This window comes from Candidatus Halocynthiibacter alkanivorans (genome assembly GCF_003333265.1).
GTDB classification, from domain to species: domain Bacteria; phylum Pseudomonadota; class Alphaproteobacteria; order Rhodobacterales; family Rhodobacteraceae; genus Halocyntiibacter_A; species Halocyntiibacter_A alkanivorans.
In genome coordinates, this window is sequence record NZ_QOLB01000159.1 from 1 (window position 1) to 57,671 (window position 57,671).

Consider the following 57,671-nt stretch of genomic DNA (forward strand, 5'->3'; position numbering starts at 1 on the left):
GCGGCGCGCAGCATTTGTGAGCCTTTCAGCGCGTCGCGGGCATCACGCAGGTTTTGCGGAATAAAGCCCGTGTCGCCCTCATAGGCATCGCCAACGGTGGGCGCGGCGAGTTTCTCAGCATCTTCAATGCCCTTGATCCCCGCGGCGAGCTGCGCCGCCATGGCCAGGTAGGGGTTCATATCAGAGCCGGGAATGCGGCATTCAACGCGCACGGCCTTGCTGCCGGCGGCACAAAGACGGAAACCTGCGGTGCGGTTGTCAACGGACCAGATGGTGCGGGTTGGCGCAAACGAGCCCTTTTGGAAACGCTTGTAACTGTTGATATAGGGGGCAAGGAAGTACATGTAATCAGGCGCATATTTCAGCAGCCCGCCCATATAGTTCCGCATCAGCTCTGACATGCCGAGATCATCGGTGGGATCAAAAAACGCGTTTTTTCCGTCGCGCCACATCGACTGATGCACATGAGACGAGGAGCCAACGCGGTTTTCATCCCATTTCGGCAGAAAGCTCACCGCATGGCCCTGCTGCCAGGCGATTTCTTTGATCGCGTTTTTGGAAATCGTGTGATGATCAGCCGTACTCATCGCATCGGCGTATTTGATGTTAAGCTCTTCCTGCCCGGCCTCGGCTTCACCTTTGCTGCCTTCAACGGGGATCCCGGCGGCGTAAAGGTGATTGCGGATCGGCCGCATGATGTGCTCTTCTTTGGTGGTCTGGAAGATGTGGTAATCTTCATTATAACCAGAGATTGGCGCCAGATCACGGAAGCCGGATTTGCGGATCTCATCAAAGCTCTTCTCAAAGAGAAAGAATTCAAGCTCGGTGGCCATCACCGGCGACAGCCCCATCGCCTCAAGGCGCTGGATTTGCTTTTTCAGCATCGCGCGCGGCGAATGAGGCACCTCAGCGTGAGTTTTGTGGTCAAGCACATCGCAGAGCACCATGGCGGTGCCTTCCAGCCAGGGCACCGGGCGCAAAGTCTCAAGATCCGGCTTCATGATATAGTCGCCGTAGCCGCTTTCCCAGCTTGTGGAGGCGTACCCGTCGGGGGTGGCCATTTCAAAATCGGTGGCCAGAAGATAGTTGCAACAATGGCTCTCTTCAAAACCACCATTTACGAAATGCTGCGCGACAAAGCGCTTGCCCATCAGGCGGCCCTGCATATCGATGAGGCACACCAGCACGGTGTCTACATCGCCGGAAGCGACCTGTGTCTTCAGATCATCAAAACTCAGAATGCCGGTCATTTGGGCGCGTCCTGTTCTTCATAAAGGGAGGGATGCCCCGGCGCGGATATCACGCCGGGACAGGTTCGTTTAGCCGTAACGGTATGGGCGGCCCGCTTTCACCATGTCGTTGTTGTAGCGTTTGATAATTTCTACAACTTTGGCTTTGGTGGGGGATTCCGCGGCGATTTCATCCCAGAATTCGACAGCTGCATTTTCGACAGTTGCCCATTCTTCGTCCGGGATGGTGGTCAGTTTCATCTTGTCGCCATTGACACGCAGGTTGGCTTCGCCACCCCAGTACCACCACTGACGATAATAATGCGACTGGTCCATGCAAACTTTCAGCAGTTCCTGAAGGTTCGCCGGCAGTTCATTGTAACGGTCCATATTGGCAAAGAACGACCCCGCCCAGGCACCGGAAATATTGTTGGTCAGGAAGTAGTTGGTCACATCGGCCCAACCCACTGTGTAGTCCTCAGTGATGCCCGACCATGCAATGCCGTCAAGCTCGCCGGTCTGCATCGCAACTTCGATGTCTTCCCATGGCAGGGTTACCGGAACGACGCCAAACTGGGTCAGGAAACGGCCCGCGGTCGGGAAGGTAAAGATGCGCTTGCCCTTCAGGTCTGCCAGGCTGTTGATTGGATCTTTGGTGGCAAAATGGCACGGATCCCAGGCGCCGGCAGAGATGTGTTTTACGCCGACTTTGGCATATTCTTCGCCCCAGATCTCGTTCAGACCATATTGGTTGAACAGCACCGGCACATCCAGCGAGTAACGGGAGGCGAACGGGAAATAGCCGCCAAACACAGTGACTTCGGTCGGAGACGCCATCGAGTCATCATCCGACTGAACCGCATCAATCGTGCCGCGCTGCATCGCCCGGAACAATTCACCGGTCGGGACCAGCTGATCGGCGAAAAAGAGTTCAATTTCCATCTGGTCGCCAGCAATCTTATTAAAGCTGTCGATCGCAGGTTTGATCACATGTTCGGCCAGTGCTGCGCCAGCATAGGTCTGCATCCGCCATTTGATTTTGGACTGAGCGATGGCAGGTGCGGCCAGGCCGGCAGCTGCGGCACCCACACTTGCGGTGGTCAGAAACTTACGTCTTGTTGTCATTGTTACTCTCCTTGCTTAAATGTCCGGCCCCTTTTTGAGGCTCTCTGTGTGATTAATTTCCGTAAACGTAATTGGGCAGCCACATCGCGATCTGGGGGAAGACCATGACAAGGGTCAGGGCCAGGACCATGATAAAGGCAAAGGGGATGATTGAGCGGTAAATGTCGCGCAGTCCGATTTCCGGCGGCGCCATCGCCCGCATCAAAAACAGGTTATAGCCAAAAGGCGGCGTCATATATGCAATCTGGGTGGTGATGGTGTAGAGCACGCCATACCAGATCAGATCAAAGCCAAGTTCCCCGACCAGCGGCACATAAAGCGGCGCGACAATCACCAGCATGGCGGTGTCATCGAGGAAAGTTCCCATCAAAAGGAAGGAAAGCTGCATCAGGATCAGGATCATCCAGGGGTCGAGCCCCAGCTGCTCGGTGAACAGGCTTTCGATCGCCTTGACCGCACCAAGACCGTCAAAGATTGCACCAAATCCCAGCGCCGCAAGAATAATCCACATGAACATGCAGGAAATCGCCAAGGTGGAGCGGACCGAGACTTCGAACACTTCCCGCGTCATCCGCCCCTTCAGAATTGCGGCGAGAAAGGCCGCCATCGCGCCAATGGCGGAACTTTCCACCAGCGAGGTCCAGCCATTGAGGAACGGCACCATCATCGAGGCAAATATACCAAGCGGCAGCAGGCCAGCATTCAGAAGGCGCAGCTTTTCTTTCAGCGGCACATTGCGTTCTTCCTCAGACAGCACCGGGCCAAGCTCGGGCTGTATCCGGCAGCGGATATAGATGTAGATAATGAACATCGCCGCCATCATCAGACCTGGGATAATACCGGCCAGCCACAGCTGACCCACCGGCTGGCGCGCGATCATCGCATAGAGCACCAGCACCACCGAGGGCGGCACAAGAATGCCAAGCGAAGACCCGGCCTGGATCACGCCCGTCACCATGATCTTGTCATAGCCACGGCGCAAAAGCTCCGGCAGTGCAATGGTAGCGCCGATCGCCATCCCGGCAACAGACAGGCCGTTCATCGCTGAAATCAACACCATAAGACCAATGGTCCCGATGGCCAGGCCACCCCGTACCGGGCCCATCCAGACATGGAACATTTTGTAGAGATCGTCGGCGATTTTGGACTCTGACAGCACATAACCCATGAAAATGAACATCGGCAGTGTCAGCAGCGGATACCATTTCATCAGTTTCATCGCAGCGGAAAACGGCATGTCAACACCGCCGGTTCCCCACAAAAGCACGCCGGCAAACGCGCCGACAAATCCGATGGCGCCAAAGACCCGCTGCCCGGTCAGCAGCATGATCATCATCAGCGAAAACATCAGAATAGCGATCATTTCATAGGGCATCAGAACTCTTCTCCACGAAGGCGGCCGATATCCTTAAAGAACTCAGCAAGGGCTTGCAAAAGCATCAGAAAGACGCCGACGCTCATGATTGATTTGACCGGCCACATCTGCGGACGCCAGGCGGTAGAGCTGCGCTCAATATATCCGGTCACCTCTGCAGCAGCAGTGGTGCCACCGGTGACAAAGGCCAGAAACAGATCCCAGAAGAATGAAACTGGTTCATTGCCAAAATAACCGAGCGAATAGGCGGTGGACCCGATCGCGCCATAAAACAGCACCCCGAGATAAAACATCAGGAACAGAACCGTTACCGCATCAATCCAGGCCTTGGTCCGGGGCGACCAACCGCCGTAAAACAAGTCCATCCGCACGTTGGACCCAAGCTGAATCGAATAAGGACCGCCCAGAACATAATAGGCAACCATAACAAACTGGGCCGTTTCCAGCGTCCAGATGGTGGGCAGGAAAAAGGTCTTAGATATCGATGACCACAACAGGACACCGACCAGAACAAAAATCAGATACATGGCGAAACGCCCGATCCAGTAGTTGATCCGGTCAGTGAAGCGGATGAAGGTCAGTATCGCTCCAGGCATTTCAAGTATCCTTATTATCCGGTTCCAGCGCCTTCAAAGCAGGCTTTATCAACGCCAGCAGCTCTTTTGCCATCAAGGCTTCATCATCGCTGGAACGCAGCAGATCGTTGCGTACTTCCAGCATAACATTGGCGATCCCGTGGCGAAGCCCATGCAGTTGCAACGAGTGAGTGACACCGTCTTCCGGCCCGTAGGGCGCATTGCGTTCGACTACACGATGGGGCAGGTGCTGCGCCTGCGCCAGCATTGCGTCTGCCATCCGCGTGTCCGTGTCATGCAGCACGCCAATTTCCACCGCGCGCAGTTTGCCGTAATAAACCGGGGTGAAACTGTGGATCGTGATGAGCACTGTATTGTTATCGCGCACGGTCAGAATGTCGGACACGGCCTGAACAAGAGGGTTATAGACCTCTTCAACGCGCTCTTTTTGGGCGGCAGAACTCAGGTTTTTGTTGCCCGGCACTTCAACCAGCTCAGATTTTTCTGGCATGGCACCTGCCGCTTCTGGCGGCCGGTTGCAGTCATAAACCAGGCGCGAGACTTTGCTGGCCACAAGAGGGGCGTCCAGGGCTGCAGACAGATGCCGCGCAATTTCCAGCGCGCCCGGATCCCACACCGCGTGGCTCAGACGATGCTCAAGCGCAATGCCAAGATCATCATATTTCGCCGGGATATGTGAGGATGCATGTTCGCACAGCAAAACCACGCGCCCCTTTCCGTCGGGGTTAATGATCTCAGTCACATTTTCAGATAGGGTGTTCATCGAGTCAGCCGGTTCGTTTTATATCATTGCTGGATAATTCCTTTCAAAGTACGATAGCTCTGTCAATATATTTTCACACACTGGCAAATATTCTGTTTTCCTGTATGACTAAAAAAAATTGGTGAGGTCTAAACGTGCCACAATCGGCTAAATCTGTTCGGGATGTGATCCGCGATCACTATGATTCGTTAACCCAGTCAGAGCGCAAACTGGCCAATTCTATCCTGGAGAATTACCCGGCAGCAGGCCTGGCCTCCATTACCATTGTCGCGGCAAACGCCGAGGTTTCTTCGCCGACCGTGGCCAGGATGGTGCAAAAACTGGGGTATAAAGGCTACCCGCAGTTTCATCAGGCACTGCTGAGCGAGCTGAAAGCAAAGTTTTCAGGCCCGATTGAAAAACGCGAAGTCTGGGCCCGGGAAGCGCCGGAAGGCCATATTCTCAACCGGTTCAGTGAGTCGTTGGTTCAGAACCTGTCAAACACCATGGCCCATGTGGACACTGACCGCTTTGACGCCGCAGTTAAGGCGATGGCGAACCCGGATGCCGCGCTTTACCTGGTCGGTGGCCGCATCACCCGGGCGCTGGCGGATTACACATTTACCCATATGCAGGCGATCCGGCCCAAAGTGACGCATATGACCGCCTCTTCGGCGACCTGGCCGCATTATGTGCTGGATATGGTCGAAGGCGACACCCTGGTTCTGTTTGACATCCGGCGCTATGAAACCAACCTGCTGCGCCTGGCCGAACTGGCGTCCAAACGCGGAATTCGCACCATTCTGATCACCGATCAATGGGGCTCACCGATCTGCAAGGTCGCCGATTATGTATTTAATTGCTGGGTTGAAATCCCCTCGGCCTGGGATTCAAATGTCGCAACAATGATGCTGCTGGAGGCGCTGATCGCGTCGGTCCAAGAAGCGCGCTGGCCGGAAACACGCGAAAGATTTGCCCAGTTGGACGAACTTTTTGACACCACCCGTTTGTTCCGGAAATTCAGCTGAGCCAGCCCGCGCGACGCCGGAGGTCCTGAACCAGAGGCAAACCCGATGAGCGACGTCCATGACCGCGAGACCCGGAGCCGTAATATGGCGGCGATCCGCAGCAGTGGCACCCGGCCGGAAATGATGGTGCGCCAGGGGCTGCACCGTGCTGGCTACCGGTTCCGGCTGCAGGACCGCCGACTGCCGGGCAGACCGGATCTGGTGCTGCGCAAATACAATGCGGTGATTTTTGTGCACGGCTGTTTCTGGCATCGCCACGCCTGTCCGATGTTCCACTGGCCGCGCACCCGGCAAGCCTTCTGGCAAGACAAACTGACCAAAAACGCTGAACGCGACCAGAAAGCCGTGACCCGGTTGACCGAAGCTGGCTGGCGCTGTGCCGTGGTTTGGGAATGCGCATTAAAAGGGCGCAACAAAAAAGCGCCCGGACTGGTGATTGAAATACTGTCCGACTGGCTGACATCGGATCTGCCGCGGCTGGAAATTCAGGGCGAGTCTGGCGCTGCAGATTGACCCTGTCGGCTGTATTGCTGCGAAATTGTCGCAAAGGCGCAGGGATATCCCAAAGGTTTGGAAATCAATTTAACCTATCTTTGCCGGTGACATTCATTGCACAGGCAGAACACTTATGGGACGCGTGCAGCCAGGACCTGCGGTAAAGGACGAGATCTGCGTATTGCTGGCGCTGTACAATGGCGCCGGTTATCTGCGCGATCAGCTGAACAGCTTTGACAGCCAGAGCCACAAAAACTGGACGCTGCTGGTGTCTGATGACGGCTCCGCTGATGCAGGCCCCGGGATCATAAACAGCTTCGCCCTTAGCCACCGGCCCGGACAGGTCCGGCTTGTTTCCGGACCGCGCCGGGGATTTGTACAAAATTTCTTTCACCTGTTGCGCAGCACGCCCGGGGATGCGTCGATGGTGGCGCTTTCTGATCAGGACGATGTCTGGTTTCCACAAAAACTGACCCGTGCCAAAGCCGCCCTGGACCGTGTGGGCAAGGACCTGCCAGCGCTGTATTGCGCCCGTACAACGGTTTGTGACGCAACCCTTACACCTACAGGAGAGTCCAGCCGGTTTCAGGCGCCGCCGTCCTTTCAGAACGCCCTGGTCCAGAATCTGGGCGGCGGCAATACCATGGTGCTGAACCGGGCAGCACTTGAAATTGTGCAGCATGCTCTGGCCGGTGCCGGTGATGCCGTGTCTCATGACTGGTGGTTGTATCAGCTGATGACCGGCTGTGGTGCAACAGTGATTTATGACCCGGAGCCGGTGCTTTTCTACCGGCAGCACCGTCACAATGTGAGCGGCGCCAACTGTAGCATCAAAGCCAAAGTAAAACGCCTGAACGACCTGATGAACGGGCGGTTTCGCCGCTGGAACAATCTGAACCAGCAAGCGCTGATGCGCTCCGCTAACCAGTTTAACAGTGAGGCCAGACGCAGCCTGATGAATTATTCCCAAGCCCGCAACGGAGGGCTGATTTCCCGCCTGCATCACCTCTACACATCCGGTGTCCGCCGCCAGGACCGGCTTGGAACGGCGGCACTTTATGCAGCCTGTCTGATTGGAAAACTGTAATTGCCTACGGAAACAAGGATTGTGATCTATGCAGCCGACAGATCCCCGCTATAGCAGCCAGTGGCAGTTCACCCTTCTGGGCGATATTGAAACGCTCTGGGATGAATACAGCGGTGAGGGCGTCGCCGTGGCCGTCTATGACACCGGAATCGACTACAGCCATCCGGATCTCGACGACAATTACGATGCCAGCCAGCAGTATAACCGGCGTTTTGCTGACGACGGGCTGCCCGACAGCGGCAGCGACCCGCACGGGACTGCCGTGGCCGGCATCATTGCCGCGGAAAACAACGGGTCCGGTATCATTGGCGTGGCCTGGGGCAGCAGCCTGACCAGTGTGGATTACCTGAATCTGGTGCAATACAAACCTGCTTCTGACTATGCAGATGCCATGCGCTACATGTCGAATTTTGACGTGGTCAACAACAGTTGGGGCAGTTTTGGCAACTATTCCGCCTCTGTCGACGTCACCCGCGCGGGCAGCCGCTCGCAGGCCGACCATATTGCGCTGCAATATGCGGTTCAGACCGGGCGCGGCGGCCTCGGAACGGTGGTAACAAAAGCGGCGGGAAATGATGCCAACGACAGCGCCCTGCTGCGCAGCGACGGCATTATTGGCAACGCGCAGGGCGAAGGTCTGAACACCGTGCGCGAAATCATCACCGTTGCGGCAACCGATTCCAGCGGCGAGGCGAAGAGCTATTCCAACTGGGGCAGCAACATTCTGCTCACCGCGCCGGCAGCCTCTTTCACCACCGACATGACCGGTGCGTCGGGCTACGCCAGCGGCAGTTATACCTCCGGATTTGGCGGCACCTCAGCGGCAACGCCGGTGGTAACAGGGGTCGCTGCGCTGATGCTGGACACTAACCCACAACTGGGCTGGCGCGACGTTCAGAACATTCTGGCAACATCTGCAGCACATACCGGCTCCGCCTATGGCGACACGGCGCGCGGCTACGAGGTCGAGGCCTGGTTTGTGAATGATGCGGCGAACTGGAACGGCGGTGGCATGAGTTTTAATTCCTCCTATGGCTTTGGCATGGTGGACGCCTTTGCGGCGGTGAGGATGGCGGAAGTCTGGGGTGTGATCACTCCGGGCGCCGCCACCAGCAGCAACCAGCTCACTGTGTCGGCAAATTCAGGTGGTGCCAGCAAAGCGATCCCCTCAACGGGCATCGCAGATCTGATGATCAACATGAGCGCAAACATTGAAATCGAACATATCTATGTCAGTGTCGAACTGTCTCATGCCCGCATCAGTGATCTGCGGCTAGAACTGATCTCCCCTGACGGCCAGACATTTGTTTTGCGCGATAAGGAAGGTCTCGGCGCCTATGACGGCAGCTGGACCTTTGGTATCACTGCGGCGCTGGGGCAGAAAAGCCAGGGCAGCTGGACCCTGCGCGCCACTGACATGCTGTCAGGCAAAAGCGGAACGTTGCAGGCGGCCAGCATTGAATTCCTCGGCAAATCTGTCAGCGCCGACACGGTCTACAGCTATACCGATGATTTTCTGACAATGCGCGGTGTTGATGCGGCCCGCGCCACCCTGTCGGACACCGACGGCGGCAGCGACTGGATCAACATGGCGGCCATCGCGGGCGATATCACAGCGGATCTGAACCCGGCTGGGCGTATTACTGTCTCCGGACAAGACTGGTTCACCCTGTCAGCGGACCGCAGCCAACCGATTGAGAACATCGTGACTGGCGACGGGGATGACGTTCTGGCCGGCAATGCAGCGGATAATTATCTGATGGGCATGCGCGGCGACGACTGGCTGAGCGGGCAGGGTGGTGCCGACACGCTGAATGGCGGTGCCGGATTTGACACCGCCGATTATGCCAGCGCGGATGCTGCCGTGACCGCAGATCTTCTGCTTGCCGCGCGCAATCTGGGCGCGGCTGAGGGCGATATATTCATCGCCATCGAGGGCCTGCGCGGCAGCGCTTATGACGATGATCTGCGCGGCAGTCACAATGACAATATGCTGAACGGCAGCTTTGGGGATGATTTCATCATGGGGCGCGGCGGCGCCGATATTCTGATCGGGGGGGAGGGCGACGACATCCTGTCCGGCGGCGACGGGGATGATGTTTTGTCTGGCGGCGATGGCAACGACCGCCTGATCGGTGGTGCCGGCGATGACCGGCTGACAGGCGGCGCTGGCGCGGATGTACTGATTGGGAATGCCGGGAACAATACTTTGGTTTCGGGGGCAGGCAATGACACAATATATGACGGGGCCGGGGATGGGGTCTTATACGGCGGCACCGGCGCAGACCGTCTGATCGGGTCCGGTGGAAATGACCGCATCTATGGCGCCTGGGGCAATGACCGGCTGTCGGGTGGCAACGGCAACGACCGGCTGTCAGGAGACCAGGGCAATGATTATCTGGTGGGCGGAGGCGGCGGCGACATTTTCATCTTCCGCGTGGGCGGAGATGCCGACCGGATCGAGGATTATGATATCACGCTGGACCGGCTGTTTATTGAGGCGGCTCTCACTTCAGGGGAAACCTACGCCGTCAATGTAGTCAGCGATTACGCCAGTCTTTCAGGTGCGGATACGGTCTTTGATTTTGGCGGCGGAGATGTGTTGACCCTGCTGGGGTTTGACGATCTGACCGCTCTTTCGGACACGCTGGTTTTCATCTGAACCGCCTGGCTCAAAATGCGCGGTTCAGGTGATCAGAATATCATCCACCAGCGCCGCCAGGTCGGTCATTCCAACCAGGGTGATCTGGTCGCCCGCACCGAAATCCAACACCGCATTATTGCCCGACAGGCGGCCATAATCACGGACCAGGTCCCCGGCATCACTTTCCCCGCCGACAAGCGCAGCATCGATAAACAGACGGTCCAGCCCGAGAGTGAAATCTTCCACCGTGTCGCTGCCGCTGTTGTTCTGAAAGACAAAAATATCAGCGCCGTTGCCCCCCACCATATAATCATTGCCGGTGCCGCCCGACAGACGGTCGTTGCCGTTGCCACCCGACAGCCGGTCATTGCCACCATCGCCCAGAATACGGTCATTGCCGGAATTGCCGATCAGCCGGTCAGCGCCGTCGCCGCCGCTCAGAGTGCTGGAACCGGTGCCGTCATATATCGTATCATCGCCCGCCCCGGCGATCAGACTGTTGTTGCCAGAACTGCCAATCAACGTGTCATCGCCCTGCGCGCCGACTAGCCGGTCATTGCCCGCCCCGGCCACAAGCCGGTCATTGCCAATGCCACCGTTGAGCACATCAGCCCCGTTGCCACCACTCAGAATGTCGTTGCCGCGGCTGCCGATCAGATTGTCGTCCCCGTCGCGCCCCATAATAAAGTCATTGCCGAGCCCGCCAACGATCATATTGGCACCGCCGTCCCCACGCAGATCATCAGCGCCAGCACTGCCGCGCAAGTTTTCTATAAATATGAAAGTGTCGCCCACGGCGTCCGGACCGCTGTTCACCCCGCTCAGCAGCAAATCGGCATAGATGGGGTCTGAGGACTGGTCATAACTGACAATGTCCACCCCCGCGCCGCCGTCAATCATATCGCTGCCGGCAGAGCCCTCAAATGTGTCATCGCCACCAAAGCCAAACATAGTGTCGGCGCCACTGGTGCCGCTCAGGATATTGTTCCCTTCGTCCCCCGATATGTCAGGGCCGGAACCGGATTGTGGCGTCGACAGAACCACATGATCTGCGTTGAACACCATCTGGTCAGTGAAATCCTCCAGACGGATCGGGCTTCCGTCGGCGCTTAACAAGATCAGGGTATCATCCTGAAGTGTCAGTTGCGCTCCGGTATTGGTGGTGACAAAATCAATCGCACTTAGTGAATGCGCCAACCCGTAGGCAGAGAGATCGATACGGTCGCGTGACAGATCAAAATCAGCAACAGTATCGGTGTTCCCGTCCGGATGGAAAATGAAACTGTCCGCCCCGTTGCCGCCCCAGAATACATCCACCCCGGTGCCGTCGCTGAATATGTCATCCCCGTTTCCGCCGCTCAGAGTGCCGCCGGAAGCGACCGCCATGATGACGTCATCCGATCCGCCACCCGACTCGCCGCGAAAGGTCTGGCCAACCGATGATAAATCCAGCAACAACCGGGTAATTCCAGCACCGTCTCCCGTCGCGGTCACAAATAATTCGACGCGCCCGCCAGCACCCGCAAATTCCAGGCCGGTGACATTCCAAAGTGCTGTACCGGCGCTGTCTGTGATCGTTTCGCGCAGGAACAGGCTGCCATCCGGCAGCAGTTGAAACAGCGAGATACCGCCATCGGTGCCAGCTGCCGCAACAAATGTCTGATCCCCGACCACCACGTAATCAAGCGCCCGCGCACCGCCAAAGCGGCTGTTCAGATCATCATTGACCTGATCGGTCACGGTAAGCGCCCCGTCCGCTTCCAGCTTCAGCACCGTCAGCGAAGAACTGACGCGGGAGGTCAGCAGCACAAAGACCCCTTCACTGTTTGTCAGCGTGGTGATAGCGGAAGGCTGCGCTACCGGCAGATTGTCAGCAAGCCCCAGATTGTTCAGCACCGACAGGCTGCCCCCGGGTCCCAGTTCCAGCACGCTCAGGCCGTTTTCCGCAGCCGACGCCGCTAGTACCAGGGTTTTGCCGTCGATATCCACCGCCGCCATTGCGGAGATACCGGACAGCAGGTCCACCGCCGTGTCCGCAATCGTGTCGTTCGGCGACAGGGAAAGTGCCCCGGAGATGTCATAGGCTGCAATTCCGGCGCCGTTCTCTTGCGCCAGCAACAGAGTGTCTCCGCTACCACCGGATACCACCATCGCTGAAACCTCGTCTCTGGCCAGTCCGCTGCGGCCCAAAAATATCTGTTCGCTCACTGGCTGATCTGCCAGGCCCTGCATTTGCGCCAGAAGCGTCGTGTCGATCGAGGTCAGCCGATTGTCAAAAATCAGCGGCGCCAGATTTTCGCCCGCTGCAAAAAACTGATGGCTGATGTCACCGGAGCCGATCAGTCCTGCATCCAGCGACACGCTGCTCACCGCCTGGTTCACCGGATCATGCAGCCAGATCTGCCCGCCATCTGCGGCGCTTATCACCCGCGTCGATTGTGTGACCGTGGCCACATCCGTTGACCACAACGTCTGAATTACGGAAAAAATACCCATCACCCGGCCACCTGATTACACACACCCGTAACCGAGAATGCAGGCTGCACGTTAACGGGGCCTTGCGGAACAAAGGCAGAACCGTGACTCTTATTTACAATTGGCGGTGCTGAATTAGCAGTGCCGGCGCTGGTAAATTGCCGAGGCAATATTGCCCCAGTGCCGCAGGCTCAGATCCTCGCGGAATTTCAACGCGCTGCTGTCGGGTATATTTCCAGTGCTGAAGCCAGGCTGGGTCTGCTGCAGCCTGCGGTCAAGCGCGTGATTCAGTGGGGTAAAAATGCGCGCGACCTGAACATATTCCGCTCTGGAATACAGTGTCACCGGCGCGGGGGCACCGGAATTTATTGCCTCGGATATGGAAGACACGCCCGCTGCAGGCAGCGGCACCGGGCCAAAAATGTTCCAGGCGATCCAGGCCGCAAGCGGATTCGGAGAAATATTCGCGCCACCGTCCGGCACCTTTGACAACTGTTCCGGCAACAGGGAACAGCCCATCTGCGCCAGAAATCCAGCCAAAACACCGCCAGGCGCGGCGCACAGGGCCTCATAACTGAGGAAGGTGATCTGCTCCGGCGAGAACCCCAGACGCAGATGGGAATAGAGCTGCCCGTGATCCAGCCAGATCCCGGAGGCCAGATGGCTTTCCAGCGCATGGTTCAGAAACTGCTCAAAGGGCGGGGCTTTGCCTGACCTGGCCCGCTGCAGCCAGACCGACTGTAACAAAGCTGGCTGCAGCCGGGTGGTATAGAGGATGCGCACCTGCTCAAACGGGGCAAGCCGGTCACGCAATTGCGCCATATCCACCCGCTGCAACTCCGCCCGCGAGAATACTTCCGCCGACAGAAAGACGGTGCCGGGACGGTGGCAATAGTCGCGGGTCAGCCGGTCCCATATGCCGTCTGCCCCGCCCTGCGCAAACCAGCTGGCCGGCACTTCAGGCAAATCGATCCAGGGCGCGGCCAGGATATGATGCGCCGGATTGGGCCCGATGTCCGGGTAATAGATCTGATGGTGCTCGAGCAGCGCCCGGTTTTGAAACAGGCACCGTTGCAAAAAGCTGGTGCCGGTTTTATGGGCTCCGATATGCAGGATTACCCTGGCCAAATCCGCCTCCTCACCCCGGTGCCAAAGCCAGATCGCGGCACAGATCCATCCAGAACTGCGTCTCCAGCCGGCCGCGGAAAATACGGGGACCAGGACCTGGCATCGGCCCGAACTCAAACCCGTCTGACACCCGCGCATGCAGCCTTCGGTTCCACGGCCGCACAGTCCGGCGCAGCTGTGCCAGTTCTGCCCGGCTGAACAGCGTCGCGGACCCGGCCTCCGGCACACTCTGTTCAATCTGGCGGAGAACCCGTGCAACCAGCGCCGGCTGTGCCACCCCAGGGGCGGCAATCACATTGGCCACCAGCGACGCCAGCGGCGGCGGCGATACATTGGCCCGGTCAGGGCCACAGGCCACCAGTTCTGTGCTCTGCACCGGCAGATCAAGCGTCTCGATCAGGTTCTGCACGATGCCACCAGCAGAACTCCGCGCAAGGTCATAGCTCACCAGCTGAATTTCCCCCGGCGCAAAGCCGGTACGCAAATGATCATAAAGCAGGTTGTAGTCAAGGCTCAGCCCGTCGACCACACGCCGCTCCAGCGCCTGGTTTAAAAACTGCGGCCAGCGCCCCGGATTGCGCTCATCCGAAATTTGTTGATAGACCGATTGCAGAAACCCCGCCTGATTGCGCAGGCAACACAACACGGTAATGTCGTCAAATCCGCTCACGATATCGCGCAGCTGCGCCATGTTCACCCGGGCAGGGTACAGGCGGGAAAATTCTTCGCTGGATATAAAGATCGTTTTGTCCGTTGCCGCCCAGGTTTTTACAATACGGGTCCAGGCGCCCTGCGGATTGCGCAACCGATAGCGCTCCGGCAGTTTGATCCAGCCGCTGGCCAGCCCGTGATGTGCGCGCATGACCCCGATTCTCGGGTAGATGATACCGTGGCGCGCCAGCAGTTTCCGGTTGTGAAAAAACAGATCCTGAATGTGGGTTGTCGCGGTTTTATGGGTGCCGATATGCAGAATGATCCGGGACATTTATGGCCCCTCCTGCCGCAAAGGCTGGTGCAAAATGTTCGCGTCGCTGCTGTGCTGGCCGCCGTCTCGCCCACCGCGATCCGCGCCGCCGGTAAATTTGGCAAGACTGCGCAGATTGGCATCGCCATATTGCAGACAGGGTTCCAGCATCGCCTTTTCAGCCCATTCATTCCAGGCGTTCACAAACAGCTCGCCACGATAGGACGCCGGCAGACGCCCGGCACAAAGCTCTCCCAGCCAGCGGCGAAACTGCGCCGGGTTGCCGCCCCAGGCGATATGCGCCGACGTGTCCCGCCGGGCGCTGTTGTCCCAGCCGGGCATGATACCAGCGATGGTGTTTTGGGGCAGGCCAGCGACATAACCGGGCCGGAGGCTGTTTTTTGCCACCGCCCTGTAATCATAGATCACCCCGTCAAACCCTGGCGTAACCGCCAGGCCGGCGCGGTTTCCCGCAGATCCTCCGACAAGATAATCGTCTGCCCCGACCAGGCCGTGTGGCGGCATTTCGACATAAAAGTCGAACAGATCCTCTGCGAATTTTTCGGGTCCTGATATGTGAAACAACACCGCGCCAAGCTCCACTTCGCCGATGCCCGCGTCCCGCCAGTGCTGGCGCATCTCCGCAACAGCGCTGGCCGGGTCGGGCATGTCTTCCGGGCGGTAAATCACAAATCGCGGGCGTGTCCCGTCCGGACGCTGATAGCGCGGATCGCGGAAATAGCGCAGCACATCCTGCGCCAGATCCCGGGCAAATCCTGGACGGTAACTTTGGGAAATCAGCACTTCGCCAGACAGGCCATCCCAGTTCCGTCGCCAGGATTCATTGGCCCAGCACAGGTAAAACGGGAACTCCAGCTCCGCATTGCCCAGCACCACATCAAGCGGCTGCTGCAACATGCGTTTGCCGTCAAACCAATAGTGATAGACACAAAAAGCGTCAATTCCTGCACGTCGGGCCAGTACGCGCTGCGCCGCCAGGTTTTCACTCAGCCGCAAGTCATAAAACCCCAGATCCGCCGGCAAGGCCGGTTGCCCGTGCCCAGGATAGACCGGCCGAGCCTGGCTTACCCCACGCCATTCGGTAAAGCCTTTGCCCCACCAGCGGTCGTTTTCAGCCGTCGGATGAAACTGGGGCAGGTAAAAGGCCGTGGTATAGGTCGGGCGCGCCGGCCTGGCGGCGGTCCTGCGCTGATCCAGCGTGCTGGCCTGAACGATACGCTGACCCGCCGCGTACGCCAGGGCGCCAGTGGCGCGCTCAATCGCATGGGCGCTGGTGCCGTCCGTCTGCCCCTGTTCCGGCTGAAAATCAACCTCCGACAGGCGCATACCCCGCAGCATGTCCAGCATCAGCGGTTTCATCCAGTACATTGAGCCCGCCGCAAATTGCAGCGGATCTGTCTCGCCCTCAATTTCAACCCGGCGCAGAAATGCCCGGGTCTGATCACGGTTTGTTCCCCACCAGTGCTGCCCCCGGTAGATCTGACCATCGGCAACCCAGAACGCCGCCCGGGCATCGGCCAGGAAATGTTCCAGCCGCGCCCGTGTCTGTGCTCCGGGTCCAAGCAGCCCGCGAATCAGGTGCCGGCGCCACAGCTCCCCGTCGCTGCGATGCGGTGATTTTTTACTGTGCAGTTTACACACGGCTTCATAGCCGTTCAGCACTCCGGAATTCACCACATGAAGGAAGGGCAGAATATCACGCCCCCGGTTGGGCACTTTCCAGACCCGGGCCTGCGGAAACGCCGCCAGAATGTCGTGTTGCAGCCCGGAGGCCCCCTCTGAGCCCCCAACAATCGTCACGAAAAGATCAAAGCCGATCTCCTGGTCCCGCAACCGGCTGGCAAACTCCGACCACAGCTCCGGGTAGTAGATATGGACCACCACCGCAAATCGCGCCTGTGGTGACGGGCGGTCACCGGGTCTGATCCTGGGTACGGGCGTATTGGTTTCGCAAGCAGCAGGGAGATCAAGCGTCAGCCGCTGCTCAAGCCGGCCACTGCGGATAAAATGAGAAAACGGCGCGCTCACTTTGCCATGCAGGTCCGGATTGTGACGCAGATAGGCCGCTGGGGAGAACCCTGCGTTCGGCCACAGGCCTGTCGCCTCACCGCGCAGGACAAAATGGCGGATCGGCAACCACTGAACAATCGGATGCAGCGCCGGATTACTGGTCACGTAAAACCGCCGGTCAAACAGCCCGCTGTCGCGGATCTGACGGGCATAACCGCGATGCGCGCGCGACGGGAACAACAACGAAAGCGCGGTCTTCAGGCGTTGGACTGATGGCAAATTCAAAGACCCGGCCTCCCTGTTGGCAGCGCGACACCTGTCCTGGCGCCCTTTGTTTCAAAATAAGAAACAATCATTGAAAAATGATTTCTTTGCGGCGCGAATTCAGGCCAATCAGACCCAGGAGAAACAGCACTAAAGCCAGGCCAAGCACATATCCGGGCCGGACCAACACTGCGTCATAGCCCGGGTAGAACCCTTGCCGCATCAGGCTGGTAATATGGGACAGCGGGTTGATCATTATATAGCCGCGATAGGCGCCAGGCAGGGCCTCGGGCAGGTACAGGATCGCGGACACTAAAAACAACGGCCGGTTGGCCACCGCCCAGACCCGCTCCCAGACCGGAAACCGCGTCATCAGAAAACAATTCAGCACCCCCACAGCCAGCCCCAGGGCAAGGGCGAGAACAAACGACTGCGCCACTGCAGCCCAGTGCAGCACCGGGTTCAGCTCATAAATCAGGATGATGCCCAGAAGAACTGTGGCGGCAACGATGCTCTGCGTCAGCGCCGCCAGCAAAAACCTGGCGCATAACGCGTCAAGCACACAGACCGCCGGGTATTCAAGCAAGGGTCTGGAAAACCGCAGCGCGCTGGCGACCTGCTGGCTGACCGCCATATATGCAGCAAATGGCAAAAAGCCTGTGGCATAGAAAAACGCGAAATTCGTGCCAAGCGCCGGGCTGCGCAAGACCAGCGAGAACAGTGTGCTGAGCAGGGCGACGGCGGCAACCGGCTCCAGCACCGCCCAGAGATAGCCGCCGTGAGAGCGCCCATAGCTTGTGGCCATTTCGCGCAGGATCAAGGCGCCGGGGGTGCGGGCAAATGCGAAATTCCGGCGCGGGGTCAACGGGGCGGCGAGGGACATAAGGGAGGCCTTATTTTTGCCAATATGATTAACGACTGCGAAACCAATGCGTGTGAAAACTGTCTCCTATCATAGTTAAGAGGCGGTTTACCGTGTCGGAGATTTTGAACAAACCACGAACAAAAAATCAAATCCCCCAGGTCGTGCTGCGGCGAAGGCGGCGTCTGGCGCGGCTTCGACAGCAGAAATTGCTTGAGGTTCAGGACTATTTTCCTGTGCTCACCCCCGTCGCGGGCAGCGCCGTCGCCACCCCTGAACCTGCAGCCGCAAAATCGCGCAACCGGGCGCAGCTCTGTTCGTTTTTGCTGCTGGTGGCATTGCCGCTGCTGATCAGCGCCACCTATCTCTACGCCCGGGCCGCAGATCAATTTGTCTCCACCGTTGCTTTCACTGTCCGCCGCGAGGAGATCTCTGCCCCGGTGGATATGCTTGGCAGCCTTGGCCAGTTCTCCGGGCTCTCTTCGTCTGACAGCGACATCCTTTATGAATTCATCCAGTCCCAGGCGCTGGTAGCCGGGCTCGACCGCCAGATCGGCCTGCGGCAACTCTATGGCAAGGCGCAGAATGACCCGGTATTCTCCCTGGCCCAGGGCAGCCCGATCGAGGAGCTGATGCTGCACTGGTCCCGCATGACGCGGCTGTCTTATGACTCTGCCACCGGACTGATTGAGCTGCAGGCGCGTGCCTTCACCGCCAGTGACGCGCGGACAATCACCACCGCAGTGCTGGAACAATCAGATGCAATGATCAACGCGCTGTCGCTTGCGGCACAGCAGGACAGCACCCGGTTTGCCTCTGAGGAACTGGACCAGGCGGCGCAAACAATGCGCACCGCGCGCAACCGGCTGCAGCAATATCGCCGGGAACAGCGCATCATCGATCCCATTGCCGATCTGCAGGGGCAGATGGGGCTTCTGAACCGGTTGCAATCACAGCTGGCCACGGCGCTGATAGATCTGGATCTGCTGACGGAAACAACCCGGCAGAGTGATCCGCGGCTGCGGCAGGGGCGGCGCAAAATCGTCGTGATCAAAGCGCGCATTGACGCCGAACGTCAGAGCCTGGGCACCGGTTCCGGCCCGCAACAAACCTCCTATGCCGATATTGTCGGTCAGTTTGAAGCCCTGCAGGCCGATCTGGATTTTTCCGAGCGGGCCTGGATCACCGCCCGCGCAGCTTATGATCTGGCTCAGGCCGAAGCCCGCCGGCAAAGCCGTTATCTGGCGGCCTATATTCAACCAACCCTGGCCGAAACTGCCCAATACCCCCGCCGCGCGACCACACTGCTGGTGATGGCGTTCTTTCTTGCCGGCCTCTGGAGCTGCGGTGTCCTGATCTTTTACAGCCTGAGAGACCGGCGATGAACATGCTGCGCTTTGAAAACGTCAGCAAATCTTTCGCCCTGCCTGTGGGGCGCAAGCTGATTGCAGACCGCATCACGCTCGGAATCCCGCGCGGGCGCTCCATGGCGCTGCTGGGCCGCAACGGCGCCGGAAAATCCAGCCTGCTGCGGTTGATTGCCGGCACGCTGCGTCCGGATCAGGGCCGCATTCATGTCGCCGGGCAGGTGTCCTGGCCGGTGGGGTTTATGGGCAGTTTTCACCCGGATCTGACCGGGGCGCAGAACGTACGTTTTGTGGCGCGGATCTACGGGGTCGAAACCGCTGCTCTGGTGGACTTTGCCCGCGACTTTTCTGAACTGGAGGCGCAGTTTGAGCAGCCGGTCCGGCAATATTCCTCCGGTATGAAATCCCGGCTGGCCTTTGCCATGTCGATGGGCATCCGCTTTGACACTTATCTGGTTGATGAAATCACCTCGGTCGGCGACCTGGCTTTCCGGCGCAAAAGTGAAACCCTGCTCCGCCAGCGCCTGGAGCACAGCGGCGCGGTTGTTGTCAGCCATTCCATGGGCCTGCTGCGGCGGATCTGCGACTGCGGCGCGGTGCTGGAAGATGGCCGGCTGCACTTCTTTGAAAACATTGAGGCCGCGCTCAACCACTACGAAAATACCCTGCTGCCCCCGCAGAGGACCGGCGCGTTGCCACAGTGAGTCGCGGGGCCTGCGCCCTGAAATCTGCAGCCCAGCGACGCGTGCCTTTCCGTTACAAGCGGATTTTCACATCAGGGTTACACGCACTTACAGGATATGTTCCCGGTTTGCCCCTGCCTAAACCGTTTGGTAAACTATTTGGTGTTTTATGGATAACAATTGGTAAATGTACATTTGTACTGACGGTCGGCATGGCAGCCCACAGGGCCATCCGCCGCTTTGTTTCAGCGTTGTCGGGAGGTTTGTTATGGGCTCCAGAAAAGGCATCATTCTGGCCGGAGGCACCGGGCGCCGGCTGCTTCCCAATACAATCGCAGTGTCAAAACAACTGCTGCCGGTGTTTGACAAACCGATGATCTACTACCCTCTGTCGGTGCTTTTGCTCGCGGGCATCCGCGACATTGCCCTCATCACCACGCCGCGGGACCAGCCGCAGTTCCGGCGTCTGCTTGGCGATGGCAGCCAATGGGGGATCCGGCTGGCTTATATCGTCCAGCCTGCACCAGAAGGCGTCGCCCAGGGGTATATTCTGGCCGAACGGTTTCTGGCCGGCGCGGCTTCCGCCCTGATCCTGGGGGACAATATATTTCACGGCGCCGGTATGCAGAACTTGCTGGCGCAGGCTGATGAACACAAACACGGTGCCACAGTCTTTGCCTGCCATGTTCCCGATCCGCAACGCTATGGTGTGGTCCAGAATGACGCCTGGGGACAGGTCACCGGCATCATAGAAAAACCAGCGAAGCCCCCCTCTGACCTGGCGGTGACCGGGCTTTATTTCCTGGATGAAACCGCGCCAGCCCGGGCGCGCAACCTGCGCCCTTCCGCCCGCGGTGAACTCGAAATCTCTACGCTTTTAAACAGCTATCTGCCGCAGCAGCATCTGCGGGTGGAGACACTGGACGCCAGTTGTGCCTGGTTTGACGCCGGCACGCCCGCCAGCCTGCTGGAGGCAGCGAATTTTGTCCGCCGGCAACAGAAAATTCAGGGCGCTCCGGTCTGCAACCCGGATGACATCGTTGCCGGCCTGAACCGGGTCACCGCTGGCGCAGCGAACGGCAGGGCTGCGCCGGTTTCCGACGGGGCCTCTGCAGGAGAAGTGTGGTCCCCTGACCCGCGGTTGGCGCGGCAGGTGCCAGCACCGTGGAAATCCGTTTCCCAGGTCTATCGTGACGCGCTGAAAATCGTCTGATCCGGGGCAGATCCTGGCGCAGAACCGCCGCCGCACCATGGCTCCGGGCAAACTATCTATAATAGTTTGACAAGCCCCGCCTCTCCCCTTTATTTAATCTATAAAATGGCGGGCTGTCACTGGCCCGTTTCTTGCTGCCGCCCAGACAGAAGGACGCCACCGATGGAAAACGGTCAGACCATACGCACCGACTGGACCCGCGAAGAGGCCGATGCGCTCTACCGCCAGCCTCTGAACGATCTGCTGTTCCAGGCCCATACGGTGCACCGCCAGTATTTTGACCCCAATCAGGTGCAGCGCAGCAAATTGCTCAGCATCAAAACCGGCGGCTGTGCCGAGGATTGCGCCTATTGCAGCCAGTCCGCCCGCAACGGCGCCAAACTTTCGGCCAGCAAACTGATCGAAGTGGAACGGGTGCTCGCAGAGGCTCGCAAAGCCAAAGAGGCCGGTGCCACCCGTTATTGCATGGGCGCGGCCTGGCGCTCGCCCAAAGACCGCGACATGGTTGCGCTGGAAGCCATGGTCGAGGGCGTCAAAGAGCTCGGCATGGAAACCTGCATGACACTCGGCATGCTGGAAGACGACCAGGTGCTGCGGCTCAAAACCGCCGGGCTCGACTATTACAACCACAATATCGACACCTCCGAGCGCTATTATTCCGAGATCATCACCACCCGTACATTTGCCGACCGGATCGACACGCTGGAGCGGGTGCGCAATGCCGGCATCAAAGTCTGCGCCGGTGGCATTGTTGGCATGGGCGAGCAACAGATGGACCGGGTCGATATGCTGCTGACGCTCGCCACACTGTCCAGCCATCCTGAAAGCGTGCCGGTGAATATGCTGATCCCGATGGCCGATACCCCGCTGGCCAAAGTTGAACCGCTGGATCCGATCGAATTTGTCCGCACCATCGCTCTGGCGCGCATCCTGATGCCCAAGACCCATGTCCGCCTGTCGGCCGGCCGCACCGGGATGAGCGATGAAATGCAGGCGATGTGTTTCTTTGCCGGTGCCAATTCGATTTTTGTCGGCGACACGCTTCTGACCGCAGACAACCCCGAAGAGGACCAGGACGCCGCCCTGTTTAAACGCCTCGGCATCACCGCTATGGCTGTGGGATGTGACGGCAGCAGATGAGCGGTTTTGCGGCGCATAATGCAGCGCTGAACGCGTTGCAGGCCCGCGGCCGTTACCGCAGCCTGGCGCCACGCGCCGGGCTCGATTTTGCTTCCAACGATTACCTTGGCCTCGCCGGGTCTGATCTGCTGCGCCAGGCCGCCCACGCCGCACTGGAACGTGGCGTGGCGCCCGGGGCAGGGGCCTCGCGGCTGCTGCGCGGCAATGATCCGGAGCATGAAGCGCTGGAGCTTGAGGCCGCCGCCTTTTTTAGCACCGAAAAAGCGCTGTTCTTTGGCGGCGGTTTTGTCGCCAATACCGCGATTTTCGCCAGCCTGCCGCGACACGGCGACCTGGTGCTGCATGATGCGCTTATTCACGCCAGCGCCCATGACGGCATGCGGCTGGGGCGCGCCGAGATCGCCGCTTTCGCCCATAATGATGTCACCCACGCCGAAAAGCTGGTCCGCGACTGGCGCGCGCAGGGCGGCACTGGCCGGATCTGGCTGGCGTTTGAAACGGTCTACAGCATGGACGGCGACCTGGCGCCCGTTGCCGATCTGGTGGCGCTGGCACAACGCCATGACGCTATCCTGGTCGGCGATGAAGCCCATGCCACCGGCGTCTTTGGCACCCACGGGCGCGGACTATTGCACGCGTATGAAGACCAGGCCGATATCCTGACTCTGCACACTTGCGGCAAGGCGCTTGGTGTTTCCGGCGCGCTGGTCTGTGGTGCCGCCCCGCTGATTGAGACGCTGATCAACCGGGCGCGCGGCTTTATTTTTGCCACCGCGCCGTCACCACTGAACGCCGCCCTGGTGCGCACCGCGCTCAACACGCTGCAACAGGCTCCGTCGCCGAGCGCCGCGCTCGCACAACATCTGGCCCATGCCGCCCGTGAAGCGGTGGAAACCTGTGGCCTGCCCAGGCCACAGTCCCAGATCATCCCGATGATCATCGGCGCGGACAAACTCACCATGGCGATTGCCACGCGCCTGCAACAGCGCGGCTTTGACATTCGCGGCATCCGCCCGCCCACCGTGCCACGCAAAACCGCCCGGCTGCGCATTTCAATCACCCTGAACACCTCGCCTGAGCAGGTCAGCCAGATGTTCGCTGCCCTGTCTGAGGAACTGGAAAATCACCAAAATGGCTGATGCATTCATCGTCACCGGCACCGACACCGGCATTGGAAAAACCATTTTTGCCGCCGGGTTGACCCAGGCGCTGGGTGCCCATTATTGGAAACCGGTCCAGGCCGGGCTTGCCGAGGAAACCGACAGCGAGGTGGTGGCGCGTCTCTCGGGCCAGCCGGTGCTGCCTGAGACTTACAGGCTGCACATGCCGGCCTCGCCGCACATATCCGCCGCAGCTGAGGGGCGCGAAATCGACGCCGCGACTATGGATATTCCGCCGCATGACGGCCCGCTGGTGGTTGAAGGTGCAGGCGGCGTGATGGTGCCGCTCAGCGATAACAGCCTGTTCCTGGACGTTTTCGCCCGCTGGCAGGTGCCGGTCATCCTCTGCGCCCGCACCCAGCTGGGCACCATCAATCACACGCTTCTCTCGCTGCAGGCTTTGCGCCATGCCGGCTGCCCGGTGCTGGGCGTAGCCTTCATTGGCGATGCGGAACCCGAGGTCGAACGCAGCATCTGCCACATGGGTCAGACCCGTCACCTCGGGCGGTTGCCGCTCATCAACACCCTGACCCCCGAAACACTGCGCCGCGCATTTGCCGCCGGTTTTGACCTGGAGGCGCTGCAATGACCCCCGAAGAGTTTGACGCCAATCACCTGTGGCACCCCTATACCAGCGTCACCAAACCGGGCCCCACCTACCGGGTGGCCTCTGCTGACGGCATCACCCTGACGCTGGAGGACGGCAGCCAGATGATTGACGCGATGTCGTCCTGGTGGAGCACCATCCACGGCTACGGCCAGCCCAAAATCATCCAGGCGATCAAAGATCAGGCCGACCGCATGTCACATGTGATGTTTGGCGGGCTGACCCATGACCCGGCCATTGCGCTGGGGCAAAAGCTGCTGGCGATCACACCACCCTCAATGCAACGCATTTTTTACTGCGATTCCGGCTCGGTTGCGGTGGAAGTGGCGATGAAAATGGCGGTGCAATATCAACACTCTGTGGGCCGCCCTGACAAAACCCAGTTTGTCACCGTGCGCTCCGGCTATCACGGCGACACCTGGAAAGCGATGAGCGTCTGTGACCCGGTCACCGGCATGCACCACCTGTTCCAGAACGCGCTCAGCATCCAGCATTTTGCCCCAAAACCACCGCTGCGCCTCAGCGATACCTGGTCTGATGATGCCGACGAAAACGGCCTCGGTGATCTGCAACAGATCCTTGAGAAACACCATAAAACCATCGCCGCCTTTATTCTGGAACCGTTGGTGCAGGGCGCCGGTGGTATGTATTTTTACCACCCGGAATACCTGAACCAGGCGCGCGAAATGTGCGACGCGTATGGCGTGCTGCTGATCTTTGATGAGATCGCCACCGGTCTGGGCCGCACCGGCAAGATGTTTGCCACCGACCACTGCCGGATTGAGCCTGACATCATGTGCCTCGGCAAAGCCATCACTGGCGGCACCATGTCTTTTGCCGCCACCCTGACCTCAGACAAGGTCGCCCGTGCCATTGGGGACGGTAGTCCGGGCGTGTTCATGCACGGCCCGACGTTTATGGGCAACCCGCTGGCCTGCGCCGCCGCCTGCGCCAGTCTTGACCTGCTGGCCACCACCCCATGGCAGCAAAATGTGCAGGCGATCGAGACACAACTGAGTGCAGAACTCGCCCCGTTGCGCGACCTGCCGCAGGTGCATGACGTGCGGGTGCTGGGCGCCATCGGCGTTATTGAGATGAATCACCAGGTCAGCGCCGATCAGGCCCACCCCCTGTGCAAAGAGCTCGGCGTTTGGCTGCGCCCCTTTGGCCGCCATATCTATTGCATGCCGCCCTTCGTCACCACGCCGGAACAGCTCACAAAAATCACCGGTGCCATGCGCCACCTCGCCGGGGAGCTTTGAGGTGCAACAGCGCTGGTTAAAGCGCCAGAGCGGCGCGACGGAACTGATTGTGGTTTTTGGCGGCTGGGCCATCGGCCCCGAAGTGTTTTCGCATCTCACTACCAGCGCCGACCTGCTGTATCTGAGCGATTACAGCACCCTTGAGTATGATCTGCCCGACATCAGCGCCTATGACAGTCGCAGCCTTGTGGCCTGGTCCTTTGGCGTCGCCGCTTATGGCCACTGGCAGCAGGATCACCACGACCCGTTTACCCGCAAGGTCGCGCTTAACGGCAGCATGACACCCGTCGACCGCCTGACCGGCATCGCCCCCAAAATCCTGCAAAAAACCATCGACACCCTGTCGCAGGACAGTTTTCAGACCTTCCTGGCGCGCTGCTTTAACGCGCCACAGTCGCCGCACCCTATCGACTTGCCCGCCCGTCGCGCCGAACTGATTGCGATCCAGGCGCGCGGCAGCGCCAATAGCAATATAAGCTGGGACAGGGTCTGGATCAGCGGTCAGGACCGCATTTTTTCCGCCGCCAATATGCACCGCGCCTGGCCCAATGCAACCCTGCTGCCAGACGCCGCACATGTTCCGTTTTCAACCTGGTCCGGCTGGCACGAGGTGCTGGCATGAGCGCGGCGCAACAGACCCATCCCGACACCCAAAGCCGCATTCAGCAAAGCTTTTGCCGCGGTTTTCAAAGTTACAATGACAACGCCCATGTCCAGGCCCGGATCGCCACGGATCTTGCTGCAAAGTTCAAGTCACTTGTGGGCGAGACCCGTTTCCGGCGTGCCTTTGAATTCGGCTGCGGCACCGGCTTTCTGACCCGTGAGCTGACCCGGCAGTTTTCTGTGGAGCACTGGACGCTGAATGATCTGGTGGCGGAATGCGAACCCCATGTGGCGCCGTATTTTAATACCAGCAACGGCGCCTGGACCTTTTTGCCCGGCGCCGTAGAAACCGTGGATCTGCCCCAAAACTGCGACCTGATCGCTTCGGCCTCTGCCATTCAATGGGTCAGTGACACACCCGCCCTGCTCAATCGCCTCAGCGAACATCTGGCGCCCGGCGGCTGGCTGGTGCTCAGCAGTTTTGGACCCGGTCAGTTTTACGAGTTGCAAGATTTTGGCTCTGATCCCGCCCAAATGAGCTATTTTAACGCCGACACCTGGCGCGACATGCTGCCAGAGGGTCTGGAGCCCCGCCATATCGCCCTGACCCGGCAGAGCGCCCGCTTTGCCACTGTGCGCGACATGCTGGTGCATCTGCGCAATACCGGCGTCAACGGCAACAGCCAGCAAAACTGGACCCGCAGCACACTGACCGCTTTTGAAGCTGAATACGCCCGCCGCTTCACCGGTCCGGATCAGAAAATTCACCTGACTTACGCGCCGGTATACATCATCGCCCAGAAAACGACGTCATAACGCGCTTAATGCAGACGCTGTAAATGCCGCTTTAACACCGCCACCGCAGTGTCGCTGTCTTTGCGCGCAATCGCATTCACAATGGCGCTGTGGTCCCGGTCGGTGCGCCCTTCCCAGTCAGAGCGCCAGGTCGCCAGCAAATGGCGCGCACCCAGGTTCTGCAGGTTTTCAATCGACGCCAGCAAATGTCCCATGCCACAGGGCGCCACAATCGCAGTATGAAACCGGCGGTTGGCCCGTTCCCATGCATGCAGATCGCCGGCCTGGTCACAGGCCGCCTGCGCCTCGCGGGCCCGTTGCAGATCGCCGGCACTGGTCAGCGGGATGGCATGCAGCAGCGCCACCGGCTCCAGTGCCAGCCGCATGGTTTTGATCTCAAAAATGTCACCCGGATCAAACGGCGCCACCCGCACGCCCCGGCGCGGCAGGCTGATCGCAAGGCCGCGGGCCTCCAGCCGCAGCAAAGCCTCCCGCACCGGCACATGGCTGGTGTGAAACGCGCGCGCGATATGGTCCTGGCGCAGCTTTTCCTCCGGCGGCAACTGACCACTGATGATCTGGTCGGTCAGGCTCTGCAGGATCTGGTCCGAGATGGTGCTGGTTGCTTTTGCGGTCATAATTATAGATAATTTTTCAGCCCCCCGGGCGCAACTGGTAATATGCGTCCCGGGCGCTAAAAACCTGCCGGACCAGGCGCCTGGCCACTGCCACCTTCATTCAACTGGCGCCGTAGCACCCAATACATCGGTTGCGGGCGACAAGGCGCGATCATGCCGGACCATTTGGAGCCGAAACTCGTACAAATCGGCCACTTGCCTGGTTGCTTAGCCGGAGATCCAGCCACAACAGTATTCAGAGGTGGACAGGTGGACAGGTGGAAATCATTACATAACTATCATTATAAGCCCAAACGCAGCCCTCTTCAGGACCATTCAATTTTGACAACCAAACGGGCCCCGCCACACGACAGAAGCCAAACTATTGCACCTGGTCTTTCTGAAAAACCATGTCCAGTACTTGCCTGGGCTCTGACTGATCCTCAGCGCTCACGGTCTCGCTCAGTGCAAACATCGCCAGCCCCTCAAACCGGATATCCAACTGAGATTTCAACGAAATCCCATTTTCCACCCGATCCGCGTCCGAATTCAGCTGCAGGCCCTGTGGCACCAGCCGGCCGCTGTAGTTGCGATAAAGCCCCTGTTTGGGCAGCGCCACCTGCGCTGCCAGGCTGCCGTCTTTCCTGCGGCCAATACGGATCAACAGCCGGGTGCCGCCCCGCGCCGAGGCACAGCGCCCCTCGAGCTGGATATCCTCTCCCGCCACCAGCGTGCGCACTTTGAGGCGGCAACTGCCGCGCTCTTTCGCACTGTCATACGAGCGCGCAATCCAGCCACGCCCCTTCCAGGTGCCGTCAATATCAAAAAAGGAAATCTGTTGCGCCCGGGCCTGCGGCGCTACCAGCATCAACGCACTCAGCAACACCACGGTCCGTAAAAATACCCCTCTCATCGCGGGCCCCCTTCCCTGCCCCGGGCGTGCCGCGCCTGCTGCCACGAGGCCAGCACCGACAGGCAGGCCGGCAGAACCAGCATATCCGCCACCAGCGCCAGCACAAAAACTGCGATGCTCAGCATGCCAAAATAGGCCACCGAGGGCAGCACCGCGAACAATGTGCCACTCATGCCCAGCGTCATCACTGCCGAACTGATGGTCAGCGCCGGCGCCACCTCCCGCATCGAGCGGTCGATCAGGGCGGCGCGCAGCCGGATGCGCACGCCATTGTTCAGCCGGATCCGGTTCAGCACATGCACCGTGTCATCAATCGCCAGGCCAAAGGCCACCGTCATCGCGATGCCACTGGAAAATTCAAGCCCGCGCCCCGACAGCGCCAGCCAGGCCCCGACCAGCGCCACTGGCAACACATTGGGGATCAATGCCACCACGCCGATCAGCGGTGAGCGTAGCCAGAGCGCGATCAGAATGCCCGAGGCGCCCAGAGCCATCAAAAAACTGCGGTTGAGGCTTAACAGCATCTCTTTACTGATGAATGCCGACACGGTTTCGATGCCGGTGAGCGGCCCGACCCCGGCCGCAACTAACATCGGATCAGCGGCAATGCGCTGCTCCAGCCGGCTCACAAACGCTCGCGTCAGCACTGCATTCTGATAGTTATACGGGATGGTCAGGATCGCATGCTTCGCATCCTCTGATATCAGTTTCGCCCGCAGCGCCTCCGGCATCTGACTAAGGCTCTGTTCCAGCCCAACTTGCGCCCCCTGCCCCGCCGCCGCCTCCGCCGCCAGCCGGTCCGAAAGGGTGGCCAGCGAAAACACCTGCCGCTCTGCCAACTGGCCGATACGTTCGTGCAGCTTTTTCAGCTCCGCCACGCTCTCTGCCCCCAGTCCCGACAGCGGCAGCGCCATTTTTAGGGATCCGAACGGGCCCAGCTTGTCTTCAATCTGCGCGATCGCAACCATCACCGAATCGTCTTCGGACATATTGTCATAGATCGAATGGCGCGGCGTTATCGTGCTGTAGCCCGCCACCGCCAGCAGCAGTACCAGTACACCCGCAGAAGCCACCGCGCGGGGCGCAAAACGTGCCAGATCCGGCAGCACAGCCAGGCGGGTAAACCGCCCGGGCTTGCCGCGATTGTCGCCAAAAATACGCTCCAGCCCGAACAGGTGGTCCAAGGTCACAAAAAACAGCGGATGCACCAGAAGCACCACCACCACCGCCACCAGCACCGACAGCGTCCCCGCCATCCCCATACCGGTGATCAGTTCCGAGGGCGACAGCATCAGGCTGGCAAAAGCAATCATCGTGGTGACTGACGCCAGAAGACAGGCCGGCCCCACCCGCCGCACCGCCGTGAGACCCGGATTGGGCACGCCGTCTTTGTGCAGCCGCCGCACCTCCAGTGTCAGATGCAGGGAATCGGCAAAAGACAGCACCAGGATCAGCACCGGCAGCGCCACGGTGATCAGGTTGATGGTCAGCCCGGCCGCGCCCAGCAGCCCCAGCACCCAGAGCAGCGCCGTGGCCGACACCAGCGAAGTGGTCAGGGCGAGCCGCAGGCTGCGCAGTGTCAGCGCCGCCACCAGAAAGCCGACCACAGCGCCGACAACATTCAGCAGGGTGAAATCGCTGAACAGTTTGGCCACCACCCGTTCGCGCAGCACCGGATATCCGGTCAGATTGACAGCAATGCCCTGCCCCGCTGTCAGCTCGCGGGCCAGCGCCTCAATCTCCCTGGTTTGGGCGCCGCGCACTTCAGCGCTCAGATGGCCGCCCGACAATGCCACGATCACCAGCATCAACTGGCGGTCCGGTGACACCAGCCGGCGCAGTTCCGGAGAATCGCGGCGCGCGTCCTGCAGTGTTTTGGCAATATCCGGCTGAGTCAGAGACTTAATGTCCTGCGCGAACGGCGGCAGCAGCGAAAACGGCGACACGATATTGTCGATGTTGTCCAGAAACTGCGCCTCGATCAGAAACGACTCGATACTGGCCAGCGCCGCCGGTTCCGCCAGATCCTGCCCTTCAAAGGTCAGGAAAATTTCGCCGTCACCGCTGGCAAACAGAGTGCGGAAATCCACCAGGTCCAGGTAGCGTCGGGTGCTGCTGGCAAAAACGCGGTCCACCCCGTCATCAAAATTCAGCCGCAACGCCGCAAACCCCGCCAGAATATCGAGACCGATCAACAAGACCCACAGCAGGATCAGCCTTGCACGCAGCGGGCTTTGCGTCTTGCCGGTGGCAAGGGGGGACCCGGCTCTCTCAACCATAGAAGCGTGCCCCTCTGCCCTGCCAGACCGAAGGCCGGAACGGCGGTGCGGAACACTCACATGATATAGGCCGGGTCAAAAGCAATCTCTTTCCTGAATCAACACCGAAACCCTATCAGCAGAGACACCTGACCGCCAAGGGCCCTGCTGCCGCAGCGCCGGTCAACACGCTGATCGGGAACCGGCGGTCAATTCTGGCCGCGTCGCCCCCTGCCCTTCAGGTACCCGTCTGCAGGACGCAGGTTGACGCCATCCCGCAAGCAACCGCCGCCAGCGCCATCCCGTAAACAGGTGCCTTTGAGGCCCGTTCGCAGGATTGTCTCCAGAGTCAGCTGTCCCGCAACATATTTTGGACCGTATCCATCACCTGGTGCATGACGTCGCGGTCCACTGCATTGCCCCGGAACTGCAGGGCGAAGCCGCGTGCATCCGAAGTCAGCTGCATGGTCGCCCCTTTGGGCAGGTTTACAATGTCGCCAGCAGTCGCCGCCACGGTGTTGCCTGGCCGCCCGCCCCGGCTGCCTTGTCGTGGTTGTGCTTCAAACTGGCGCAGCACCGGATCCAGCACCGCCCATTCGGCCGGGGCACTGATGGCATGCGCCTGCGCCAGCGCGTCGCGGAATTTCGTCCCTAACCCGGCCCGCAGAGCCGCAGACAGGCGCAACCCAGCTTTTTCCGACAGGCTGGTCGGGTAACTCAGCAGATCGCCCAGTTCTTCATGCACCAGCGCAAAAGACCGGATCTTGGAGCGTTTGGCTTTTGACGCGGTGGCAAAAATATCCGCTACGGCCGCTTCCACTGTGGCATAAGCCCCCTGCGCTGTGGCGATCACCGCAATGCGGCCGCGCTCATAGGGGGTCAGCTGGCTGCGCACCTCGTTTTCTTCCACCATCGCCACATAAGAGGGCGCCGCCTCCCTGCCCGGCCGCACCATCGCCGGCACCGTCTCCATGCCCGCATGGCCCTCGCCGCGCAACGCCCGCACCGCCGCCAGCCGCCGCCAGCCTGAAATCAGCCCAAAGCCGCTTTCAGTGACCACCACCTCCACCGGCAGCCGCACCCCATGGGCCAGTACCGAGGCTTTCAGCTCGTCCATCTCCTCAGCGGACACACCGATGCGGTCGCGCACCAGGTGTTCAGCGTCAATCTGCTCCAGGGCCAAAAGCTGCACCAGCCGCCCCTCATCGCCGGCGCTGCGCCAGGCCAGCGCATCACTGGCGTCGCGCGCCTGCTGTGCCCGGGTCTCAGCATCGGCCACCGGCGCCGCCTGGGCGATTTCCGCCGCCACCTGGGCGATCGGAGGTGTGGCGCCAAAGCGGTCCAGCGCCGGTTTCGCCGCGAAACCCTCTTCCAGTTTTGCAAGTTCCGCCGCATCGGGCGCGGTCAGCCGTTTCCGTCGTGCCATCAGTTTTGCCCCTCATTCATTTGTGCATCCCGCCACCAGGTGCCCAGCAGCAACTCCTTGAACTCTGCATAGGTGCGGTCGAATGCTTCGCGCCCGCGCAGATAGGTTTCCCGGTTAAACTCGCGGTAATCCGCCTCATAAATCCCGTTCACCTGCTCCCCGGCCTGGCCCACCAGCGCGGTGAATTCCTGGCGATAGGCGTTCATGAAATCGCCAAAATAGGCCTGGATCACATTGGCCAGATCCTGTTGCTGGCCAGCATCAAACCGGGTGATGATGGCACGCACCACGTCCCATTCAAATTTTATCTCCGGCAATCCGGCCCGCCGCAACGCCGCGTTTTCCCCCTCTTCAATGGAAGCGAAGGTGGAATAGAGCATGTCAAAGAAACGACCGGTGGAATCAAACTCCAGAAATGAGGCGCCCAGCGGCACCAGCAGGATATCGGCGGCGGCCAATGAGTTGATCGTCAGATAGCCAAGTGCGGGCGGCGTATCCAGAAAGACAATATCATATTGATCCAGAATGCCCTCGTCTTCGAGAAAATTGCCGAGCGCATCCCACAACGGCCAGGTGCGCAGCCCCATGCGCCAGACCGGGATCTGAAATTCGGCCCAGTACAGGTTCAGCTGCGCACCGATCAGATCAATGTTGGGCCAGTGGGTGGTTTGAATCAGATCGGTGGCACTGACCTTTAATGCCTCACGCATAGTTTCATCCAGTGGCAGCTCCGCCTGCCCCGCCGCGTCACGCACCTGGTTCTCCGCCATCACGGCGCGGGCGTAATCCTTGGCGATCAGCGGAAACACCGTTTTCCATTCATCTTCGACCTTCCCGCCGAGGATCGATGTCATTGAGGCCTGGCTGTCGAGATCAATCACCAGCACTTTATAGCCGTCCAGCGCCGCCGACATCGCCAGATGGGCGCAGGTGGTGGTTTTGCCGGAGCCACCCTTGAAATTGGACAGCGCGACGATCTTGGCTTTGGCGCCCTCAGGCCGCCATGGCCGGTATTCTTTGGCGCTGGACCCCTCTTTGTCGAAATGCTCCCGCAGTTGCAGCACCTCTTCCAGCGTGAACCATTTTGAGCCGCTTTCCCCGTCGCCCTGGGGCAGGTCGGGATTGGCTTTTAACACCCGGCGCAGATGTGCAGCGGCGACCGGGATCATATAACGGGTGATTTCCCAGATCGAAAACTTGCGCAGTCGTTTCTGCCCGTCCGGCGCATAGCCGCGTTTGGCCAGATCATCCCGGCCGCGGGCACAAAACGCCGCCGCCTTGGCGAATCGCGCGGTGTCGACCGGCTCGCCCAAACGGGCTGCGGCTTCTTGCGGATTGATGTTAAAATACGGGGGCAGGGGGGATTCGGGTTTTTTGCTCATTGTGCCTCGTCTCATGCCATATGCGGTATTTTCGCTATTATGCGTATTGTTATCGCACATCCTGCAAAAAATGGAATTCCCTAGATGCGTTTCACCGAAATATCCTCCGGACAGCTGGTTTCGCGGCGAAACCTTGTGAATAATTTGGAAAACAACAACAAATGCGGCTGGGAAAGGTTGTAGATTCTTTCAGATCTATAGAGTCTTTGTGCGGTAGAAACTATGCAACCTCAATATGTTAAGGTGGTTTGGGGACCTGAATACATGATGAAAGGTACCTGTATCCGGGATCAAAGGCACCCGGATACAGGGGCGAAGGGACCCGAGTCCGGGGGCGAGGGGACCTGAGTCCGGGATTGCTGTTTTAGCCGTATCAGAGCCTGTTTGGCACACAAAAACCCGGTTTGGTACCGCGTCGGCGTGCTGTATCTGTTGGTCAGAAGTGGCGCAGCCGCTTCAGGGACCCGGATACAGGACGGCGGAGCCCAGCAATCCGTCCCGTATTCAGGCACCCCGGAGAGGCTTGAAGCCAGGTTCCTTTTCAGCATAATGGACCCAGGGGCCGCAAGTGCCCATCCGAGGCAGATTCGCAGGTTCAGGCAGGAGGGCGGGATGCGCCAGTCGACCATTGCGCAGGATGTTCCGCGCGACAAGCTGACCGGACCGCTGCGGCGGGACACGGTGAAAAAACACGTGGCGGCGATCCATGTCTCCGGCAAGCTGACGCTGCTGCAGCGCAAGCTGTCCAATGTGCTTTTGCTCAATGCTTATGATGCGCTGACCCGGGGCCAGACCCATTCTATTGATGCGCGCACACTCTGCCTGATGATCGGCTATAATTCCAATGATATGGAGACGCTGAAACATTCTCTGCGCGGGCTGGCGGAAACCATCGCCGAATGGGACATGCTCGACGGTTCTGGCCAGCAGGAATGGGGGGTGTCCGCTCTGCTGTCTTTCGCCCGGCTGAAAGGCGGTGTCTGTGAATATGCCTATTCACCGGCGCTGGCAGAAAAACTGCATGACCCTAAAGTTTTTGCCCTGATCAACCTGAACATTCAGCGCCGCTTTACCTCGGGCCACGGGCTGGCGCTTTATGAGAACTGTTACCGGTTTGTGCGCACCGGCTCTACCGGCTGGTGGCCGCTGGAGCTGTTTCGCCGCCTGATGGGGGTGGAGGGCAGCGCCTATTACGAGAGTTTCAAACATCTGAACGCCAAGATCATCAAACCGGCAGTGGCGGAAGTGAACAAGACCTCTAATATTCAGATCAGCCCGGAGTTTGCCAAAAAGGGCCGCTCAGTGACCGAAGTGCGGTTTCTGATCAAAGAGAACCCGCAGTTGGCAATGTTTGAAATTGACGATGGCGAGGCGTTGCGCGCCTCCGGCGTCTATAGCCGGCTGCGTGATCAGGGAGTCAGCGACCGGCTGGCGCGCCAGTGGATCCAGCAGCATGGCGAAGACTATGTCGCAACCAAACTGGATTACGTGGCGGGGCAGGGCGATGTGAAATCGCCGGCGCGCTACCTCTCCGCGGCGATCCGCGGCGATTTTGAAGAGGCCGGCGCCGCCCCCCCCGCGACGCCCGAAGCCAGTGCAGCGGCGCTGGCGGCATTGGACAGCCGCCGGCGTGCAACTGCGGCCGATGAACAGGCCGAAGCGGCCCGGATACAGCAGGGCCAGCAACGGGCGGCAAATTTCCGCGCGGTAGAGGCGGCGGTTTCGCGGCGAAACCCCACACAGCGGGACAGTGACAAACAGTTGTTTGTCTCCCGCCTGGACAGCGACCTGGAACGCGAGGACTTCCGCCGCCACGGCTGGGCCAGCGCCTTAAACGCCCGCGCGATTTTCGAGTTCTGGGACCAGCTGACACCGGGGCTGTTTGACCCGGACTAGTCGGGCGTCACCCGCCCCGGTCGGCTCAGCTCTGGTGGATCACGGTGCCCCAGTCGGTACAACTGGCCGCAAGGGCAGGGGGCAGCGCCATGTCGGTGAACATCGCATCGATATTGCGGATGGAACCGATGCGTGCCGGAGCGCTGCGCTGAAACTTTGAATGATCCGCCACCAGGTAGGACTGGCGCGCTTGTTTCAGGATGGCGCGCGACACCCCCACCTCCTGGATGTCAAAATCAAGCATGTCGCCGTCTTCATCCAGCGCCGAACAGCCAATCACCGCCAGGTCAAATTTGAATAATTCGATCGCGGTGGTGGTCAGGGCGCCAATCAGCCCGCCATCAGTACGCCGCAGCGAGCCGCCGGCCACCACGATATCGCAATCGGGGTTGGCGACCAGGATATTGGCCACATTCATGTTGTTGGTGACCACCATCAGATTGCGGTGATGCAGCAATTCGCGCGCCACCGCCTCCGTCGAGGTGCCGATATTGAGAAACACCGATGCATTGTTTGGAATCGCGGCGGCACAGGCGCGGGCAATGCGGGATTTTGCGGCCTCGTTCAGCCGCCGCCGGTCCTCATAGCCGATGTTGGAGACGCCCGAGGGCAGGATGGCGCCGCCATGCACCCGTTCCAGGCGGCCGGCATCGGCCAGTTCGGTCAGATCGCGGCGGATGGTTTGCACTGTCACATCAAAGCGCCGGGCGAGGTCTTCAACCGTGACCTTGCCCTCGCTGCGGGCGATTTCGAGAATATCGGGCTGGCGGAAAGTCTGGGACATGGGAGGCCTTTGTTCGCTTTTTTCCAACTATGTTCGTTTTTCGCATTGATACAAGCCGCGCGGTCGATTTTTCGAAAAAAGTGAACGGTTCTGAGGCATATATTGCTGAATGTTCGGTTCGGCGGGGCCACGCGGGGAATATTTCGATCCACGATCAGAAGGAATATGAACATAAACGAACAAAAACTATTGACCGTTTGTGTGCGTTTGTGGTTGGTTTGAACTCTAGCAACCTTCAGGCCAATGGAATCATCTGTGTCAGAGCAACCCGAAAACGAAATTGTTGATCTGTTTGTGATCGGCGGCGGTATCAACGGCTGTGGCATTGCCCGCGATGCAGCAGGGCGCGGCCTGAGTGTTGAGCTGGCGGAAATGAACGACCTGGCCTCGGCTACCTCTTCTGCCTCCACCAAACTGTTTCACGGCGGTCTGCGCTATCTGGAGTATTTCGAATTTCGCCTGGTGCGCGAAGCGCTGATCGAACGCGAAACCCTGCTGCGGGCGATGCCCCATATCAGCTGGCCGATGCGCTTTGTGCTGCCTTACCACGAAGACATGCGCTTTGAAGGCGAAACGCCGACCTCCAATATCCTGAAATATGTGATGCCCTGGATGAAGGGCCGCAGGCCGGCCTGGCTGATCCGCCTGGGTTTGTTTCTCTATGATCACCTCGGCGGCCGTAAAATCCTGCCGGCGACCCGCACAGTGGATCTGCAACAGGATCCGGCCGGTCAGCCGCTGCGCGACAAGTTCGCCAAAGCCTATGAATATTCCGATTGTTGGATTGAAGACAGCCGTCTGGTGGTGCTGAATGCACGTGATGCTGAGGCTCGCGGTGCCAGGATTCACACTCAGACCAAGGTGGTGATGGCCGAAAGGGTGGGCCAACTCTGGCATATCACCACCGAAGATCGTGCCACGGGCCAGACCAGCGTGACCCAGGCGCGTATGCTGGTCAACGCCGGTGGCCCCTGGGTCGAAAACGTGATCCGCAACACAGTAAATATCACCCCGCGCGAAAGGGTGCGCCTGGTTCGCGGCTCCCATATCGTCACCCGCAAACTGTTTGACCACGGCAAATGTTACTTTTTCCAGGGCGAAGACGGGCGCATCATTTTCGCTATCCCTTATGAAACCGACTTCACCCTGATTGGCACCACAGACGCGGAACACGCTGATCCGTCAGAAAAACCGGTCTGCACTGACGCCGAGGCCGATTATCTTTGCGCCTTCGCGTCGAAGTATTTAAAAGAACCGGTCACGCGCGAAGATGTGGTCTGGAGCTATTCCGGGGTGCGGCCGCTGTACGATGACGGCGCCAGTTCGGCAACCGCCGCGACGCGGGATTATGTGCTGAAAGTGGACGAAGAGGGCGGCGCGCCGCTGCTCAATGTCTTTGGCGGCAAAATCACCACCTACCGCAAGCTGGCCGAACATGCGCTGGCGAAAATTGCACCCTTCTTCAAAGGTGCGGATCAGGGCTGGACCGCCGGGGTGGCGCTGCCGGGTGGTGACTTTCCGGTCGATGGGGTGCAGGATCTTGTTGAGCAGTTGCATCAAAGCCACCCGTTCCTGAGCGCGCCCTGGGCGCTGCGGCTGGTGCGGGCCTATGGCACTGATGCACTTAAGATACTCGGAGACGCGCAGAGCGCGGCGGATCTTGGCGAGAATTTTGGCGCCACGCTGACCGAATCAGAACTGCGCTGGCTGTTTGAAAAAGAATATGCGCGCTGCGCCGAAGATGTGATCTGGCGGCGCTCAAAACTTGGCCTGCGTCTTGATGCGGACCAGGTGACACGAATCGAAACATGGATGCAGGCGGCACTGGCCGGAAACGGCCGCACAGACCAGACGGTCTGAACGCTACTGGGAGGAATGATATGGCTCTTGAGTTTCAGGGAGTCTCAAAAGTTGTGAACGGCCAGGTGCACATACACCCGACCGACCTGATGCTTCACAGCGGGACAATGAACGTTTTACTGGGCCCGACACTTTCGGGCAAAACCTCGCTGATGCGGTTGATGGCCGGGCTGGACGTGCCCAATACCGGCCGCATCCTCTGGCAGGGCAAGGACGTCACCGGCATGCGGGTGCAGGACCGCAAAGTGGCAATGGTCTATCAGCAGTTCATCAACTACCCGTCGATGAGCGTCTACGACAATATTGCCAGCCCGATGCGGCTGATGGGAAAATCTGCCACTGAGGTGGACAAAGCGGTGCACAAAGCCGCAGATCTGATGCGGTTAAGCCCGTTTCTGGACCGCAAACCGCTGGAACTCTCCGGCGGCCAGCAACAGCGCTGTGCGCTTGCACGCGCGCTGGTCAAAGACGCCGGCCTGGTGCTGCTGGATGAACCGCTGGCCAACCTGGATTACAAACTGCGGGAAGAGCTGCGTTCAGAGATCCCGAAAATCTTTGAAGAAGCCGGATCCATCTTTGTCTATGCCACCACCGAGCCGGAAGAGGCACTGCTGCTGGGCGGCAATACCGCCACCGTGTGGCAGGGCAGGGTGATCCAGTTTGGCCTGACACCGGATGTCTACCGCCACCCGCTGAATGCCACCTCGGCGCGGGTGTTTTCTGATCCGCCGATGAACTTTCTCGAAGTGCGCAAATCCGGCGGCCGGCTGGAGTTCGGCGACGGTCAGTCCGTGGCGGTGACCGGGCCCGCGGCGGCGCTCACCGACGGCATCTACCGCGCCGGTTTCCGCCCCAACCATCTGGAGCTGAACCAGCACGTCAAAGACGCGATGCAGTTCAACACGCGGTTGCATGTGACCGAGATCACCGGCTCTGAGACCTTTGTGCATCTGGAACACCACGGCGAACGCTGGGTCGGTCTGATGCACGGGGTGCAGGACCTGACACTCGGCGCCGATCTGCCGGTCTGGCTGGATCCGGCACATGTTTATCTTTTTGCACAGGACGGCAGCCTTGCGGCACCGGCGTCCTATGCGGTCGCGGCATAAGGGCAGGGACATGGCTAAAATCACACTTGATAACCTGGCACATTCTTATCTGCCCAACCCGGCAAGCGAAGATGACTATGCGCTGAAAGAGCTGAATCACGACTGGACCGATGGTGAAGCCTATGCGCTTCTGGGCGCGTCCGGCTGTGGCAAATCAACGTTGCTCAACATCATTTCGGGTCTGTTACAGCCCAGTCAGGGCCGCATCCTGTTCAACGACAAGGATGTGACACAGGCACCGACAACTGAACGCAACATCGCCCAGGTGTTCCAGTTCCCGGTGGTCTATGACACGATGACCGTGCACGACAACCTGGCGTTCCCGCTGCGCAACCGCGGTGACAGCGCTGATTATATCCGCCAGCGGGTACAGCAGATCGCGACGATGATTGGCATGGAATCTGAGCTCAACCGCAAGGCCCGCGGGCTGACGGCGGATGCCAAACAAAAGATCTCGCTCGGCCGTGGCATGGTGCGCGAAGACGTCAACGCGTTGCTGTTCGATGAACCGCTGACGGTGATTGACCCCCATATGAAATGGGAGCTGCGCACCCAGCTGAAATCGCTGCATCACGAGTTTGGCCACACCATGATCTATGTGACCCATGATCAGACCGAAGCGCTGACCTTCGCCGATAAAGTGGTGGTGATGTATGACGGGCGTGTGGTGCAGATCGGCACGCCGCAGCAACTGTTTGAAACCCCGGAACATACGTTTGTCGGTTATTTCATCGGTTCTCCGGGCATGAATGTTCTGCCCGCCGAGATCAGTGGCACCACTGCACGCATTGGCGATCATACCCTCGAGCTGACGACAGGGTACGGGCCGCTGACCGGCAAGACTGAAATCGGCATCCGGCCCGAATTTGTCACCCTGACCTCGGGGCCGGGGCTGGAGATCCGTATCAAACGGGTGGAGGACGTGGGCCGCCACAAAATCGTGCGCGCGGAGCTGCAGGGCAGGGCGTTCAATATCATTGCCGGCGAAGGCGAAGAAATCAGTGCCGACATGACCCGCGTCCGCTTTGAGACCAAAGCAATCAACGTCTACCAGAACGACTGGCGCGTGACCGGAGATGCCGCATGAGCGCGCTTTTTCTGACCCAGGTGGCCGTCCCGATGACCATCCCGGTGACTTACGCCGACCCCGCCCCGCAGCAGGAGAGCACAGACAATGGATAAAACCGTCAATCAAAAAGCCTGGTTTCTGATCCTGCCGGTGTTGATCCTGGTGGCATTTTCGGCGGTGGTGCCGCTGATGACCGTGGTGAATTATTCGATCCAGGACACCTTTGGCAACAATCAGTTCTTCTGGGTCGGGCTGGAGTGGTTTGAGGACATCCTGTCGTCAGAGCGGATGTGGAATGCGCTTGGCCGCCAGTTGTCCTATTCGGCGATTATCCTGATGATCGAAGTGCCGCTGGGCATTTATGTTGCGCTGCATATGCCCAAGAAAAAGGGTTTCAGCGCCTCGATCTGTCTCGTGCTGATGTCGCTGCCCCTGCTGATCCCGTGGAACGTGGTTGGCACCATCTGGCAGATTTTCGGCCGCGTCGATATCGGCCTGCTGGGCTACACACTCGAAAAGCTCGGCATTTCTTACAACTACACCCAGAACTTCTATGCGGCCTGGTTCACATTGATCATAATGGATGTCTGGCACTGGACCTCACTGGTGGCGCTGCTGGCCTATGCGGGTCTGCAATCCATCCCTGATGCCTATTACCAGGCGGCAAAAATCGATCAGGCCAGCCGCTGGAACGTGTTCCGCTATATCGAGCTGCCGAAAATGCAGGGTGTGCTGATGATCGCCATCCTGCTGCGGTTCATGGACAGTTTCATGATCTATACCGAACCGTTTGTGGTCACCGGCGGCGGGCCGGGCAATGCCACCACCTTCCTGTCGATTGACCTGGTGAAAATGGCGCTGGGACAGTTTGACCTCGGTCCGGCAGCGGCATTCTCGATCATGTACTTCCTGGTGATCCTGCTGATTTCCTGGGTGTTTTACACCGTGATGACAACTCTGGACAAAAGGGATGGCGTATAATGGCTTCGATACCTGCGCAACGCACCCGCCCCCGTTTCAACATCGTGATGGTGCTGTATATTCTGTTCATGTTGCTGCCGATCTACTGGCTGATCAACATGAGCCTGAAAACCAATGCAGAAATCATCTCAACCTTCAGCCTCTGGCCGCAAAACCTGACGTTTGCCAATTATGCCACCATCCTGACCGATTCCAGCTGGTACCTGGGATATGTCAACTCGATGATCTATGTGAGCATCAACATGGTGATCAGCCTCGTGGTGGCGCTGCCGGCAGCCTACGCCTTCAGCCGCTACAGTTTTATGGGCGACAAACACCTGTTTTTCTGGCTGCTGACCAACCGGATGTCACCACCTGCAGTATTCGCGCTGCCATTCTTTCAGCTCTATTCTTCGGTCGGGCTGTTTGACACCCATATTGCGGTGGCACTGGCGCATACCCTGTTCAACGTGCCGCTGGCGGTGTGGATCCTCGAAGGCTTCATGCGCGGCGTGCCAAAAGAGATCGACGAAACCGCCTATATCGACGGCTATTCCTTTCCGCGGTTTTTCGTCCGCATCTTCACCCCGCTGATCTCAAGCGGCATCGGTGTGGCGGCGTTTTTCATCTTCATGTTCTCATGGGTGGAACTGCTGCTGTCGCGCACGCTGACCTCGGTGAATGCCAAACCCATCGCTGCGGTAATGACCCGCACGGTATCGGCTTCTGGCATGGACTGGGGCGTGCTGGCGGCGGCCGGGGTGCTGACCATCCTGCCCGGCGCGCTGGTGATCTATTTCGTGCGCAACCACATTGCCAAGGGCTTTGCCCTCGGCCGGGTTTAAGGAGACACAACATGGCATGGATGGCCTGGACCAACCCGACAATAATTTTCTTTGTCGTCATCGCCTCGCTGATCGGTGGCTTCACCCTGATAGCGATTAAATTTCCTGAAACACCACGTGTCGGTGTTTTGCGGATCGAGACCACACGGGGAGACCGTTTGTTCATCTCCCTGCTCGGCTCGGCTTTTATCAACCTGGCCTGGATCGGGCTGACGGAGGGTATCAGCCAGTGGGGCGCGCTTGTGGTCTGCCTGATTTACGCCACAGCGGTATTTCGCTGGGTGTGAAAACGACCCGGGGAGCTGGCCAACCGGCCCCCGGAAATCTTACAACGGGAGAAAGTAATGAGACTCAATTTTAAATCTACCACAGCGATTGCTTTGGCGCTTATGGCGGCTCCGGCATTTGCGGGTATCGAGGAAGCCAAAGAATTCCTTGATGCTGAAATCGGCGACCTTTCAGTCCTCGACCGCAGCGCCCAGGAAGCCGAAATGCAGTTCTTTATTGACGCTGCTAAACCGTTTGCCGGTATGGATATCCGGGTGGTGTCAGAAACCATCGCCACGCACGAATACGAATCCAAAGTGCTGGCCCCGGCCTTTACTGCCATCACTGGCATCAAGATCACCCATGATCTGATCGGCGAAGGTGATGTGGTTGAAAAACTGCAGACCCAGATGCAGACCGGTGAAAATATCTATGACGCCTATGTCAACGACTCCGACCTGATCGGCACCCACTGGCGTTATCAGCAGGTGCGCAACCTGACCGACTGGATGGCAGGCGAAGGCGCCGACGTCACCCTGGCAACACTGGATGTCGAAGATTTCATCGGCACTTCTTTCACCACTGGTCCGGACGGCAAACTCTACCAGCTGCCAACCCAGCAGTTTGCCAACCTCTACTGGTTCCGTCTCGACTGGTTCACCGATCCGGTTCTGATGGAAGAATTCAAAGCCAAATATGGCTATGATCTCGGTGTGCCGGTGAACTGGTCCGCTTATGAAGATATCGCGGAATTCTTCACCGGTCGTGAGCTGGACGGCCAAACCGTCTATGGCAACATGGACTATGGTAAAAAAGATCCATCCCTTGGCTGGCGCTTTACTGATGCGTGGATGTCGATGGCCGGCATGGGCTCCAAAGGCGAACCCAATGGACTGCCTGTGGATGAATGGGGCATTCGTGTAAACGAAGGTTCCCAGCCAACCGGTTCCTGTGTGGCCCGTGGTGGTGCGACCAACTCGCCTGCGGCTGTCTATGCGATCGAAAAATACACCAGCTGGCTGAACAAATACTCGCCGCCCGCCGCGGCCGGTATGACCTTTGGCGAAGCCGGGCCTGTTCCGGCTCAGGGTGCGATCGCACAGCAAATGTTCTGGTACACCGCCTTTACCGCCAGCATGGTCGGCGAAGGTGCAGAAGCAGTGCTGAATGAGGACGGAACTCCGAAATGGCGCATGGCTCCAAGCCCGCACGGCGCCTATTGGGAAGAAGGCATGAAAATCGGTTATCAGGACGCTGGTTCCTGGACACTGATGAAATCCACCCCGGTGGACCGTGCCAAAGCGGCCTGGCTCTATGCTCAGTTCGTTGTTTCCAAAACGGTTGATCTGAAAAAGTCGCACACTGGTCTGACTTTCATTCGTGAATCGACCATCAACGATGCAAGCTTCACTGAACGTGCCGACAAACTTGGTGGTCTGGTCGAGTTCTACCGCTCACCAGCTCGTGTTCAGTGGTCGCCAACCGGTACCAATGTGCCTGATTACCCCAAGCTGGCTCAGCTGTGGTGGCAGAACATCGGTGACGCTTCCTCAGGTGCAAAAACCGCTCAGCAGGCGCTGGACAGCCTCTGCGCCGAGCAGGAAAAAGTGCTTGCCCGTCTGGAACGCGCCGGCATCCAGGGTGACCTGGGTCCAAAGCTGAATGACGAGATGGACGCTTCCTTCTGGCTGGACCAGCCTGGTTCGCCCAAAGCGAAACTGGCGAACGAAAATCCAGCTCCGCTGACCGTCAGCTACGAAGAACTGCTGGCTTCCTGGAAGTAAGCAGCTGAACGGGGCGCGCCTTTTCTCTCCCTGAGCGCGCCCCGTTTTCATTTGGACATTCTGCCCCGTTTGGCGGAGATTAAGTCCGGAACCAAAGCAGAGCCCGGGGGCCTATGACCTATATTCTTGCCATTGATCAGGGCACCACTTCCAGCCGTGCCATCCTGTTTGACGCCTCCATGCAGATTGCCGCCTCTGCGCAGGAGGAATTCCCCCAGCATTTCCCGCAGCCCGGATGGGTGGAACATGATCCCTCTGATCTCTGGGCCACCACCGCCGGCACCTGTCGCGAAGCGATGGAACGCGCCGGGGTGACGGCCAGTGACATCGCCGGCATCGGCATCACCAATCAACGTGAAACCACTCTGGTCTGGGACCGTCATACCGGCGAGCCCATTCACTATGCCATCGTCTGGCAGGACCGGCGCACCTCTGCGCTGTGCCAACACCTGAAGGCCGGCGGCCATGAGCCGCTGGTGACCGAAAAAACCGGCCTGCTGCTGGACCCGTATTTCTCCGGCACCAAACTGAAATGGCTGCTCGACAATGTGGAAGGCGCCCGTGCCCGCGCCGAGGCCGGCGACTTGCTGTTTGGCACGGTCGACACGTTCCTGATCTGGAAACTGACCGGCGGTGCCGCCCATGTGACAGATGCCACCAACGCGGCACGCACGTTGCTGTATGACATCCGCCTGGGCCGCTGGTCGTCAACCATGTGCAAACTGCTCGACATCCCGATGCAGATGCTGCCCGAAGTCAAAGATTGTGCCGCCGATTTTGGCCACAGCCGCGCCGATCTGTTCGGCGGCGAAATCCCCATTCTTGGCGTCGCCGGCGATCAGCAGGCCGCCACTGTCGGCCAGGCCTGTTTTGCTCCGGGCATGATGAAATCGACCTATGGCACCGGCTGTTTTGCCCTGCTCAACACCGGTGACACTCCGGTGCAATCTGACAACCGGCTGCTGACCACCATCGCCTACCAGCTCGACGGCAAACCGACTTACGCGCTGGAGGGTTCGATCTTTGTCGCCGGCGCGGCGGTGCAATGGCTGCGCGACGGGCTGAAAATCATCCGCGACGCCAGCGAGACCCAGCCGCTGGCACAAGCCTCTGACCCGGCACAACCGGTGATCATGGTGCCGGCCTTTACCGGGTTGGGCGCGCCTTACTGGAATGCCGACTGCCGCGGTGCGGTGTTTGGGCTGACGCGCGGCACCGGGCCGGAAGAATTTGCCCGCGCAGCGCTGGAAAGTGTCGGGTATCAGACCCGCGATCTGCTGGAAGCGATGCAGGCCGACTGGGCCGGGCAGGGTGAAGCGACGCTGCGGGTCGACGGCGGCATGTCTGCCTCTGACTGGGCGATGCAGTTTCTGGCCGATATTATCGGCGCGCCGGTCGACCGGCCCGAAGTTCTGGAAACCACCGCGCTCGGTGTGGCCTGGCTTGCGGGCATGCGCGCGGGGATCTATCCTGACCAGGCAGAATTTTCCCGTACCTGGGCGCTGGAACGCACCTTCACCCCGGACATGGAACCTGGCACACGGGATAATAAATACGCCGCCTGGAAACGCGCGGTAAAAGCAACACTGGACGTATAATGATCGCACCTTTCGGCTTCTCCGCCCCCGCGCGCATCCTGTTTGGCCGTGGCCAGGCAGAGGCGGCCCCCGCGCTTATCAAAACCCTCGGAACCTCAGTGCTGCTGGTGCATGGTGCCAGCCCGCGCCACGGCGCCCCCCTTACCGCCGCGCTGCGTGATCTTGGCTGTATCGTGACCTGCCTTTCCTGCGCCTCAGAGCCGGACCTGGCCATGTTAGAGACCGCAATCGCTGCTGCCGGCCAGCCCGACGTGGTGGTTGCCATCGGTGGTGGCGCGGTGCTCGACATGGGCAAGGCGCTCGCCGCGCTGATCCCGGCGCCCGGCCCGGTGATGCGCTATCTCGAAGTGGTGGGCGAAGGGCGGCGGCTGGAAGTCGCGCCCTTGCCTTTTGTCGCCATGGCCACCACGTCGGGCACCGGCGCCGAAGTTACCAAAAACGCCGTCATCGGCGTGCCCGAAGCCGGGCGCAAAGTCAGCCTGCGCGACAACCGCATGCTGGCGGATCTGGCCATTACCGATCCTGCGCTGACCGACGGCTGCCCCAAATCTGTGACGCTCGCCAGCGGTCTGGACGCGGTGACCCAGGTGATCGAGCCCTATATCTCCAGCAAGTCCAACCCGATGACGGACGCGCTCTGCCGGACCGCCATCCCGATGGGTCTCAGCGCGCTGCGTCAGCTAATGCAGGGCGAAGACCGTACTGCGCGCGATCAGATGTCCTATGTCTCGCTCTGCGGTGGCCTCGCTCTGGCCAATTCAGGCCTGGGCGCGGTGCATGGTCTGGCCGGGGTGATTGGCGGCCAATGTGGCGCCGCCCATGGCGCGGTCTGCGGTGTGCTGCTGCCCCATGTGCTGCGGACCAATGAGCAGGCGGATCCGGACAATGGCCGCATTAAAGAGGTGCGCGGCTGGATCGCCGCCGCCTTTGACGTCGCCCCGGATCAGGCCCTTGACGCCCTGGCCGCGTTTTCCGCTCAAAACGGGTTGCTAAAACTCTCGCAAATGGGGCTGGCAACCGCGGACCATCAAACCGTGGCCGAAGCCGCCGGTGCCTCTTCGTCGATGCGCGGCAACCCGGTACCGCTGTCGGTGGTTCAGTTGATCAACGTGCTTGTTCAGGCGGGTTAGAGCCTGATCACACCCCTTCCAGGATCCAGCGCGCCGCTTTTTCCGCGATCATCAATGTCGGCGCGTTGGTATTGCCGCTGGTGATATTTGGCATGACGGAAGCATCCACCACCCGCAGACCGGCGACACCGCGCACCCGGCAATGGCTGTCACAGACCGCCATCGGATCATCCTCGCGGCCCATTTTGGCGGTGCCGACCGGGTGGAAGATTGTGGTGGCAATGTCGCCCGCCAACCGCGTCAGCTCTTCATCGCTCTGGTATTGCACCCCAGGTTTGAACTCTTCCGGCGCATATTGTGCCAGCGCCGGCTGCGCCACGATCTCGCGCACCTGACGCAGGCTGTCGGCGGCGATTTTACGGTCCGCGTCTGTCGACAGGTAATTGGGTGCAATAAGCGGCGCGTCTGCCGGGTCAGACGAGGCAATCTTTACCGTGCCGCGCGAAGTGGGGTTCAGGTTGCAGACAGAGACGGTAAAGGCCGGAAAAGAATGCAGCGGCTGACCAAAGGCCTCCAGACTCAGCGGCTGCACATGGTATTCCAGATTGGGGTGGGCCTGCCCCGGGTCTGAGCGGGTAAAGGCGCCAAGCTGACTCGGTGCCATCGACATTGGCCCCGACCGCTTCAGCGCATATTCCAGCCCGATTTTGGCTTTGCCCCAGAGCGAACCCGCCATTGTGTTCAGGCTTTTGGCGCCTTTGAACTTATAGACCGCGCGGATCTGCAGATGGTCCTGCAGGTTGGCGCCAACACCGGGCAGATCCTGTTTCACCTCAACGCCCACCGCGTGCAGGTGCGCGGCCGGGCCAATGCCGGAGAGCTGCAGTATCTTGGGTGAATTGATTGCGCCGGCAGCCAGGATCACCTCGCCTGCACTCAGGGAGATCCGTTGCTCTCCCTCGCGTATTTCGACCCCAACACAGCTTAAACTGTCGGCGTTCTCAAGCAACAGCCGGGTGACTTCGACGCCGGTCCGCACGGTCAGATTGCGCCGCGATTTTATGCCGCGCAAAAACGCTTTGGAACTGTTCCAGCGCCAGCCACTGCGTTGATTGACCTCGAAATAGCCGATGCCCAGGTTGTCACCGCTGTTGAAATCCGCGGTTTTTGGCACTCCGGACTGAACCGCGGCCTCTGAGAACGCGTCCAGAATTTGCCAGCGGAGCCGTTGTTTTTCGATGCGCCATTCACCGCCATGCCCATGCAGATCGGAAAAACGGCTATTGCCCTGAGCCGGATCGCTGTCATCCAGCCGGTAATGATCCTCATGGGCTTTGAAATCTTCCAGCACCTGGTCCCAGCCCCAGGACTTATCTGCCAGCGTCCCGGCCCAGCCGTCATAATCGCGGGCCTGGCCGCGCATATAGATCATGCCGTTGATCGAGGAACAGCCGCCCAGCGTCTTGCCACGCGGATAAAGCAACGCGCGGCCGTTCAACCCTGCCGTCGCCTGGGTTTTATACATCCAGTCGGTGCGCTTGTTGCCGATGCAATAAAGATAACCCACCGGGATGTGGATCCAGGGATAGCTGTCACGCGGCCCGGCTTCGATCAGCAACACGGATTTCGAGGGGTCTGCTGACAGGCGGTTGGCCAGCAAACAGCCCGCGGTTCCGGCGCCGACGATGATGTAATCAAATCGTTTTTTATGCATAATCCCCTCCGCACCGCAGGTTAGGATGGCGGTGCGAAAAACGCCATCACTGAATGCAGCCCGCTTGACAGCCTGGCGCCAGGTTGCAACATCTGGGGCGAAAGCGAGGGGCAATGATCTGGATAGCGGTGTTTTTTGGCGGGGCGCTCGGCACCTGGCTGCGGCTGAACCTTGTGGTGCTAAGCGCCGGTGCCGGGGTGTTCAGCGCCACGTTTGTGGTGAATATACTCGCTTGTTTGCTGCTCGGCTGGCTCTTTGGCAAACGCGAAAACATGTCGCCCAATATGCTGGGGTTTGCCCTCGTTGGGTTTTGCGGCGGGCTGTCGACGTTTTCCTCCTTTGCAGCCGGATTAGTCTCTTATTCTGCCAGCGCAGGCACCGCGCTCGCGCTGGTCAGCGCCGGGGTGGAGATCGCCGCCGGACTGTTTGCGGCCATGGCCGGCGGCTGGCTGGCGCAGCAAAGGGCGCGGCTGTGATGTTGCAGCTCCTATTTGCCCTGGGCGGCGGGCTCGGGGCTGTGGCGCGGTTTGGCGCCGGCCATCTGTTGCCGCAGCGCTGGCCACTGGCCACTCTGGTTGTCAATGTGACCGGCTCGTTTCTGCTGGGTGCGCTGTTGGCAGAGGTCGCGGCGCAACCGGGCTACCTCCGGCAGTTGCTGATCGGATTTACCGGCGGTTTCACCACGTTTTCCACTTTTGCCACCCAGACGCTGAACCTGGGCCAGGACCACGCGCTGCGCTACAGGCTGCCTCTGGCTTTGGCCAATGTGGTGCTGAATCTTGCTGGCAGTGTCGCGGCGTTCCGGCTCGGTATGGCGTTGTCCTGATGCGGGCAGGGCGCGCACAGGGCGCCGGTGTCAGGCGGTGCCGAACACTTTACGCGCCAGCAACACCCGGTTGATGCCGGTGACAAAACACAACACCGCGAAAATCCAGGCCAGCGGCACAAACCAGGCCGGAAACAGGCAGATCAGCACAAAAAAGCCGATGGTCTCGGCGCCTTCCAGCAGCCCTCTGCTGAAATAGAGCGACTTGCTTTCTGCGACCCTGGATTTATGTTTTTCCGCCAGAATTGCATAGCCCACATTGCTGGTGCCATTGGCGTAGAAACTGGTCAGCAGGAAGGCGCCGGCGGCGCCATTGCTCGCGGGGTCAAACCAGACAAATGCCATCGGAATGGCGCCATAAAACAGAAAATCACAGGTGACATCGAGGTAGCTGCCAAAGTCGGTGGGCCGGGTGGCACGGGCGACTGCGCCGTCCAGCCCGTCGGCCACGCGCGACAGCAGCAGAATAATCAGTCCGGCGCCGAATTGACCATTGGCAATGAATCCCGCGGACACCAGCCCCAGCGCCAGACCGGCCAGGGTTATGCCGTCGGCCGTCGCGCCCATTGCGGCCAGTTTGCGGCCCTGCCAGTCAAGCGCCGGGTCAATGAGTTTTCGGATCTGAGTGTCAAACATGGCCGGACATTGCGCTGATCCGGCAGCGAATGTCACGGCACAACTTCACAGCATTACGCCATCTGACCGCTTTGTGAGCCCGCGTGTTCAGCGGCGCAGATTAAACAGAGCCAGCAAACGGGCCTGACGCTGAAACGGCGGGCGGTCTGAGGGTGTTTCATTTTGCTTCATCAGCCGCAGCGCCAGCAGCGTGGAGCCGAGGCCAAAAATCAAACCGCCGCTATAGGCGCCGATCAACACCCCCGGCGCGCCAAACCAGGCCGCCCCCAGCAGAGCAAAGGGAATGGTGCCCAGGGTGTGCCGGCCCCAGTTGATCCAGGTGGAATAAAATGGATGGCCCAGGTTGTTATAGGCCGCATTAGAGACGAACATCAGCCCGTTGAAGAAAAATGCCAGCGCCAGCGGGCCGCAGAACAGGTAGATCAGCGTCAGGGTCATGCCTTCGGCGTTGAACAGACCGGCGATCGGGTCGCGCAGCAGGAACAAAAGCAGCGACATGCCAACGACAAACAGCGCCGCAAACAGCGCCGCCGAAGCAAAAGCAGTGCGCACCCGGTCATGGCGTCCGGCGCCAAAATTCTGCCCGATGATCGGCCCGACCGCACCAGAAAGCGCAAACAGTGCGCCAAAGGATATTGGCACCAGCCGGCCGATGATCGCCATGCCGGCGATGGCCTCTTCGCCAAACTGGGCCATAGTGCGGGTGATAAAGGCCTGGCCGACCGGCGTGGCCAGCTGGGTCAGGATCGCCGGGATCGCGATGGCGGCAATGGCAGGGAAATCGACGCCGAATTCTTCCCGGCTTGGTTTTGCAAAACCGCCGTGGTAGCGCAGGATCGGCAGCACCGACATCACCGCAATCGCCACGCGCGAGGCCACTGAAGCCAGCGCTGCGCCGGTCAGATCAAGCCCGAATCCAAAGATCAGCACCGGATCCAGCGCCGCATTCACCGCCCCGGCCGCAAGTGTGGCAAACATCGCGCGCTTGGCATCACCATGGGCGCGCAGGATCGCGCCCCCCACCATTCCGATCAGCAACAAGGGCAGCGAGGGCACAATGATGCGCAGATAAGAGACCGCCAGATCCAGTGTTTCGCCACTGGCGCCCAAAAATGCGGTCAATGGGCGGATATAGACCCAGACCAGCGCCGCAAACACAGCGCCAAAGATCACCCCGTAGAGCAGCGAAGTGGCGGCGCGGCGTTGTGCCATCTGCACGTCTCCCGCGCCCAGGGCGCGCGCCACCAGAGAGCCGGCCGCGATCGCCATGCCTATGCCAAAAGACGTGGTGAAAAACAGGATCGCCCCGGCATAGCCCACTGCTGCCGCCAGTTCGGACTTGCCCAGCATTGAGATAAAAATCATGTCGACAAAATCGACCAGGAACAGCGACATCAGCCCGACCGAGGCGGTCAGTGACATCACCGAAACATGGCGGAACAAATTGCCCTCCAGAAATTTTGCCTGTTCAGCCGCCATGATGCGCCCCTTTCTTAATCCGTCGCTATCTGAACAGAGATGCGCCGTGCCGCCAAGCCGTGATCGCTGCAGGGGCTTCTGTGCAGGGACGCACAACCCGGCGCGCTCGCGCGCGGCGCTGAAGGATCTCCGGCTGGTGCGGCTGTATTGGCAGCGGGAGCTGATGGCGGACAGTGCGCCGCCGGACGTGGAAAAGCTGCAGCGCCACTTGCAGCATCTTGCCGGTGTGAGACAGGATTAAATACCCGATTACACTTCCGCCCCCGGGCGGGCCGGTTCGGGCTGGCACCTGCCGTTCCCGCCTTCCAATTTATTCTGCCTAATTCTATAAGTATTAAAACCAGGGCGGTATCAGGGTCATATGATCATTTCTATTCATATCGGCATGCATTGCTGCCACGAGAGCCTGCTGCTGCAATCTCTGAAAAAGAACCGCGGTCTGTTTGAGCGCGAAAACGTGGCTTTTCCCGCGCCATGGTCTTACCGCAGCTTGTTGGACAATGTGGTGAAACGTCTGGAGGGCGCCGCCGCCGGGGATGCGGCACAGGACCTCGTCTTTGATACGTTGCTGCAACGGGACGATGTGGGGCGGCTGATCCTGACCGATCCCAATTTTGCCTGTGTGCCCGATTATATATTCCGTAGCAGTATGCTGTATGACCGGGTCGGGGAAAAAACTGCAGCGTTGCGCAATCTGTTTCCCGGTCACCCGGTGGAATTGTTCATGTCGATCCGCAATCCGGCGACCTTTATCCCGGATGCGATGAAGGTGAACAACAAGCAGCGCGATTATGGCACGTTCATGCGTAACACCGATCCGGCGTCGCTGCTGTGGTCCGATGTGGTTACACGTATCCGCGACGCGGTGCCCGACGCGCCGCTGACGGTGTGGAGTGATGAAGACACCCCGTTTGTCTGGGGCCAGGTGATCCGCGAGATCGCCGGTCTGGACCCCAAAACCGAGGTGGGCGGTGGCTTTGATGTGCTGGAAGAAGTGTTGCTGCCCGAAGGGCTGACGCGGCTGCAATCCTATCTGAAACAGCATCAGCCGCAGAACGAAATGCAGTTGCGGCGCATCATCGCGGCCTTTCTGGACAAATATGTCCGCGAGGAGGCGCTGGAGACCGAGATCGAACTTCCGGGCTGGACGGTGAAACTGGTGGAGCAGATGACCGAGCGCTATGAAGACGACCTCTTTGCGATCCAGCGCATTCCCGGGGTCAATTTCCTGGCGCCATAAGCCGAAGTCGGGTCTGATCAGAGCGCCTGAAATACCAGGGCAGGGGCTCCGGTTGAGCATGGGCCGTGCCCATTCAGTGTTGAAAATATCAATCCAGACCATGCCGGCGTTACAGCCCGCAGCCCATAAAGGGCCGCAATTTACGGCCCTTTTGTTCGCTTAAATCAGGCCCCTCCGGGCGACGTCAGATCTGATAAATAAAGACGCGGCCCATACCGGCTTCCGCGTGATAGAGATTGTGGCAATGGAAAATCCAGCGCCCCGGGTTGTCGGCGATAAACTCAAAACTCAGCGTCTCTTTTGGCGCCACATTGACCGTATGTTTCAGCGGGATCAGATCCGCATCCGCCCCGGGCGCCAGAACCCGGAAAAAATGCCCGTGCAGGTGCATCGGGTGCCACATGCCGGTCTCATTGCGCATGGTGACCCGCACCCGTTCGCCTTCTTTGATGAAATAGTTCTCGCCCTCACCATAGGGTTTGCCGTCGATCCCCCAGGCGTACTTGCTCATATCCCCGGTCAGGGTCATGTCGATCTGATGCAGCGGACCCTCAGGCAGCACTGTTGAGGTCAGGCTGCGCATGTCACTGTAGGCCAGGCTTTTGGGCCCCCAGACCGGCAGTTCCAGATCGGCCACCGCAGCGGCGCCGGCGGTGTGCAGGACACCCACCGCCTGGCCGGACCCGTCCTGGGCCATCGCATGCAGGGTAAAGGCGCCGGGTTTCTGAATGGTGACGATGACATCATAGGTCTCGCCCATGCCGATCAGCAGATTGTCGATCTCCAGCAGTTCCACTGGCAGCCCGTCCACGTGGGACAGCATCATCTTGTGATCGGCGAGCATGACCTTGAACAGGGTCGAGGCGCCGGCGCCGATGATGCGCAACCGGATCTTTTCGCCCACGGAAACCTCACCGCTCCAGGGTGCATTATTGCCTTTGCCGTTCATCAGGAAACTGGGGTATTTCACATCCGACAGATCGGGCTTTTCCGCCATACCCATACCGGACATCATGTCTTCGCCTTCTTTCAGCTCTTCCATGACGCTTTCAACGTCTTCATGCAGCCAGTCCGACAGGAAAATGACAAAGTCACGGTCATAATCGTGCACCTCATTTTCCGCCTCAATGATAAAGGGGCCGGCGCTGCCAACCTGTTCCTGCAGCCCGGAGTGGGAATGGTACCAGTAGGTGCCGCTTTGCAGCAGCGGGAATTCAGAGACGAGGATCTCTTTGGGCGCAATCGCGGTATGGGATACACCGGGCACGCCGTCCATCACCGCCGGCAACAGCAGACCGTGCCAGTGAATGCTGGTCTCTTCCCCGTCCAGATGGTTCTCGACCTGGGCGCGGAACATCTCGCCTTCGCGCATGCGGATTTCCGGTCCGGGGAAGGTGCCGTTCACCGTCAGGGCCTTCATAGATTTTTCACCGTCAGGATTGAGATCGGTGTCCAAAATTTTCAGCAGGTAATTCACTTTGCGCGGCTTGGGAATGAGCGAAGAAACGGCGCTGGAGGAGGCCAGCGACGTGCGAGCCGCTGCGGTCTGTGCCTGCACGGCCTGACCGGCGCCGATCACGCCGGCTCCCAGACCGGCGGCGCCGGCAAAAAGTACGTTTCTACGATTGATCATTGTCATTGTTGTGGTCCTTCATTGTCTTCCCGCTACAAGAAAGGAACCCAGGCGATCACAAACAACCTGTTGTTTCATCACCTTTTTTTGACAAGTCGTGACAGGGCTTCGCCGCGCTCCAATACAGGCGCGCCCGCAGCACCTCAGGTGCCCGGACCAGGGTCGAGCGACCGGAACAAAACGACAATTAGTGTCGCGCCGCCGCCTGAGCCGGGGTATGAATCCGTCAGGGTTTTGTTGGCGGGCGGCGTTCAGATCTGCCTGACTGATGCCTGTGACTTGCATGCAAATGCCGCCATCAGGATTTTACACCACGTAGGTCTTAGCAGCCTGGCGCATCAAGTCCCCCAGCGGCCCCTCAGGCAGCTGGTCGGTGACAATACTGTCTACGTCAGAGACCGAGCCGAGTGTCACCAGCCCAGTGCGGAAGAATTTAGAGGAATGCACCGCCATGATGGTGGTGGTAGAGCGTTCCATTGCTGTGCGCACATTGGAGACTTCCCAGGGATCATCATCGCCCATTTCACCGTTGGAATCGATGGCGCTGGCGGAAATGACCGAGACATCAAAGCGAAACTTTTTGATGAATTCTGACGAGGGCTCGCCCATCACTGAGCCGTCAATATGGCGCAGAAACCCGCCCGGAATAGCGACGGTAAAATCGGTGCGGTCTTTCAGCAGATAGGCGACACCCACACTATAGGTGACCACTTTCAGATCCTTGCGCTCAAGCAGGGCGGTGGCGACCGCCTCAATTGTGGTGCCGGCATCCAGAAACACCGAATCGCCGTCCCGGACCAGCTCGGCCACTTTCCGGGCAATGCGCAGTTTGACATTGGTCGCCACGCTGCGGCGCCGGACCAGATCGGTGGCCTCCAACTCACCGCTGTAGGCGGCACCGCCATGGGTGCGCCGCAGCAGGTTATTCTGATCCAGCTCCACAATATCGCGCCGGATGGTCTGCTCCGAGACCGACAGATTATGCGCCAAATTCTCGATCGTGTCATAACCCAGGGACCGGATGATCTCCATAATCCGCGACTGCCGTGTACTTTTTTTGCTCACTGACATAGTGTCTCTCTAACCGATTTTCTGTGCCCACAGCATGTAATACATTGGCTTAAACGCTCATTTTCCACTTGATCCGAACCAAATATTGCAGCGCCCGGAAATAATTGTCTGCTTGAAGTGTAATTTTATTGACATGTTCCCGTCAACACTGTGTCATGAAATGTAATAAATATTACAAAACTGACTAGTTCAGTCACGTAACGATAAAAAAAACGCCCGTCGGGCGATAACACGATCTGCAAGGAGGACACTATGTCTCGCACCACCAACAAACCCACTGGTCTGTCACGCCGCGGTTTCATGGGCCGCGCCAGCGCGCTTGGCCTGATGGCCGGCATGACCAGCATCGCCCCCCTGTTCGCAGCCGAGCCTGTTAAGGGCGGCCATTTCGTTCTTGGTCTCAAAGGCGGCGAAAGCACCAACTCCCTGGACCCGGCCCTGTCGCTCAGCCAGGTTATTTTCTCGGTTCTGCGCGGCTGGGGTGAAACCCTTCTGAACGTGGCCCCTGATGGTGGGCTGCACTATCGCCTTGCCGAAAGTGTTGAAGCGTCAAATGGTGGTCAGTCCTGGCACTTTACCATCCGCCAGGGTGTGAAATTCCACAACGGCGAAACCCTGACCGCACAGGATGTGCTGAAAACCATGGAACGTCATTCCAATGATGATTCCAAATCCGGCGCGCTTGGCATCATGCGTGGCATCGAAAGCATGTCCGTTGACGGTGACGTCTTTACCGTCAACCTGACCACCGCCAGCTCGGATCTGCCTTATCTTCTGGCCGATTACCACCTGGTAATTCAGCCCAACGGCGGCATCGACGACCCGACCGCTGGTATCGGTACAGGCCCTTACAGAATCACTGAAAACGAGCCTGGCGTCCGTCACGCATTCGAAAAATTCGCCGATTACTGGGATGACAGCCGCGGTCACTATGACAGCTACGAAATCCTGGTCATCAACGATGACACCGCCCGCGCCGCTGCGCTGCAGTCCGGTCAGGTCCATGCGATCAACATGGTTTCGCCAAAAACCGCGAACCTGTTTGGCCGCGCCCCGGGTATCAGCATTGAGCCAACCTCCGGCCGTGGACATTATGTCTTCGTCATGCACACCGACACAGCGCCCTTTGACAACAAAGACCTTCGTCTGGCGCTGAAATACGCGATCAACCGCGAAGAAATGGTCGAAAAAGTTCTCAATGGTTATGGCGCTGTTGGCAACGATACACCGATCAACGATGCGTATCCGCTGTTTGATGAAACCATCCCACAGCGTGCGTTCGATCTGGACAAGGCGCGTGAACATTACGCTGCTTCCGGCCATGATGGTTCGCCGATCATTCTGCGCGTATCTGAAGCGGCCTTCGCCGGGGCGCTGGACGCCGCTGCGTTGTTCCAGCAAAGCGCACGTGCTGCCGGCATCCCGCTGGAGATCAAACGTGAGCCTGCAGATGGTTACTGGTCCGAAGTCTGGAACAAACAGCCGTTCGCTGCGTCTTACTGGGGTGGTCGTGCGGTGCAGGATCAGATGTATACCACAGCCTATCTGTCCACCGCTGACTGGAACGACACTCGTTTCAAAAACGCCGAATTTGACGCCATGCTGCTGCAGGCACGCGCCGAACTGGACGTGGGCAAACGCAAGGATATCTACGGCCAGATGGGGCGTATGCTCAACGAAGAGGGCGGCCTGATCAACCCGATGTTCAACCAGTTCATCGACGGGCTTCAGTCGAAAGTTACCGGTTGGGAAGCCAACCCCAACGGTGAACAGATGGACGGGTTCACCGCCATCAAGACCTGGTTCGAATAAGCGGGATCTGAACCATGTCCCCCATTGTCCTTAAACTTGTGTCCCAGCGTATCGCGCTGGGACTTATGCTGCTGCTCGCAGCCTCTGCTCTGATATTCGCCGGGACGCAGATTTTGCCCGGCGATGTCGCCCAGTCTATTCTGGGACAGTCAGCCACTCCCGAAGCGCTGGAAAACCTGCGCCGCGATCTGGGGCTGAATGAACCGGCGCTCACCCGGTATTTCAACTGGTTGAGTGATGCGCTGCGCGGTGATCTTGGCACGGCTCTGACCAATGGCAAGGACATTGCGGACTCCATGTCTGGTCGCCTTCAAAACACGCTGTTCCTGGCGGCCAGCGCGGCGGCGGTCTCGGTGCCGCTCGCCATCTTCCTTGGGCTTCTGGCGGTGCAGTTTCGCAACCGCTGGCCCGACAAACTGATTTCTGCGGTGACTCTGGCCACCATTTCGGTGCCGGAATTCATCCTCGGATATGTGATCATGTATGTGGTCGCGGTAAAACTGCGCTGGCTGCCTTCGGTCTCTATCCTGCGCCCTGGCATGGATTT

At 59.4% G+C, this 57,671-nt stretch carries 49 protein-coding genes (1 of these 49 running past the window's edge); 28 read left to right on the plus strand and 21 right to left on the minus strand.

Translation table 11 applies throughout. The annotated features are described in order from the left end of the window. The 5 genes from DWA01_RS20985 to DWA01_RS21005 form a co-directional block, all read right to left on the minus strand. Positions 1-1,250: glutamine synthetase family protein (locus DWA01_RS20985; protein ID WP_136057799.1), on the minus strand; the 1,250-nt coding region annotated here is incomplete at its 3' end. Between the two features lie 69 nt (positions 1,251-1,319). Further along, positions 1,320-2,354: a TRAP transporter substrate-binding protein gene (locus tag DWA01_RS20990; protein ID WP_114287767.1), complete on the minus strand. Its 1,035-nt coding sequence runs from the start codon at positions 2,352-2,354 to the stop codon at positions 1,320-1,322. Between the two features lie 52 nt (positions 2,355-2,406). After that, a complete protein-coding gene (locus tag DWA01_RS20995) occupies positions 2,407-3,729 on the minus strand; it encodes a TRAP transporter large permease (protein ID WP_114287768.1) in 1,323 nt (440 codons plus the stop codon). Beyond that, complete coding sequence (locus tag DWA01_RS21000) at positions 3,729-4,325, minus strand: TRAP transporter small permease subunit (RefSeq protein WP_114287769.1); 597 nt, start codon at positions 4,323-4,325, stop codon at positions 3,729-3,731. Before DWA01_RS21000 ends, DWA01_RS20995 begins: the two co-directional genes overlap by 1 nt. Before the next feature lies 1 nt (position 4,326). Next, positions 4,327-5,088, minus strand: coding sequence for an N-formylglutamate amidohydrolase (locus DWA01_RS21005; RefSeq protein ID WP_114287770.1), 762 nt, complete (start codon positions 5,086-5,088; stop codon positions 4,327-4,329). 134 nt (positions 5,089-5,222) lie between these two features. On the opposite strand from DWA01_RS21005, the gene DWA01_RS21010 reads away from it, so the two are divergent. The 4 genes from DWA01_RS21010 (at position 5,223) to DWA01_RS21025 (ending at position 10,339) form a co-directional block, all read left to right on the plus strand. Then, positions 5,223-6,095 carry a MurR/RpiR family transcriptional regulator gene (locus DWA01_RS21010; protein ID WP_114287771.1) on the plus strand — a complete coding sequence of 291 codons (873 nt, stop codon included), beginning with the start codon at positions 5,223-5,225 and terminating at the stop codon, positions 6,093-6,095. A gap of 45 nt (positions 6,096-6,140) precedes the next feature. Beyond that, positions 6,141-6,608 carry a very short patch repair endonuclease gene (locus DWA01_RS21015; protein WP_114287772.1) on the plus strand — a complete coding sequence of 156 codons (468 nt, stop codon included), beginning with the start codon at positions 6,141-6,143 and terminating at the stop codon, positions 6,606-6,608. Positions 6,609-6,723: 115 nt separating this feature from the next. Next, positions 6,724-7,677, plus strand: coding sequence for a glycosyltransferase family 2 protein (locus tag DWA01_RS21020; protein WP_114287773.1), 954 nt, complete (start codon positions 6,724-6,726; stop codon positions 7,675-7,677). A gap of 28 nt (positions 7,678-7,705) precedes the next feature. Further along, positions 7,706-10,339 carry a S8 family serine peptidase gene (locus DWA01_RS21025; RefSeq protein ID WP_114287774.1) on the plus strand — a complete coding sequence of 878 codons (2,634 nt, stop codon included), beginning with the start codon at positions 7,706-7,708 and terminating at the stop codon, positions 10,337-10,339. A 24-nt stretch (positions 10,340-10,363) separates the two neighbouring features. Here the strand turns inward: DWA01_RS21025 and DWA01_RS21030 are convergent, their stop codons facing one another. The 5 genes from DWA01_RS21030 to DWA01_RS21045 all read right to left on the minus strand — a co-directional run bounded on the left by DWA01_RS21030 (position 10,364) and on the right by DWA01_RS21045 (position 18,066). Beyond that, a complete protein-coding gene (locus tag DWA01_RS21030) occupies positions 10,364-12,817 on the minus strand; it encodes a calcium-binding protein (RefSeq protein ID WP_114287775.1) in 2,454 nt (817 codons plus the stop codon). 114 nt (positions 12,818-12,931) lie between these two features. Further along, positions 12,932-13,924, minus strand: a complete 993-nt coding sequence (locus DWA01_RS21035; protein WP_160116090.1) for a sulfotransferase domain-containing protein — start codon at positions 13,922-13,924, stop codon at positions 12,932-12,934. Positions 13,925-13,934: 10 nt separating this feature from the next. Beyond that, complete coding sequence (locus tag DWA01_RS23215) at positions 13,935-14,909, minus strand: hypothetical protein (RefSeq protein WP_160116091.1); 975 nt, start codon at positions 14,907-14,909, stop codon at positions 13,935-13,937. Next, positions 14,910-17,204 (minus strand): glycoside hydrolase family 99-like domain-containing protein, encoded by a 2,295-nt coding sequence (locus DWA01_RS21040; RefSeq protein ID WP_235008643.1) that lies wholly within the window; start codon positions 17,202-17,204, stop codon positions 14,910-14,912. Positions 17,205-17,271: 67 nt separating this feature from the next. Next, complete coding sequence (locus DWA01_RS21045; protein ID WP_114287777.1) at positions 17,272-18,066, minus strand: ABC transporter permease; 795 nt, start codon at positions 18,064-18,066, stop codon at positions 17,272-17,274. Positions 18,067-18,281: 215 nt separating this feature from the next. Here DWA01_RS21045 and DWA01_RS21050 point away from each other — a divergent pair, with 215 nt between their 5' ends. The 9 genes from DWA01_RS21050 (at position 18,282) to DWA01_RS21090 (ending at position 26,896) form a co-directional block, all read left to right on the plus strand. Continuing rightward, positions 18,282-19,430 (plus strand): KpsE/RkpR family capsule polysaccharide export protein, encoded by a 1,149-nt coding sequence (locus DWA01_RS21050; RefSeq protein ID WP_114287821.1) that lies wholly within the window; start codon positions 18,282-18,284, stop codon positions 19,428-19,430. A 2-nt stretch (positions 19,431-19,432) separates the two neighbouring features. Next, the gene (locus DWA01_RS21055; protein WP_114287822.1) at positions 19,433-20,116 is read left to right on the plus strand and encodes an ABC transporter ATP-binding protein; all 684 of its coding nucleotides are present in this window, start codon (positions 19,433-19,435) and stop codon (positions 20,114-20,116) included. 247 nt (positions 20,117-20,363) lie between these two features. Continuing rightward, complete coding sequence (locus DWA01_RS21060; RefSeq protein ID WP_114287778.1) at positions 20,364-21,308, plus strand: sugar nucleotidyltransferase; 945 nt, start codon at positions 20,364-20,366, stop codon at positions 21,306-21,308. A 162-nt stretch (positions 21,309-21,470) separates the two neighbouring features. Further along, entirely contained in the window at positions 21,471-22,448 is a 978-nt protein-coding gene (bioB, locus tag DWA01_RS21065) for a biotin synthase BioB (RefSeq protein ID WP_114287779.1), read from the plus strand. After that, positions 22,445-23,587, plus strand: a complete 1,143-nt coding sequence (locus tag DWA01_RS21070) for an 8-amino-7-oxononanoate synthase (RefSeq protein WP_114287780.1) — start codon at positions 22,445-22,447, stop codon at positions 23,585-23,587. Before bioB ends, DWA01_RS21070 begins: the two co-directional genes overlap by 4 nt. After that, positions 23,580-24,197 carry a dethiobiotin synthase gene (gene bioD, locus DWA01_RS21075; RefSeq protein ID WP_114287781.1) on the plus strand — a complete coding sequence of 206 codons (618 nt, stop codon included), beginning with the start codon at positions 23,580-23,582 and terminating at the stop codon, positions 24,195-24,197. Before DWA01_RS21070 ends, bioD begins: the two co-directional genes overlap by 8 nt. Continuing rightward, positions 24,194-25,477, plus strand: coding sequence for an adenosylmethionine--8-amino-7-oxononanoate transaminase (bioA, locus tag DWA01_RS21080; RefSeq protein ID WP_114287782.1), 1,284 nt, complete (start codon positions 24,194-24,196; stop codon positions 25,475-25,477). Before bioD ends, bioA begins: the two co-directional genes overlap by 4 nt. A gap of 1 nt (position 25,478) precedes the next feature. Beyond that, the gene (locus DWA01_RS21085) at positions 25,479-26,099 is read left to right on the plus strand and encodes a pimeloyl-ACP methyl esterase BioG family protein (RefSeq protein ID WP_114287783.1); all 621 of its coding nucleotides are present in this window, start codon (positions 25,479-25,481) and stop codon (positions 26,097-26,099) included. Beyond that, a complete protein-coding gene (locus DWA01_RS21090) occupies positions 26,096-26,896 on the plus strand; it encodes a methyltransferase domain-containing protein (RefSeq protein ID WP_114287784.1) in 801 nt (266 codons plus the stop codon). The genes DWA01_RS21085 and DWA01_RS21090 overlap by 4 nt, the downstream gene beginning before the upstream one ends. 5 nt (positions 26,897-26,901) lie before the next feature. Here DWA01_RS21090 and DWA01_RS21095 read toward each other — a convergent pair whose 3' ends face one another. The 5 genes from DWA01_RS21095 to DWA01_RS21115 all read right to left on the minus strand — a co-directional run bounded on the left by DWA01_RS21095 (position 26,902) and on the right by DWA01_RS21115 (position 33,471). Next, entirely contained in the window at positions 26,902-27,513 is a 612-nt protein-coding gene (locus DWA01_RS21095; protein ID WP_114287785.1) for a GntR family transcriptional regulator, read from the minus strand. Between the two features lie 361 nt (positions 27,514-27,874). Further along, entirely contained in the window at positions 27,875-28,405 is a 531-nt protein-coding gene (locus tag DWA01_RS21100) for a hypothetical protein (RefSeq protein ID WP_136057800.1), read from the minus strand. Next, positions 28,402-30,684 (minus strand): efflux RND transporter permease subunit, encoded by a 2,283-nt coding sequence (locus tag DWA01_RS21105; protein WP_114287787.1) that lies wholly within the window; start codon positions 30,682-30,684, stop codon positions 28,402-28,404. The genes DWA01_RS21100 and DWA01_RS21105 overlap by 4 nt, the downstream gene beginning before the upstream one ends. Before the next feature lie 328 nt (positions 30,685-31,012). Continuing rightward, entirely contained in the window at positions 31,013-32,089 is a 1,077-nt protein-coding gene (locus tag DWA01_RS21110) for a ParB/RepB/Spo0J family partition protein (protein WP_114287788.1), read from the minus strand. Then, positions 32,089-33,471 (minus strand): AAA family ATPase, encoded by a 1,383-nt coding sequence (locus tag DWA01_RS21115; protein ID WP_114287789.1) that lies wholly within the window; start codon positions 33,469-33,471, stop codon positions 32,089-32,091. The genes DWA01_RS21110 and DWA01_RS21115 overlap by 1 nt, the downstream gene beginning before the upstream one ends. Positions 33,472-34,083: 612 nt before the next feature. Here DWA01_RS21115 and DWA01_RS21120 point away from each other — a divergent pair. Further along, positions 34,084-35,367, plus strand: coding sequence for a replication initiation protein (locus DWA01_RS21120; RefSeq protein ID WP_114287790.1), 1,284 nt, complete (start codon positions 34,084-34,086; stop codon positions 35,365-35,367). A 25-nt stretch (positions 35,368-35,392) separates the two neighbouring features. On the opposite strand, the gene DWA01_RS21125 is transcribed toward DWA01_RS21120, so the two are convergent. After that, positions 35,393-36,151: a DeoR/GlpR family DNA-binding transcription regulator gene (locus DWA01_RS21125; protein ID WP_114287791.1), complete on the minus strand. Its 759-nt coding sequence runs from the start codon at positions 36,149-36,151 to the stop codon at positions 35,393-35,395. 243 nt (positions 36,152-36,394) lie between these two features. Between DWA01_RS21125 and glpD the strand changes: the two genes are divergently transcribed. The 9 genes from glpD (at position 36,395) to DWA01_RS21170 (ending at position 46,773) form a co-directional block, all read left to right on the plus strand. After that, positions 36,395-38,011 carry a glycerol-3-phosphate dehydrogenase gene (glpD, locus tag DWA01_RS21130; RefSeq protein WP_114287792.1) on the plus strand — a complete coding sequence of 539 codons (1,617 nt, stop codon included), beginning with the start codon at positions 36,395-36,397 and terminating at the stop codon, positions 38,009-38,011. A 20-nt stretch (positions 38,012-38,031) separates the two neighbouring features. Next, positions 38,032-39,120 (plus strand): ABC transporter ATP-binding protein, encoded by a 1,089-nt coding sequence (locus tag DWA01_RS21135; RefSeq protein WP_114287793.1) that lies wholly within the window; start codon positions 38,032-38,034, stop codon positions 39,118-39,120. Between the two features lie 10 nt (positions 39,121-39,130). Beyond that, positions 39,131-40,207: an ABC transporter ATP-binding protein gene (locus DWA01_RS21140; RefSeq protein ID WP_114287794.1), complete on the plus strand. Its 1,077-nt coding sequence runs from the start codon at positions 39,131-39,133 to the stop codon at positions 40,205-40,207. Between the two features lie 87 nt (positions 40,208-40,294). Further along, complete coding sequence (locus DWA01_RS21145; protein ID WP_114287795.1) at positions 40,295-41,170, plus strand: carbohydrate ABC transporter permease; 876 nt, start codon at positions 40,295-40,297, stop codon at positions 41,168-41,170. Then, entirely contained in the window at positions 41,170-41,994 is an 825-nt protein-coding gene (locus DWA01_RS21150; protein ID WP_114287796.1) for a carbohydrate ABC transporter permease, read from the plus strand. The genes DWA01_RS21145 and DWA01_RS21150 overlap by 1 nt, the downstream gene beginning before the upstream one ends. 11 nt (positions 41,995-42,005) lie before the next feature. Further along, a complete protein-coding gene (locus DWA01_RS21155; RefSeq protein ID WP_114287797.1) occupies positions 42,006-42,281 on the plus strand; it encodes a DUF2160 domain-containing protein in 276 nt (91 codons plus the stop codon). 57 nt (positions 42,282-42,338) lie between these two features. Continuing rightward, positions 42,339-44,045: an ABC transporter substrate-binding protein gene (locus tag DWA01_RS21160; RefSeq protein ID WP_114287798.1), complete on the plus strand. Its 1,707-nt coding sequence runs from the start codon at positions 42,339-42,341 to the stop codon at positions 44,043-44,045. A 113-nt stretch (positions 44,046-44,158) separates the two neighbouring features. After that, positions 44,159-45,643: a glycerol kinase GlpK gene (gene glpK, locus DWA01_RS21165; protein ID WP_114287799.1), complete on the plus strand. Its 1,485-nt coding sequence runs from the start codon at positions 44,159-44,161 to the stop codon at positions 45,641-45,643. 2 nt (positions 45,644-45,645) lie between these two features. Continuing rightward, a complete protein-coding gene (locus DWA01_RS21170) occupies positions 45,646-46,773 on the plus strand; it encodes an iron-containing alcohol dehydrogenase (RefSeq protein ID WP_114287823.1) in 1,128 nt (375 codons plus the stop codon). Between the two features lie 7 nt (positions 46,774-46,780). Here DWA01_RS21170 and DWA01_RS21175 read toward each other — a convergent pair whose 3' ends face one another. Next, positions 46,781-48,427, minus strand: coding sequence for a GMC family oxidoreductase (locus DWA01_RS21175; protein WP_114287800.1), 1,647 nt, complete (start codon positions 48,425-48,427; stop codon positions 46,781-46,783). 113 nt (positions 48,428-48,540) lie between these two features. Between DWA01_RS21175 and DWA01_RS21180 the strand changes: the two genes are divergently transcribed. Together DWA01_RS21180 and DWA01_RS21185 are read left to right on the plus strand one after the other, a co-directional pair. Continuing rightward, complete coding sequence (locus DWA01_RS21180) at positions 48,541-48,903, plus strand: fluoride efflux transporter FluC (RefSeq protein ID WP_114287801.1); 363 nt, start codon at positions 48,541-48,543, stop codon at positions 48,901-48,903. Beyond that, positions 48,903-49,253: a fluoride efflux transporter FluC gene (locus DWA01_RS21185; RefSeq protein WP_200832638.1), complete on the plus strand. Its 351-nt coding sequence runs from the start codon at positions 48,903-48,905 to the stop codon at positions 49,251-49,253. The genes DWA01_RS21180 and DWA01_RS21185 overlap by 1 nt, the downstream gene beginning before the upstream one ends. A 30-nt stretch (positions 49,254-49,283) precedes the next feature. On the opposite strand, the gene DWA01_RS21190 is transcribed toward DWA01_RS21185, so the two are convergent. Both DWA01_RS21190 and DWA01_RS21195 read right to left on the minus strand, forming a co-directional pair. Next, a complete protein-coding gene (locus tag DWA01_RS21190; protein WP_114287802.1) occupies positions 49,284-49,889 on the minus strand; it encodes a CDP-alcohol phosphatidyltransferase family protein in 606 nt (201 codons plus the stop codon). Between the two features lie 87 nt (positions 49,890-49,976). Further along, a complete protein-coding gene (locus DWA01_RS21195; RefSeq protein ID WP_114287803.1) occupies positions 49,977-51,368 on the minus strand; it encodes an MATE family efflux transporter in 1,392 nt (463 codons plus the stop codon). Between the two features lie 361 nt (positions 51,369-51,729). Between DWA01_RS21195 and DWA01_RS21205 the strand changes: the two genes are divergently transcribed. Continuing rightward, entirely contained in the window at positions 51,730-52,608 is an 879-nt protein-coding gene (locus DWA01_RS21205; protein WP_114287805.1) for a hypothetical protein, read from the plus strand. Positions 52,609-52,792: 184 nt separating this feature from the next. On the opposite strand, the gene DWA01_RS21210 is transcribed toward DWA01_RS21205, so the two are convergent. Together DWA01_RS21210 and DWA01_RS21215 are read right to left on the minus strand one after the other, a co-directional pair. Beyond that, positions 52,793-54,247, minus strand: coding sequence for a multicopper oxidase family protein (locus tag DWA01_RS21210; RefSeq protein WP_114287806.1), 1,455 nt, complete (start codon positions 54,245-54,247; stop codon positions 52,793-52,795). A 300-nt stretch (positions 54,248-54,547) separates the two neighbouring features. After that, positions 54,548-55,312, minus strand: a complete 765-nt coding sequence (locus tag DWA01_RS21215) for a DeoR/GlpR family DNA-binding transcription regulator (RefSeq protein WP_114287807.1) — start codon at positions 55,310-55,312, stop codon at positions 54,548-54,550. 252 nt (positions 55,313-55,564) lie between these two features. Here DWA01_RS21215 and DWA01_RS21220 point away from each other — a divergent pair, with 252 nt between their 5' ends. After that, positions 55,565-57,124, plus strand: a complete 1,560-nt coding sequence (locus DWA01_RS21220) for an ABC transporter substrate-binding protein (RefSeq protein WP_114287808.1) — start codon at positions 55,565-55,567, stop codon at positions 57,122-57,124. 14 nt (positions 57,125-57,138) lie between these two features. Further along, on the plus strand, positions 57,139-57,671 hold the 5' portion of the coding sequence (locus tag DWA01_RS21225) for an ABC transporter permease (protein ID WP_114287809.1). Its footprint extends 427 nt past the window's final position; only the first 533 of its 960 coding nucleotides appear in the window; it begins with the start codon at positions 57,139-57,141; its stop codon lies beyond the right edge, outside the window.

Bases quoted from the DNA above. Each gene is read 5' to 3' on its own strand.
- DWA01_RS20990 (WP_114287767.1), bottom strand. From the start codon at position 2,354: ATGACAACAAGACGTAAGTTTCTGACCACCGCAAGTGTGGGTGCCGCA.
- DWA01_RS21135 (WP_114287793.1), top strand. From the start codon at position 38,032: ATGGCTCTTGAGTTTCAGGGAGTCTCAAAAGTTGTGAACGGCCAGGTG.
- bioD (WP_114287781.1), top strand. From the start codon at position 23,580: ATGGCTGATGCATTCATCGTCACCGGCACCGACACCGGCATTGGAAAA.
- DWA01_RS21115 (WP_114287789.1), bottom strand. From the start codon at position 33,471: ATGAGCAAAAAACCCGAATCCCCCCTGCCCCCGTATTTTAACATCAAT.
- DWA01_RS21090 (WP_114287784.1), top strand. From the start codon at position 26,096: ATGAGCGCGGCGCAACAGACCCATCCCGACACCCAAAGCCGCATTCAG.
- DWA01_RS21150 (WP_114287796.1), top strand. From the start codon at position 41,170: ATGGCTTCGATACCTGCGCAACGCACCCGCCCCCGTTTCAACATCGTG.
- DWA01_RS21190 (WP_114287802.1), bottom strand. From the start codon at position 49,889: ATGTTTGACACTCAGATCCGAAAACTCATTGACCCGGCGCTTGACTGG.
- DWA01_RS21185 (WP_200832638.1), top strand. From the start codon at position 48,903: ATGTTGCAGCTCCTATTTGCCCTGGGCGGCGGGCTCGGGGCTGTGGCG.
- DWA01_RS21105 (WP_114287787.1), bottom strand. From the start codon at position 30,684: ATGGTTGAGAGAGCCGGGTCCCCCCTTGCCACCGGCAAGACGCAAAGC.
- DWA01_RS21000 (WP_114287769.1), bottom strand. From the start codon at position 4,325: ATGCCTGGAGCGATACTGACCTTCATCCGCTTCACTGACCGGATCAAC.
- DWA01_RS21025 (WP_114287774.1), top strand. From the start codon at position 7,706: ATGCAGCCGACAGATCCCCGCTATAGCAGCCAGTGGCAGTTCACCCTT.
- DWA01_RS21055 (WP_114287822.1), top strand. From the start codon at position 19,433: ATGCTGCGCTTTGAAAACGTCAGCAAATCTTTCGCCCTGCCTGTGGGG.
- DWA01_RS23215 (WP_160116091.1), bottom strand. From the start codon at position 14,909: ATGTCCCGGATCATTCTGCATATCGGCACCCATAAAACCGCGACAACC.
- DWA01_RS20995 (WP_114287768.1), bottom strand. From the start codon at position 3,729: ATGCCCTATGAAATGATCGCTATTCTGATGTTTTCGCTGATGATGATC.
- DWA01_RS21205 (WP_114287805.1), top strand. From the start codon at position 51,730: ATGATCATTTCTATTCATATCGGCATGCATTGCTGCCACGAGAGCCTG.
- bioA (WP_114287782.1), top strand. From the start codon at position 24,194: ATGACCCCCGAAGAGTTTGACGCCAATCACCTGTGGCACCCCTATACC.
- DWA01_RS21175 (WP_114287800.1), bottom strand. From the start codon at position 48,427: ATGCATAAAAAACGATTTGATTACATCATCGTCGGCGCCGGAACCGCG.
- DWA01_RS21110 (WP_114287788.1), bottom strand. From the start codon at position 32,089: ATGGCACGACGGAAACGGCTGACCGCGCCCGATGCGGCGGAACTTGCA.
- DWA01_RS21070 (WP_114287780.1), top strand. From the start codon at position 22,445: ATGAGCGGTTTTGCGGCGCATAATGCAGCGCTGAACGCGTTGCAGGCC.
- DWA01_RS21125 (WP_114287791.1), bottom strand. From the start codon at position 36,151: ATGTCCCAGACTTTCCGCCAGCCCGATATTCTCGAAATCGCCCGCAGC.
- DWA01_RS21215 (WP_114287807.1), bottom strand. From the start codon at position 55,312: ATGTCAGTGAGCAAAAAAAGTACACGGCAGTCGCGGATTATGGAGATC.
- DWA01_RS21195 (WP_114287803.1), bottom strand. From the start codon at position 51,368: ATGGCGGCTGAACAGGCAAAATTTCTGGAGGGCAATTTGTTCCGCCAT.
- DWA01_RS21020 (WP_114287773.1), top strand. From the start codon at position 6,724: ATGGGACGCGTGCAGCCAGGACCTGCGGTAAAGGACGAGATCTGCGTA.
- DWA01_RS21210 (WP_114287806.1), bottom strand. From the start codon at position 54,247: ATGACAATGATCAATCGTAGAAACGTACTTTTTGCCGGCGCCGCCGGT.
- glpK (WP_114287799.1), top strand. From the start codon at position 44,159: ATGACCTATATTCTTGCCATTGATCAGGGCACCACTTCCAGCCGTGCC.
- bioB (WP_114287779.1), top strand. From the start codon at position 21,471: ATGGAAAACGGTCAGACCATACGCACCGACTGGACCCGCGAAGAGGCC.
- DWA01_RS21060 (WP_114287778.1), top strand. From the start codon at position 20,364: ATGGGCTCCAGAAAAGGCATCATTCTGGCCGGAGGCACCGGGCGCCGG.
- DWA01_RS21045 (WP_114287777.1), bottom strand. From the start codon at position 18,066: ATGTCCCTCGCCGCCCCGTTGACCCCGCGCCGGAATTTCGCATTTGCC.
- glpD (WP_114287792.1), top strand. From the start codon at position 36,395: ATGGAATCATCTGTGTCAGAGCAACCCGAAAACGAAATTGTTGATCTG.
- DWA01_RS21180 (WP_114287801.1), top strand. From the start codon at position 48,541: ATGATCTGGATAGCGGTGTTTTTTGGCGGGGCGCTCGGCACCTGGCTG.
- DWA01_RS21140 (WP_114287794.1), top strand. From the start codon at position 39,131: ATGGCTAAAATCACACTTGATAACCTGGCACATTCTTATCTGCCCAAC.
- DWA01_RS21015 (WP_114287772.1), top strand. From the start codon at position 6,141: ATGAGCGACGTCCATGACCGCGAGACCCGGAGCCGTAATATGGCGGCG.
- DWA01_RS21145 (WP_114287795.1), top strand. From the start codon at position 40,295: ATGGATAAAACCGTCAATCAAAAAGCCTGGTTTCTGATCCTGCCGGTG.
- DWA01_RS21160 (WP_114287798.1), top strand. From the start codon at position 42,339: ATGAGACTCAATTTTAAATCTACCACAGCGATTGCTTTGGCGCTTATG.
- DWA01_RS21220 (WP_114287808.1), top strand. From the start codon at position 55,565: ATGTCTCGCACCACCAACAAACCCACTGGTCTGTCACGCCGCGGTTTC.
- DWA01_RS21100 (WP_136057800.1), bottom strand. From the start codon at position 28,405: ATGAGAGGGGTATTTTTACGGACCGTGGTGTTGCTGAGTGCGTTGATG.
- DWA01_RS21155 (WP_114287797.1), top strand. From the start codon at position 42,006: ATGGCATGGATGGCCTGGACCAACCCGACAATAATTTTCTTTGTCGTC.
- DWA01_RS21005 (WP_114287770.1), bottom strand. From the start codon at position 5,088: ATGAACACCCTATCTGAAAATGTGACTGAGATCATTAACCCCGACGGA.
- DWA01_RS21030 (WP_114287775.1), bottom strand. From the start codon at position 12,817: ATGGGTATTTTTTCCGTAATTCAGACGTTGTGGTCAACGGATGTGGCC.
- DWA01_RS21120 (WP_114287790.1), top strand. From the start codon at position 34,084: ATGCGCCAGTCGACCATTGCGCAGGATGTTCCGCGCGACAAGCTGACC.
- DWA01_RS21095 (WP_114287785.1), bottom strand. From the start codon at position 27,513: ATGACCGCAAAAGCAACCAGCACCATCTCGGACCAGATCCTGCAGAGC.